This window comes from Chitinispirillales bacterium ANBcel5, assembly GCA_029688955.1.
GTDB classification, from domain to species: Bacteria; Fibrobacterota; Chitinivibrionia; order Chitinivibrionales; family Chitinispirillaceae; genus Cellulosispirillum; species Cellulosispirillum alkaliphilum.
This window is the reverse complement of the sequence record JARUKZ010000019.1, coordinates 1-57,671: the sequence shown is the minus strand read 5'-3', so window position 1 is coordinate 57,671 and position 57,671 is coordinate 1. Positions and strand designations below refer to the sequence as shown.

The 57,671-nt window shown below is 41.9% G+C and carries 50 protein-coding genes and 1 other RNA gene (1 of these 51 running past the window's edge); 28 read left to right on the top strand and 23 right to left on the bottom strand.

Going from position 1 to position 57,671, the window contains the following annotated elements; genetic code table 11:
* Together tilS and ftsH are read left to right on the top strand one after the other, a co-directional pair.
* On the top strand, positions 1-1,135 hold the 3' portion of the coding sequence (tilS, locus tag QA601_11505) for a tRNA lysidine(34) synthetase TilS (protein MDG5815709.1). It extends 284 nt beyond the left edge of the window; the window shows 1,135 of its 1,419 coding nt (coding positions 285-1,419); the start codon falls outside the window, past its left edge; it ends in the stop codon at positions 1,133-1,135.
* Between the two features lie 85 nt (positions 1,136-1,220).
* On the top strand, positions 1,221-3,347 hold the full coding sequence (gene ftsH / locus QA601_11500; GenBank protein ID MDG5815708.1) for an ATP-dependent zinc metalloprotease FtsH: 2,127 nt from the start codon (positions 1,221-1,223) through the stop codon (positions 3,345-3,347).
* A gap of 65 nt (positions 3,348-3,412) precedes the next feature.
* Here the strand turns inward: ftsH and QA601_11495 are convergent, their stop codons facing one another.
* Both QA601_11495 and QA601_11490 read right to left on the bottom strand, forming a co-directional pair.
* Positions 3,413-4,450: a hypothetical protein gene (locus tag QA601_11495; GenBank protein MDG5815707.1), complete on the bottom strand. Its 1,038-nt coding sequence runs from the start codon at positions 4,448-4,450 to the stop codon at positions 3,413-3,415.
* Positions 4,451-4,566: 116 nt separating this feature from the next.
* On the bottom strand, positions 4,567-5,016 hold the full coding sequence (locus tag QA601_11490; GenBank protein ID MDG5815706.1) for a transcriptional repressor: 450 nt from the start codon (positions 5,014-5,016) through the stop codon (positions 4,567-4,569).
* Between the two features lie 162 nt (positions 5,017-5,178).
* Between QA601_11490 and QA601_11485 the strand changes: the two genes are divergently transcribed.
* Positions 5,179-6,165 carry a hypothetical protein gene (locus QA601_11485; protein ID MDG5815705.1) on the top strand — a complete coding sequence of 329 codons (987 nt, stop codon included), beginning with the start codon at positions 5,179-5,181 and terminating at the stop codon, positions 6,163-6,165.
* A 41-nt stretch (positions 6,166-6,206) separates the two neighbouring features.
* Here QA601_11485 and kdsA read toward each other — a convergent pair whose 3' ends face one another.
* Positions 6,207-7,013, bottom strand: coding sequence for a 3-deoxy-8-phosphooctulonate synthase (gene kdsA / locus QA601_11480; GenBank protein ID MDG5815704.1), 807 nt, complete (start codon positions 7,011-7,013; stop codon positions 6,207-6,209).
* A gap of 194 nt (positions 7,014-7,207) precedes the next feature.
* Here kdsA and gap point away from each other — a divergent pair, with 194 nt between their 5' ends.
* Both gap and QA601_11470 read left to right on the top strand, forming a co-directional pair.
* Positions 7,208-8,212, top strand: a complete 1,005-nt coding sequence (gene gap, locus QA601_11475; protein ID MDG5815703.1) for a type I glyceraldehyde-3-phosphate dehydrogenase — start codon at positions 7,208-7,210, stop codon at positions 8,210-8,212.
* 103 nt (positions 8,213-8,315) lie between these two features.
* On the top strand, positions 8,316-9,584 hold the full coding sequence (locus QA601_11470; GenBank protein MDG5815702.1) for a phosphoglycerate kinase: 1,269 nt from the start codon (positions 8,316-8,318) through the stop codon (positions 9,582-9,584).
* A 51-nt stretch (positions 9,585-9,635) separates the two neighbouring features.
* On the opposite strand, the gene QA601_11465 is transcribed toward QA601_11470, so the two are convergent.
* A complete protein-coding gene (locus tag QA601_11465; GenBank protein ID MDG5815701.1) occupies positions 9,636-10,649 on the bottom strand; it encodes a dihydroorotate dehydrogenase-like protein in 1,014 nt (337 codons plus the stop codon).
* Positions 10,650-11,040: 391 nt separating this feature from the next.
* On the opposite strand from QA601_11465, the gene QA601_11460 reads away from it, so the two are divergent.
* A complete protein-coding gene (locus QA601_11460) occupies positions 11,041-14,793 on the top strand; it encodes a fibro-slime domain-containing protein (protein MDG5815700.1) in 3,753 nt (1,250 codons plus the stop codon).
* Between the two features lie 660 nt (positions 14,794-15,453).
* Here the strand turns inward: QA601_11460 and zupT are convergent.
* Entirely contained in the window at positions 15,454-16,257 is an 804-nt protein-coding gene (gene zupT / locus QA601_11455) for a zinc transporter ZupT (protein MDG5815699.1), read from the bottom strand.
* Between the two features lie 176 nt (positions 16,258-16,433).
* Here zupT and QA601_11450 point away from each other — a divergent pair, with 176 nt between their 5' ends.
* The 5 genes from QA601_11450 to QA601_11430 all read left to right on the top strand — a co-directional run bounded on the left by QA601_11450 (position 16,434) and on the right by QA601_11430 (position 20,656).
* Complete coding sequence (locus tag QA601_11450) at positions 16,434-17,858, top strand: MATE family efflux transporter (GenBank protein ID MDG5815698.1); 1,425 nt, start codon at positions 16,434-16,436, stop codon at positions 17,856-17,858.
* A gap of 97 nt (positions 17,859-17,955) precedes the next feature.
* Positions 17,956-18,123: a hypothetical protein gene (locus QA601_11445; protein ID MDG5815697.1), complete on the top strand. Its 168-nt coding sequence runs from the start codon at positions 17,956-17,958 to the stop codon at positions 18,121-18,123.
* 408 nt (positions 18,124-18,531) lie between these two features.
* On the top strand, positions 18,532-18,981 hold the full coding sequence (locus QA601_11440) for a hypothetical protein (GenBank protein ID MDG5815696.1): 450 nt from the start codon (positions 18,532-18,534) through the stop codon (positions 18,979-18,981).
* A 492-nt stretch (positions 18,982-19,473) separates the two neighbouring features.
* Positions 19,474-19,659, top strand: a complete 186-nt coding sequence (locus QA601_11435; protein ID MDG5815695.1) for a hypothetical protein — start codon at positions 19,474-19,476, stop codon at positions 19,657-19,659.
* Positions 19,660-19,858: 199 nt separating this feature from the next.
* Complete coding sequence (locus QA601_11430; GenBank protein ID MDG5815694.1) at positions 19,859-20,656, top strand: UDP-2,3-diacylglucosamine diphosphatase; 798 nt, start codon at positions 19,859-19,861, stop codon at positions 20,654-20,656.
* Here QA601_11430 and QA601_11425 read toward each other — a convergent pair.
* From QA601_11425 to htpG, 4 genes are all read right to left on the bottom strand, one after another.
* Positions 20,602-21,108: an HIT domain-containing protein gene (locus QA601_11425; protein MDG5815693.1), complete on the bottom strand. Its 507-nt coding sequence runs from the start codon at positions 21,106-21,108 to the stop codon at positions 20,602-20,604. The genes QA601_11430 and QA601_11425 overlap by 55 nt on opposite strands.
* Before the next feature lie 9 nt (positions 21,109-21,117).
* A complete protein-coding gene (locus QA601_11420) occupies positions 21,118-21,933 on the bottom strand; it encodes an undecaprenyl-diphosphate phosphatase (GenBank protein ID MDG5815692.1) in 816 nt (271 codons plus the stop codon).
* Between the two features lie 33 nt (positions 21,934-21,966).
* A complete protein-coding gene (locus tag QA601_11415; GenBank protein ID MDG5815691.1) occupies positions 21,967-22,899 on the bottom strand; it encodes a hypothetical protein in 933 nt (310 codons plus the stop codon).
* Between the two features lie 146 nt (positions 22,900-23,045).
* Positions 23,046-24,929: a molecular chaperone HtpG gene (htpG, locus tag QA601_11410; GenBank protein ID MDG5815690.1), complete on the bottom strand. Its 1,884-nt coding sequence runs from the start codon at positions 24,927-24,929 to the stop codon at positions 23,046-23,048.
* A gap of 197 nt (positions 24,930-25,126) precedes the next feature.
* Here htpG and QA601_11405 point away from each other — a divergent pair, with 197 nt between their 5' ends.
* The 3 genes from QA601_11405 (at position 25,127) to ssrA (ending at position 27,660) form a co-directional block, all read left to right on the top strand.
* Complete coding sequence (locus QA601_11405) at positions 25,127-26,047, top strand: DUF5683 domain-containing protein (GenBank protein ID MDG5815689.1); 921 nt, start codon at positions 25,127-25,129, stop codon at positions 26,045-26,047.
* Positions 26,048-26,088: 41 nt separating this feature from the next.
* Positions 26,089-27,084 (top strand): LacI family DNA-binding transcriptional regulator, encoded by a 996-nt coding sequence (locus QA601_11400; GenBank protein MDG5815688.1) that lies wholly within the window; start codon positions 26,089-26,091, stop codon positions 27,082-27,084.
* 223 nt (positions 27,085-27,307) lie between these two features.
* Positions 27,308-27,660: a transfer-messenger RNA gene (gene ssrA / locus QA601_11395) on the top strand.
* A 726-nt stretch (positions 27,661-28,386) separates the two neighbouring features.
* Here the strand turns inward: ssrA and QA601_11390 are convergent.
* Entirely contained in the window at positions 28,387-28,518 is a 132-nt protein-coding gene (locus QA601_11390) for a hypothetical protein (GenBank protein ID MDG5815687.1), read from the bottom strand.
* Positions 28,519-28,572: 54 nt separating this feature from the next.
* Between QA601_11390 and QA601_11385 the strand changes: the two genes are divergently transcribed.
* Positions 28,573-28,812 carry a hypothetical protein gene (locus QA601_11385; GenBank protein MDG5815686.1) on the top strand — a complete coding sequence of 80 codons (240 nt, stop codon included), beginning with the start codon at positions 28,573-28,575 and terminating at the stop codon, positions 28,810-28,812.
* Positions 28,758-29,525: a hypothetical protein gene (locus tag QA601_11380; GenBank protein MDG5815685.1), complete on the top strand. Its 768-nt coding sequence runs from the start codon at positions 28,758-28,760 to the stop codon at positions 29,523-29,525. The genes QA601_11385 and QA601_11380 overlap by 55 nt, the downstream gene beginning before the upstream one ends.
* Positions 29,526-30,433: 908 nt before the next feature.
* Here QA601_11380 and QA601_11375 read toward each other — a convergent pair.
* Both QA601_11375 and QA601_11370 read right to left on the bottom strand, forming a co-directional pair.
* Positions 30,434-30,826, bottom strand: a complete 393-nt coding sequence (locus tag QA601_11375) for a transposase (GenBank protein ID MDG5815684.1) — start codon at positions 30,824-30,826, stop codon at positions 30,434-30,436.
* Between the two features lie 114 nt (positions 30,827-30,940).
* Positions 30,941-33,046: a TonB-dependent receptor gene (locus QA601_11370; GenBank protein ID MDG5815683.1), complete on the bottom strand. Its 2,106-nt coding sequence runs from the start codon at positions 33,044-33,046 to the stop codon at positions 30,941-30,943.
* Between the two features lie 458 nt (positions 33,047-33,504).
* Here QA601_11370 and QA601_11365 point away from each other — a divergent pair, with 458 nt between their 5' ends.
* From QA601_11365 to QA601_11350, 4 genes are all read left to right on the top strand, one after another.
* Complete coding sequence (locus QA601_11365; protein ID MDG5815682.1) at positions 33,505-35,160, top strand: diphosphate--fructose-6-phosphate 1-phosphotransferase; 1,656 nt, start codon at positions 33,505-33,507, stop codon at positions 35,158-35,160.
* A gap of 208 nt (positions 35,161-35,368) precedes the next feature.
* On the top strand, positions 35,369-35,737 hold the full coding sequence (locus QA601_11360) for a cupin domain-containing protein (GenBank protein ID MDG5815681.1): 369 nt from the start codon (positions 35,369-35,371) through the stop codon (positions 35,735-35,737).
* Between the two features lie 209 nt (positions 35,738-35,946).
* Positions 35,947-36,585: an HAD hydrolase-like protein gene (locus tag QA601_11355; protein MDG5815680.1), complete on the top strand. Its 639-nt coding sequence runs from the start codon at positions 35,947-35,949 to the stop codon at positions 36,583-36,585.
* Positions 36,586-36,806: 221 nt separating this feature from the next.
* Entirely contained in the window at positions 36,807-37,634 is an 828-nt protein-coding gene (locus QA601_11350) for a hypothetical protein (protein ID MDG5815679.1), read from the top strand.
* A gap of 27 nt (positions 37,635-37,661) precedes the next feature.
* On the opposite strand, the gene QA601_11345 is transcribed toward QA601_11350, so the two are convergent.
* The 4 genes from QA601_11345 to QA601_11330 form a co-directional block, all read right to left on the bottom strand.
* A complete protein-coding gene (locus QA601_11345) occupies positions 37,662-38,513 on the bottom strand; it encodes a TIGR02147 family protein (GenBank protein ID MDG5815678.1) in 852 nt (283 codons plus the stop codon).
* 235 nt (positions 38,514-38,748) lie between these two features.
* The gene (locus QA601_11340; GenBank protein MDG5815677.1) at positions 38,749-40,536 is read right to left on the bottom strand and encodes a hypothetical protein; all 1,788 of its coding nucleotides are present in this window, start codon (positions 40,534-40,536) and stop codon (positions 38,749-38,751) included.
* 15 nt (positions 40,537-40,551) lie between these two features.
* On the bottom strand, positions 40,552-40,875 hold the full coding sequence (locus tag QA601_11335; GenBank protein MDG5815676.1) for a hypothetical protein: 324 nt from the start codon (positions 40,873-40,875) through the stop codon (positions 40,552-40,554).
* Between the two features lie 168 nt (positions 40,876-41,043).
* Entirely contained in the window at positions 41,044-42,264 is a 1,221-nt protein-coding gene (locus tag QA601_11330) for a carboxypeptidase-like regulatory domain-containing protein (protein MDG5815675.1), read from the bottom strand.
* A 446-nt stretch (positions 42,265-42,710) separates the two neighbouring features.
* Here QA601_11330 and QA601_11325 point away from each other — a divergent pair, with 446 nt between their 5' ends.
* The 4 genes from QA601_11325 (at position 42,711) to QA601_11310 (ending at position 48,149) form a co-directional block, all read left to right on the top strand.
* Positions 42,711-42,995, top strand: coding sequence for a hypothetical protein (locus QA601_11325; protein MDG5815674.1), 285 nt, complete (start codon positions 42,711-42,713; stop codon positions 42,993-42,995).
* A 109-nt stretch (positions 42,996-43,104) separates the two neighbouring features.
* Positions 43,105-44,424: an ATP-binding protein gene (locus tag QA601_11320; protein MDG5815673.1), complete on the top strand. Its 1,320-nt coding sequence runs from the start codon at positions 43,105-43,107 to the stop codon at positions 44,422-44,424.
* Between the two features lie 39 nt (positions 44,425-44,463).
* Positions 44,464-45,777 carry a sigma-54 dependent transcriptional regulator gene (locus QA601_11315; GenBank protein MDG5815672.1) on the top strand — a complete coding sequence of 438 codons (1,314 nt, stop codon included), beginning with the start codon at positions 44,464-44,466 and terminating at the stop codon, positions 45,775-45,777.
* Positions 45,778-45,983: 206 nt separating this feature from the next.
* Entirely contained in the window at positions 45,984-48,149 is a 2,166-nt protein-coding gene (locus tag QA601_11310) for a glycoside hydrolase family 3 N-terminal domain-containing protein (GenBank protein ID MDG5815671.1), read from the top strand.
* A 29-nt stretch (positions 48,150-48,178) separates the two neighbouring features.
* Here QA601_11310 and QA601_11305 read toward each other — a convergent pair whose 3' ends face one another.
* The 4 genes from QA601_11305 to QA601_11290 are packed head-to-tail and all read right to left on the bottom strand — an operon-like array spanning position 48,179 to position 51,254.
* Positions 48,179-49,156, bottom strand: coding sequence for an ATP-grasp domain-containing protein (locus QA601_11305; GenBank protein ID MDG5815670.1), 978 nt, complete (start codon positions 49,154-49,156; stop codon positions 48,179-48,181).
* The gene (locus QA601_11300) at positions 49,149-50,090 is read right to left on the bottom strand and encodes a pyridoxal-phosphate dependent enzyme (protein MDG5815669.1); all 942 of its coding nucleotides are present in this window, start codon (positions 50,088-50,090) and stop codon (positions 49,149-49,151) included. The genes QA601_11305 and QA601_11300 overlap by 8 nt, the downstream gene beginning before the upstream one ends.
* Positions 50,080-50,610: a GNAT family protein gene (locus tag QA601_11295; protein MDG5815668.1), complete on the bottom strand. Its 531-nt coding sequence runs from the start codon at positions 50,608-50,610 to the stop codon at positions 50,080-50,082. The genes QA601_11300 and QA601_11295 overlap by 11 nt, the downstream gene beginning before the upstream one ends.
* Before the next feature lie 38 nt (positions 50,611-50,648).
* Positions 50,649-51,254 carry a sugar transferase gene (locus QA601_11290; protein ID MDG5815667.1) on the bottom strand — a complete coding sequence of 202 codons (606 nt, stop codon included), beginning with the start codon at positions 51,252-51,254 and terminating at the stop codon, positions 50,649-50,651.
* A gap of 382 nt (positions 51,255-51,636) precedes the next feature.
* Between QA601_11290 and QA601_11285 the strand changes: the two genes are divergently transcribed.
* A complete protein-coding gene (locus QA601_11285; protein MDG5815666.1) occupies positions 51,637-52,035 on the top strand; it encodes a hypothetical protein in 399 nt (132 codons plus the stop codon).
* A 117-nt stretch (positions 52,036-52,152) separates the two neighbouring features.
* On the opposite strand, the gene QA601_11280 is transcribed toward QA601_11285, so the two are convergent.
* Positions 52,153-52,917 carry a hypothetical protein gene (locus QA601_11280; GenBank protein MDG5815665.1) on the bottom strand — a complete coding sequence of 255 codons (765 nt, stop codon included), beginning with the start codon at positions 52,915-52,917 and terminating at the stop codon, positions 52,153-52,155.
* 198 nt (positions 52,918-53,115) lie between these two features.
* On the opposite strand from QA601_11280, the gene QA601_11275 reads away from it, so the two are divergent.
* The gene (locus QA601_11275) at positions 53,116-54,117 is read left to right on the top strand and encodes a nucleoid-associated protein (protein MDG5815664.1); all 1,002 of its coding nucleotides are present in this window, start codon (positions 53,116-53,118) and stop codon (positions 54,115-54,117) included.
* On the opposite strand, the gene QA601_11270 is transcribed toward QA601_11275, so the two are convergent.
* Positions 54,101-54,787: a DUF998 domain-containing protein gene (locus tag QA601_11270; protein MDG5815663.1), complete on the bottom strand. Its 687-nt coding sequence runs from the start codon at positions 54,785-54,787 to the stop codon at positions 54,101-54,103. The genes QA601_11275 and QA601_11270 overlap by 17 nt on opposite strands.
* Before the next feature lie 170 nt (positions 54,788-54,957).
* Here QA601_11270 and QA601_11265 point away from each other — a divergent pair, with 170 nt between their 5' ends.
* Both QA601_11265 and QA601_11260 read left to right on the top strand, forming a co-directional pair.
* Positions 54,958-55,395 (top strand): four helix bundle suffix domain-containing protein, encoded by a 438-nt coding sequence (locus QA601_11265; GenBank protein ID MDG5815662.1) that lies wholly within the window; start codon positions 54,958-54,960, stop codon positions 55,393-55,395.
* 261 nt (positions 55,396-55,656) lie between these two features.
* Positions 55,657-56,055, top strand: a complete 399-nt coding sequence (locus tag QA601_11260; protein ID MDG5815661.1) for a hypothetical protein — start codon at positions 55,657-55,659, stop codon at positions 56,053-56,055.
* Positions 56,056-56,111: 56 nt separating this feature from the next.
* Here the strand turns inward: QA601_11260 and QA601_11255 are convergent, their stop codons facing one another.
* Positions 56,112-56,264 (bottom strand): hypothetical protein, encoded by a 153-nt coding sequence (locus QA601_11255; GenBank protein ID MDG5815660.1) that lies wholly within the window; start codon positions 56,262-56,264, stop codon positions 56,112-56,114.
* Positions 56,265-57,671 lie beyond the last annotated feature (1,407 nt).

Below are 57,671 nucleotides of genomic sequence, written 5' to 3'. Positions count from 1 at the left end.
GCTTTATATAAAAAGACTAAAACATAAACGCCCGGGAGAGAGCGGCATAGAGGAATGGGCCCGAAAAGAACGGTATAAGTTTTTTACCCAATTGAAGCAAAAACACAGATTCGACTACATCGCTACCGCTCACACTGCTGATGATCAGGCTGAAACGGTATTAATGCGTATTATGCGGGGTTCTGGAATCAGAGGACTCAGGTCTATACTGCCTGTTCGTAATGATGGGGTCATAAGGCCGCTTTTAAATGTGAAAAGAGCGATGCTGATTGAGTGGCTTAGCAGCACTTCATTAGCTTTTAGAACCGATTCATCAAACTACGACATCTCTTTTAAACGTAACTGGCTCAGACAAGAAGTGTTGCCGGTGATTAAAAAAAGGGAGTCACAAGTCATCGAACACCTCTGTGGCTTTGCCCAGACAATGAGAGAAATTAACTCTTTGGTCGAGGAAAATATCAATATATGGATACAATCTCACGTAATAGCTTTCGGTACAGATTGTATTCATGTAAGCAAAAAAGGGTTTGAAAAACCGGTGGTAGCTTCTAACGCCATGGTGGTACTTTTTGAAAAGTTTGGTATCCCTGTACAAAGAGATCATATTCAAAGAGTACTCGATACTGCTCAGAAAAAAAGCGGGGAAGAGTTTCTGCTGCCTGGTCATTGGCTGTGCTATGCAGACAGACACAATGTGGTGCTGTGTCCCAAAAACGATACGTTTCAACCCTTTAGTTGTGTACTTAAATCAGCCGGGCACACAGAATGTAAAGAGGGTGGGGCAGTATTTGAGGTGCGCAGTTTACCCTTACCCGGGGAAAATCCACCTTCAGACAATAAAACTGTATGGCTCAACGTACAAGACCAGTACATGCCACTGATTTATAGAACCATTGTCTCGGATGATAGGTTTTGGCCACTGGGGGCCACCAAAGAGACAAAACTAGCCGATTTTTTAGCCAAACAGGGTATTTTAAAGAGAGAAAGGAAAAGAATCGGAGTGGTAACAACCTGCAAAGGTGAGGTGGTTTGGGTGCCGGGGGTAAGAATTTCGGAGAAATTTCGTGTAAAACCTGGTTGCAGAAAAATAATCTTTGTCAGCTTTAAATCGATTCTCAGTGAAAAACTGCAATAAGGGGCCGATTTAGGGCTGACAAGAATCTGTAATTATTTATTTTAGTGTAAGATTTTTAATACTTAAATTCTGTGGAGGAATTGATTTGGGTTCTGAAGAAAAAAAAGATAAAGGCATTGAGCCTGTTGGAGATAACAAAAGTCGCAAGCAAAATAATGGCGGCCCCAAAGGCCCAAGAAAGGATCCATCAAAAAAGATTCTTATGTGGCTTTTGATTATAGTGGCATTTGTTCTGGCATTACGCTCTGTTGAAACTTTCAATTCCGAGAAAGAGATGATGCTGACCTACAGTCAATTTAAAGCACTGCTTTCTCACACAGGGGAACCTGGTCAGGAGGCAGAGCAGGTTGAAAGCGAGGAGCAGAAAAGTGGTGCTGTTGAGATCGTAGACGTTGTGGTGGAGCAGAAGGGGATAAACAATGCTGTGTTAAGAGGAGAAGTAGCAGATCCTTCTCATCTCTCGGTTATACCCTCTCTTGAGGAACCGGCGGAGACGAAACATTTTGTCGTTAATCTTCCCTTTGTAGATTCAGATATGCTTAGAGAGTGGGATGAATATGGAATCCCTTATACTTTTGAGCAGGACAGAGCCTGGGGCAGCATTGTTCTAAGCATCCTTCCTTACGGACTGCTTATACTGATATACATATTTTTCATACGAAATATGCACGGTGGTGGTGGCCAGAAAGGTATGTTTTCTTTTGGCAAAAGTAAGGCTAAAGTTCATTCACTTGACCGTCCTCAGATTACGTTCGCTGATGCAGCTGGTGTAGAGGAGGCTAAAGGTGAGCTTGCTGAAATCATAGAGTTTCTTAAAGATCCAAAGAAGTTTAAGAAACTTGGCGGTAAAATTCCAAAAGGCGTATTGCTTCTGGGGCCTCCGGGAACCGGTAAGACATTACTTGCCAGGTGCGTGGCCGGTGAAGCTGGAGTACCGTTTCTTTCTATGAGTGGCTCTGATTTTGTGGAAATGTTTGTGGGTGTAGGTGCATCCAGAGTCCGAGATCTCTTTGAGACCGCAAAAAGAAGTTCACCGTGTATCGTTTTTATTGATGAAATAGACGCAGTGGGGAGACAGCGTGGGGCTGGTCTTGGTGGTGGTCATGATGAAAGAGAGCAAACTCTTAATCAGATGCTCGTTGAGATGGATGGTTTTGAAGTTAACTCCGGTATCATACTTATAGCTGCCACAAACCGCCCGGATGTTTTGGATCCGGCATTGCTCAGACCCGGCAGGTTTGACCGACAGGTTGTGGTTGATATGCCAGACGTGAAGGGTCGTGAAGGGATACTCAAAGTACATACTAAAAACACTCCGTTGGCCCCGGATGTAGATCTTCATACTATAGCGAGGGGAACCCCGGGCTTTGTTGGTGCAGATCTTTCTAACCTTGTTAACGAGGCAGCTCTTATGGCCGCACGATTTGGTCAGGAGTGTGTTACTATGCTTGATTTCGAAGAGGCAAAAGACAAAGTCGTAATGGGTACTGAACGAAAAAGTATGGTGTTGTCGGAAAAAGAGAAGCAGACTACTGCTTATCACGAAGCGGGCCATGCAATATGTAATATTCACTGTAAGGATGCCGATCCGCTTCATAAGGTTACAATCATACCGCGTGGACGGGCCTTAGGGGTAACCTATTCACTTCCAGGTGAAGACAAACACAGCTACACAAAGCAGTATATCCTGGATAGGGTTTGTATAATGCTTGGGGGAAGAATGGCTGAGCAGATGGTATTTAATCATCAGACAACAGGGGCATCCAATGATATAAAGCAGGCTACCAGTCTTATCAGAAAAATGATTTGCGATTATGGTATGACCAATGAGCTGGGCCCGCTTTCGTACGGTGAAAAGGATGACTCGATTTTTCTGGGTAGAGATATGAATCGCCATCGTGACTTTTCCGATAAGACCGCCGAAGAAATCGATCGGGTGATGCGTTCGGTGATCGAAGAACAGCTTGAACGGGCAAAAGCGATTCTTACCGAACACAGGGATCAGTTAGAGTGGCTTGCAAAAGCGCTGCTTGAGCATGAAATGCTCGACAGAGAGGAGATAATGAAGGTTATTAAAGGTGATACTCTTGAATCTGCAAAGAAATCACGGGTTTTGCCAAGAACACTTAAAAAGGATAAGCCAGGTGTTACGATCACACCGGAAATTACTCCTGTGGCTGAGGAACAATCGCTGAATTCAGATTCAGAATAATAAACTGTAACTAGATTTAATCAAACCAAAAGGCTCTTGGGCAATAGTTCAAGAGCCTTTTTCTATTAGAAACTGAATTTTAGAGTGCGCCAGAAACCGACTCCATCTACAGCTGCAACCCACCTGCCTTCAAACTGATGCGCGTCGATATGGTGCATTCGAACACTATTCCAACCCTTACCCGTTCCATACAGAATAGGGTTACGGTAATACTCTTCTTCGCTATAACTTTCAGGGCTCAGCTCGGTTACGATATATGCCCTTACATCCCATCCGTAGGTAGGCTCATTGTTCATTGCAAAACGTAAGAGCCTGCCCTCATCATCCCTGACGACCCTGCCGCATGGTCGTGAGTTTATGAGATCATTTACTCTCAGTGGACTCTTTGGGTGGGCTTTCCAGTCACCAAAAAGATCATCAGCATGATATAGATGTAAAATGTCATAACGCTCTCCTGCAAACATATACCAGTGCCCATCATGCTCAAACACCGTTGGATCGACATAATTTCCTTTAACCAGATCCTCTACCTTAACCCAGTCATAGGGGAAATTGAGGGCCTGGTAAATAGATACGGTATAATTCTCCCCGCTCTCCGGAATCATATACATCTTTTCCTGATATTCAAAAACCATAGGGTAGGAGAGGTGAAATGGCTCTTCAAGCACAACCTGGTCGTATTTCCAGTTTTTTAAATCCTCACTGACTGCAAGACCTATTATACCTTTATTCTGGGTGCGTTCGAGGATTTCAAAAAAAAGGTACCAAATACTGTCCCGGTGAAAAATGAAGGGATCAGCCACAAAATCAGCTTTAACATCTGTTACCATACTTGCTGTCATGACTGGATTTTTATTGCCCATGGGATTAAGTTCCAATGGTGAATTCCCCTCATAAATTCCTATTTTATATTCGTGAACCGTGTTAATAAAAGGAGTCATACGCTCACGACCCATGTAATAACCTATGGAGAAGATTGCAAGGACTACACTGAAATCAAACAATAACTTCCCAATTCGAATTGAACTACGATGCTTGTTTTTTGGCTTATCATTACCATTATTTTCGAAGTTTTTGTTTTTACCAAAAAGTAAGCGGGGCATAGATCCTCCTTCAAGTGAGTAATTAAAGCTTTGGGCTTAATTAAACTTTGTAGGAAGCAAAACGAATGCCCCATACAGAGGAATTGTGCAATCAAGAGGGGGTAGAAAGAAAAAACTCAGTCTTTTTGGCACTTCTTACATAATCCAAAGATTTGAAGCCGGTGATAAGTAGGAGAGAAATCGTGGCGCTCTGCAAGTTTTTGTTGTAGTAGTTCAATTTGAGAATCTTTTGCTTCAATAAATTTGCCACAATCTGTGCATATCAGGTGATCGTGATGTTCATGGCCATACTTGTGTTCATACCGTACCACTCCATCACCAATAACAATCTCTTCGGCAATACCTGCTTCACAAAATAGTTTCATGGTGCGGTAAACGGTGGCTGCACCGATCGCAGGATACTTCTTTTTTATGAGATCTGATAATTCCGAAACTGTAATATGGTGCTCAGCGGAGAGAAAAACATCCATAATTTTATAGCGCTGAGCACTTCTTCTTACTCCGGTACGAGCAAGATATTTATCAAGAATTTCACGCTCTGCTTTATTGGAACTTGCACTGCTCATATCTGTATGCGTATTTTTAAATAATGTGAATGTGGTTTTAACCTTTGTTATGAAGAAAATACTTCGTTTCGGCTTCAGTATCAATTTTCTTTTTTAAAAGTCGAAATTGTTTCAGGGTTTTAATCGAAATATGATTCTAGTACTTCAACAGGAGTTTTTATTCTGAAAGCAGTTGGCCTTCTTTCTGGCGGCTTAGACAGTACACTTGCCGCTAAAGTTTTAATCGAGCAGGGGATAGAAGTTCACGCGGTTAACTTCACCTCACCTTTTTGTACCTGTACTCCCAAAAGCGCATCCTGTGCTTCAGTGGTGCAGGCTGTTAAAGAACTTGGAGATATACCACTTAAAAGAATGACTCTTGGTGATGAATTTTTACTCCGGGTAAGAGAGCCCAGGCATGGTCATGGAAAGGGGATGAATCCCTGTATTGATTGCAGAATAATGAAGATTCAAAAAGCAGTTGAGCACATGAAGGAGATTGGCGCATCATTTCTATTTACCGGGGAAGTGCTGGGTCAGCGTCCGATGTCACAACATAAAAGAGCCCTCACTCTTATTGAGCGTGAATCGGGTATACAGGGCTACATATTAAGGCCCCTCTCTGCATCACTATTGGAACCCACTGAACCCGAAAAACGTGGTTGGGTAGACAGAGATCGTCTGCTGTCATTAAGTGGCCGTAACAGAAAGCCCCAAATCCAGATGGCCTACACTATGGGTATATCAGATTATCCCTGTCCTGCCGGAGGATGTCTTCTCACCGATAAAAGCTTCTCTACCAGACTGAAAGATTACTTTCAATATACCGCGTCGCCCAAGTGTTCTGATGTCGCGCTGTTAAAGGTCGGAAGGCATTTCAGACTGCAGAGTGGCGAAAAGGTAATTGTGGCAAGAGATGCTATGGAAGGCGACCGTCTTATCCATTTAGCGTCTTTAGAGCACAATATCCTTGAACCCGTCGGCTTTTCTGGTCCGGTGGTGCTCTTTGAGGGTGATTGCCTTGAACAGGCCATAGAAATGCTTGTGCAATTTACCAATAAAGAGATACCTTCTTCGGCCGTTATTGTTCACAAAAATGGTAATAAAAGAAAGCCAATCCCTATTGATGCAACTGGTAATGCTATGCTTTTTGAATCTAAGCGGATATAATAGTGCCCGGTGCTGGGGTAGCACCGGGAGTTGCAACTATTTTAGCTCTTAATTAGTGCATGAAGTTGTAACAGTTTTTCGATTTGCGCTGAAAACCGCTTAAGGCTTAAGCTGTTGGGTCCATCACAAAGTGCGTTATCCGGATCCGGATGTACTTCAAAAAACAACCCCTCAGCACCTACGCTTACCGCTGCCCTTGCAAGGGGAATTGCCATTTCCCTGTTACCTGCTGAACACCCCGTTCCACCGCCGGGTTGTTGTATACTGTGAGTTGCGTCAAAAACAACCTTGGTTCCAAGCTCTTTCATCTGTGGAATCGATTGAAAATCGACCACAAGTCTGTTGTAGCCAAAAAAAGTACCTCTTTCTGTAAGCCAGCAGTGTCCTCCTACTTTTTCAACAGAATATCTCATGTCTTGAGGCGCCATAAACTGGCCTTTTTTAATGTTGATCCACTTGCCCGTTTTAGCTGCATGTACCAACAGATCGGTTTGACGGCATAGAAATGCCGGTATCTGAATAATATCTGCAACTTCACCAACAGCACTTGCTTCATTTGATTCGTGAATATCTGTTAGCACAGGAAGCTTAAACTCTGTTTTTATCTGCGAGAGAATCTCTAACCCTCTCTCTTTACCCGGTCCTCTGAATGAATCAACAGAAGTTCTGTTTGCCTTATCATAAGAGGCTTTAAAGATAACATCAATTGTATGAAGCTGAGCAACTTCAGCCAACTGTTCTGCGATACGGCGGCAAAGGTCCGCAGATTCAATAACACAGGGTCCAGCAATGATAAAGAGCTTCTCTTTATTCTTTAAAAAGGGAGGTTGGTTAGATTTATCGCTCATATATAAGCCTTTTTTCGGTATATTGGGATAGAAATTTTTGGTTATAATTTAAACAGTTACAGTTTTTATTGACTCCAAATTAAAAAGCAACTATATTATTCAGCCTGTGCTTACCCAGGCAGGTTGTTCTACGAAAATAACATTTTCCCGTACACTAAACATCCTCAATCTTATATTCTCAAACGGAGGAACACATGGCTATAAAAGTAGGAATTAACGGATTTGGTAGAATCGGAAGACTTGTATTTCGTGCATCAATGGATAATGACAATATCGAAGTTGTTGGTATCAACGATCTTATCGATGTTGAATACATGGCATATATGCTCAAGTACGATTCAACTCATGGCAGGTTCAATGGTACAGTTGAAGTAAAAGATGGAAAACTTATTGTAAACGGAAATGAGATCCGCGTAACAGCAGAAAAAGATCCTGCAAATCTCAAGTGGAATGAAATCGGTGTAGAATACGTCGTAGAATCAACAGGTCTTTTCCTTACAAAAGAAAAAGCAAGCGCTCATATTAAGGCTGGTGCAAAGCGTGTAGTGCTTTCAGCTCCTTCAAAAGATGACACACCAATGTTTGTAATGGGTGTTAACCAGGACAAATACACAAAAGACATGGAAATCGTTTCAAACGCTTCATGTACAACAAACTGTCTTGCGCCTGTGGCAAAAGTACTTAACGATAACTGGGGAATTGTTGAAGGTCTGATGACTACTGTTCATGCTGCTACCGCAACTCAGAAAACAGTTGATGCACCTTCGTTAAAAGACTGGCGCGGTGGTCGTGGTGCTGGTCAGAACATAATTCCTTCATCAACCGGTGCTGCAAAAGCGGTTGGTAAGGTTATTCCTGAACTTAACGGTAAACTTACCGGTATGGCTTTCCGTGTTCCTACACCTGATGTATCTGTAGTTGATCTTACATGCAGACTGTCAAAACCTGCAAAATACGATGAGATTAAAGCTGCTATGAAAGCTGCTTCTGAAGGTGCTCTTAAGGGCATACTCGGTTACACTGAAGATGCAGTTGTTTCAAACGACTTTATCGGTGATGCTCGTACTTCTATTTTCGATGCAGGTGCTGGTATTGCTCTTACCGATTCTTTCGTTAAAATAGTTTCATGGTATGATAATGAAATGGGTTACTCACATAAAGTTTGTGATCTTATCTGCCACATGGATACTGTGAAATAAATCTTACTCTAGGATGACGATCCAAATTGAAGGTTCTTTATTATTCTTATTTTGAATATAAAGAACCTTTTTTTTCACCTTTTCACCAGGAGGATATAGAAAAATGGCAATAAAGAAAAAGACGGTTAAAGATGTGGACTTTAAGGGCAAAAAAGTGATCATGCGGGTTGATTTCAATGTGCCAATGGATAAGGGTGAGATTCAGGATGACACCCGTATTCAATCTGCACTTCCTACGATTAACTATGTGCTTGAGCAGGGTGCCAAAAGTCTTGTTCTTATGTCACATCTTGGTGATCCTAAAAAAGATACAAAAAAGGCAAAAGAGAAAGCTGAAAAAGAGGGTAATACCTTTGATGAAAAAGCGTATCTTGAAGCAAAACACAAGATGGCTCCCGTTGCCGCTCATCTTTCAAAATTAATTTCCAAAGATGTTGCGGTTGCACCAGATTGTATAAGCGATGAAACAAAGCAGATGGTTGCTGCACTTGATAACGGGGCAGTGTTGATGCTTGAAAATACCCGTTTTCATAAAGAGGAAAAGTCAAAGGACGACGCTGAAAGAGAAAAAATGGCTTCAGTGCTTGCTACTTACGGGGATATATACGTAAATGATGCCTTTGGTACTGCCCACCGTGCACACGCGTCAACCGAAACAATCGCCCGCCATTTGCCTGCCGTTGCCGGATTTTTAATGGAAAAAGAATTGGTGTTTCTACAGGAAAAGGTCGTCGATTCTCCCGAAAAACCATTTCTGGCGATTATTGGTGGAGCAAAAGTTTCTTCAAAAATATCGGTACTCGAGAGTCTGCTCTCTAAAGTTAATAATATGATCATCGGTGGCGGTATGGCCTACACCTTTCTTAAAGCAAAGGGGCTTGCTATTGGTGATTCGCTCGTTGAAGATGACATGATTGATACCGCACGCAAAATTCTTCAAAAAGCCTATGAAACAAACGTATATATCTATCTTCCCATTGATCACATTGTGACTCAGGAGTTTGGTCCGGATGCTGAGTATAAGCAGGTTGCACGTGGTGCCATCGAAGAAGGCTGGATGGGTATGGATATAGGACCTCTCACAAGAGAAAAGTTTAAAAACGCAATAAAGGGTGCTAAAACAATTTTCTGGAATGGCCCTATGGGGGTTTTTGAATTTCCAAGGTTTGCCGAAGGTACTCAGGCAATTGCCACCACTTTGGCAGAAATGGACGATGCAATCACTGTAATTGGTGGTGGTGACTCTGTATCTGCGGTTAAAAAAGCAGGTGTTGCTGATAAGATGTCTCATATTTCAACCGGCGGTGGTGCATCACTTGAACTGGTTGAAGGAAAAGAGTTGCCCGGGGTAAAAGCGCTGAATGATAAGTAAAACTTTGGGATAAATAAAAAAAAGAGAGCGAAATGAACCGCTCTCTTTTTTTTAGCCTGCCAGGTTACCCAGCATCTGATTCGCGCGCCAGAGAATATTTATGTACTGAGCACGTTTATAGGCGAACGGATCTTTAGTATTATTTCGACTTAGTTTTCCACGAAAATCATCCAGACTTTTATACCCTCTAACTTCCATCCACTCATTAAGTTGTTTTAGAATTGCATGTATTTGTTCGTTTCCGTTTTTATACAGAGTACTAACTATCTGAAAACAATTTGCTCCTGCAAGCAGAGCTGCAATGGCTCCTTTACCGTCAAAAATTCCGGTACTTGTGCAAATATCGGCATTGATCTGATCGCAAAGTAACCCGGTAAAACGCAATGATAGTCTAAGTTCTTCCGGATTGCTTAGAAATGGTGTTAAACCCATCTCTTCGTTTTCTATATCAATTGCAGGTTGAAATATTCTGTTAAAGAGAACGACACCTTTTACCCCCGTTGTATCAAAACCTGCTACTATGCTGAGAGGGTTTGAATAAAAAGGGGTTATTTTGACTGAAACTGGTATAGACACACTTTTCATAACTTCTTTAACGGTATTTTGTTGCTCATCTTCAATGACCTGTCCGTACCGTGAACCAGTTTCGGGAACAGTGTAGATATTTAACTCTAATGCATCTACGCCGGTTTGTTCCAGTTGCCTTGCGTAGGAGACAAAGGTGTTGGTGCTTACAGCGTTAATACTAGCGATAACTGGAATGTTCAGCGCACTTTTAGCTTCTTTTGCAAAGAGTAAGTGCCCTTCAATACCTTTATACTGGAGATTATGGGGGTAAAAACCATCAATTTCGGGACTTACTCCTTCTGTGTACTTCTCCCGTTTCTCATCAAATTCGAACTGCTCAAGTTGTAATTGCTCTTCAAAGAGGGATTTTAATACAACTGCTGCGGCCCCTGATTCCTGAATCTCTTTTAGTTTCTCTATGTTGCCGGTAAAAGATGACGCTCCAGCTACAAGGGGGTTTTTAAGAGGTATTCCCATATAAGTGGTAGATAAATCCATCTAATGAGACTCCTTTCCCGGGATAAAAAATTACAGCAGAACTTTTTTTTATATACTATTATCAGCAATAACTATTTTATAAATGCTGGTATTCTATTTGATTATCATTGTTCTCTGTTTAAGGTCCTTTAATGGTTTAAATAAAAGATATGTTGCAATAAAACTATTAAACAATGAGTGTGCCATATTCATTTGATAATTTGGTTAGTTTTTTTTTGCGATTAAATTAGGTTTTTAGTGCTGAAAAGCCAAAAACAGATGATTACAGTAAGTTACAAGTACTTAAAATAATGGATGCATTTTTTTTACCATTCAGCTATATTATAATTAAGGTAGTGTTCTTGTCTAAACAAAAAAACCCTTTTACGTCATCTGCAACAAGGGAAACGCTATGAAAAAAAAGGCCTGGTTAATAACGGTTTTTTGGGTTTTAGGTTTCTTTATCAACGGTTCTGAAACACTTGCTCAAAACTTTCCAGACACAATATGGGTACCTGTTACTTTTTACGATTTTCACCCAGACAGGTCAAACCCGGAATTTGAACAAATTCACTTCGGCACTGACACTGCACGCACTGGAATGGTTCAGGATACCTTGGATAAGGATGACAAACCCGTTCCCGGCCCTCGCCCTTATATGAATCATTATATGAAATATTGGTTCAGGGCATGGGAAGATTCTGCTAAGGGCGACTATACTATTCCGCACTATTCTCCCAGAGCTGAGCAAGCTATGGGACGTGATCCTGAGAGAGAAGCAGAATTACTGGAGCATTTTCCTGATTTTGTGATTCCCGAAGCTGGCTTGCCAGAGCGTTTTGGCGAAGGGTTCACCGAAAATTGTGACTTAAATGTACCTGATTTTGAGCCTTGGATGTGTGAATACCGTCGTGATGTAGAGTTTTTGGGTATCGATACTGTCGATCATGACACATCGTTCAAGAATGTGGTTGTTGAAGATTCTCTTCCTTTTATACACATTGGTGACGGAATGTACCGGTTTAGAGATTCCACCTTTTTTCCTTTGGATGATCGGGGACTTGCTGAATTAAGGGGGTGCAATGGATGGAATCATGAGTTAGAAAACTATTGGTGGAATACAGATTCAGCTGCAGCAGATGAAAATGAACTATGGCCTATTGATGCAAATCGTAACTTCTCTTTTACTATGGAGCTCCACTGGACCTTTGTAAAAGAGGAGGGTATGCAGTTTCGTTTTGAGGGAGATGATGACGTTTTTGTATTCGTAGACAGGCGATTGGTTATAGAACTGGGTGGAATACATGAAGCAGTTGCCGATTCTTTTTATGTAGATGATTTAGATCATCTTGAGTACGGACAGGAGTATGATCTTCACGTCTTCTATGCAGAACGTCATTCATCGGCTTCAACCATCTGGATTGAAACCAATCTCATACCGATCCCCCCAAGTGTCGTTGAAATTTCTGTTGCACCCGATACAACAATTTATGCCTTCGACACAATTTTTGGGCACGTAGCAGTGTATGCTGATAGTGGTGAAGGAAGTACTCAGGTTAATGATCCCCCCGGAGAGTTTGTGTGGGGATTTGTGGACGAAGATGCAAGCAACCCACCATCCAGTCTCGTTGATAATGATACTTCAATAACGTTCACTCCTACTCGCGGACCAACATTGGTTAAGCTGTGGTGCAATTATGTGGACGCAGAGTCGGATATCGAGATTACCGATACCGTTAGAATACATGTACTGTCGATACCAACAGTGACCTCTCTTTATCCCGAAGAAGGACCGCCAGATGAGGGAGAAAATACTCCTCTGGGGGCAGTGGATACTGTTATCGCCGGGGAAACGTTTGATATTTATGCCAGAGTGTTTGATTTCAGAGATTCACTTAAAGGAAAAAGGTATGAACATTTAGAGTCTTCTGTAAGGTGGGAGGTTGAAGGTGACGGTGAATTAACTGATTACCTCTCTGAAAACAGCGGTCCTCATACCGAGTTTTACACGACAGCGGCACATCAAACGGTAACCGTTCGGGCAATTGCGGAAGACCCGTCTGATCCAACTTTTGATCGCTCAGAGGCACAGATAACGATCCACGTAGTACCTGCTTCGCCGAGTGCTTTGTTTATAGAAGAGTCTATGGACTTGCAAGATTCCCCAATTGCCCCTAACCCCGTCGATACTGTTATTTTGACTTCTATGACACGGGATCAAACATTGTATGCAATAGTAAGAGATAGATTTGGTAACTACATCGGACCATCTGCAGATCCGCAGTGGAGTAAAAATAACGAAGACATTGTGCTTCAAATTGACTCTGAAGCACCGTACACTATCACTGTTAGCAGAGCATTATATAGCCAAACAGCTACCGAAATAACCGTTGAAGAGGGTGAACTCGAACAGGCAAAAGTGGATATAATATGCCCAGATCTATCGATTTACACCGATATACGTCTCTATGGTGATGAAGAATCTCCGGACAATGCACCATTGGGTGATAGTTTAACAGTAACTGCGGGTGAATCGCTTGATCTATTTGGACGCGTTTTTGATCCGGAAAACAGAATTGATCACTTGGAAGAGTTTATTGAATGGTCTGTTGTTGGAACATCTCAAACTGATGAATTCTTATCCGAAAGTTCTGGCCATCATACTGTTTTCAGGACCACAAGAGCTCATCAGCATGTAACGATTGAGGCGTCTGTACATCATCCGGAAAATGATGTTTATGTGGCTTCTTCTGTAAGATTGACCATACAGGTTGTACCTGCAAGGGCATATCAGTTGGTTATCGAAGAATCCCTTCATAATGCCGACCCATGGAATCCCAATCCAGTTACTTTAGTTCTGCTCAATAACATTAGTTCGACCAAAACACTGTATGCTGTTCAAAGGGACCGATATAATAATTTGGTTGGACCTGCACAGGAACCTCTGTGGAACTCTGATTTTGAAGGCGTACTTGTGGATGTCGATCCTCAATCTCCTTATAGAGCTATAGTTGGTAGAGATCATTATAATGAGTCTTTAAGTAAAGTAACAGTAACTGAGCAGGGGTTGATGGAAGCTATGACTACTGTTGAATGCCCCCGTCTTCACTCTCCAACTACAGTGGTACTCTATCCTTTAGAAGGTACTCCAGGGGAAGAGGGAAATGAGCCATTAGGGGCAGTCGACACTGCTGTTGCCGGTCAGCCATTTAACCTCTACGGTCGTGTTTTTGACAGAAACGAAGAGTGGGTATCAGAACTGGATGAGATGCTTAGGTGGAGAGTTGTTGGAGGTTCAAACGATACACTTATTTCGCCCAAAGATGGTGATCGTACCGTTTTTATGAGCACCAAGGCGCATCAGTCTGTGATTATTGAAGCGAGCCTTGAGGACTCCAGGCATCCTGAATATGGACCATCAACCGTACAGATCACTTTGCACGTTATACCAGCTGAGCCTTATAAATTGCATATCCAGGATACTCCTGATATAGATTTGCATGAACCAACAGAAACGGACACTCTTCGCCTTGATAATAAAGCTACCCGTGTTACACTTTTTGCTGTTATTCGGGATGAATTTGGTAACTATATCAGAGACGCAAGAAACCCTCAGTGGATAAGTGAAAATACTAATGCCGCGGTTATTGATAACTATTTCTCTAATCAGGCAACCATAAGCAGAAGTGAAGGGAATATTGATTTTCTTACTGCTATAACAGCAACCGAAGGTGATCTGTTGAGTGACAGTGCTATCATTATGGTTGAAGGAACTACTGCGTTAGTCCCTGCTCCTAATCCTTATACTCCTAGTACGAAGCTGTCTGATATCTTTGATCCCATAACACTGGAATATTACAGAGATATTATTCAGGGAAGAGAGAGAGGGATTATGGTTGTAATGAACACTAAATTACCTCTCAAGCAGCTGAATGATGGAACTTTCGGAAGAGGTATTGTATACGATGCTGTTGGGAATGTGGTTGCAGAAGTTGAAATCAAACAGGCTAAGGGCGAACTTACTTATGGAATCTTCTGGGATATGACAAATGCCAGAAACAGAGAAGTAGGGCCTGGTGCGTATCTTTTCAAGGTGGTTAATGCGCGCTATATCAATGGACAAATGTTTACTGGTAAACAGATGCTTGGAATTGCAGGTGAGTAGGTAAACGGATCTGCATAATATTACACTGGTTTACGGCCACTCTTAGCTTAGTAGAGTGGCCTTTTTGATTAAAACAAAAGAGCTTATCCCCTAAGCGGTATGTAAGTATTTGCAAAGAAGTATGACCGCTGTTGACGCCAGTTTTGGTCTTGTTCACCAAAATATAGCGCCGCTGTAATTTATACTCTCCAAAAAAAGAGAACTCCAGTTAGAGTAAACCTAACAAGGTTACATACATAACGAAAGAAAACCGAAAAAAGATTATAGAAATCATCACTCTTGTCCAAAATAGGATAAAATAAACGAGGGTTAAGGGTAAACGCTCCGCAATTACCCTGGATAATGTCTTAATCACAATTGAATGAATTCTGGATTTCCTAAACGCGGAAGCGTTTACCTCTGTTCACCCTTCGCAGTAGTCTGCTACGGAGAACGGCGCCCTTTACGTTCTACTTCGGCGAGCTCAGCACAGATCTGCGTTTTAAAATCTCCTTTTTCACATCCTGACCATCGGGCCTGAATCAATAATCCGTTTCCAAAAGAGTGGGAGGCTGTTGTAAATGTGGAGCAAGTGGGTTTAGCATTCGCCTAATTTGGACAGCAGTGATAGATCATTTCATCTTCACCCTATGGGTACTTGAAAGTGAGGGGGCGATTATATTACCCAAGCATAAGAAGGCTTGCCGCCATAACTGCCATTCCAAGTATAAGGCCGTAGATTGAGATATGATGTTCTCCATACTTTTCTGCAGCTGGTAGTAGCTCATCCAGAGAGATAAATACCATTATTCCTGCTACCGAGGCAAACAAAATACCCAGTATCAGGTCATTAAAGAAATGCAGAAAAAACGTAAAGCCGATTAAAGCTCCTATGGGTTCGGCAATCCCAGCTAAAAAGGAGTAGAGAAATGCTTTTTTTCTACTGCCGGTGGCGTAGTAAATTGGGACAGCAACTGCAATACCTTCCGGAATATTATGAATAGCGATAGCGATAGCGATCGATATACCCAAAGCAGGATCGGCAAGAGTGGCGGTAAAAGTTACTAACCCTTCCGGAAAATTGTGGATGGCTATAGCAAGTGCAGTGAAAACTCCAACTCTGTGCAGGCCGTTTTTTTTATCTACCTGGTTTATTTCTTCTACCTTATGCATTTCATGGGGATTTTCAAACGAAGGGATAAGTTTATCAATTACGGCAATAACCAATATTCCCGCAAAAAAGGCCACAATTGCGTATAAATTACCAGTACCTTCACCCACGTGTTCTGAAAGGAACTCAACACCTTCTGGCAAAAGCTCAACAAAGGATATATAGAGCATTACACCGGCAGAGAACCCCATGGCACCAGAGAGAAACTTGGTGTTAGTGGTTTTGGTGAAAAAAGCAAACACACTTCCCAGAACGGTTGAAAGGCCTGCCAGGAGCGTAAGACCAAAGGCCAGCAAAACTAATTGTGTATCCATATAGTTACCTCCGGAGCGTTTGGCAAAATGGTTGCAAAGAGATTAGAGGCAATGTTTAAGTATTTGGTTAGGGAGCAATATATATATATTTATATCTGCCTCTAATACTGGACCTACCATGTCGTAATAGTTACCTTTATTATCACTTCATTGTTATTTAAGTATATGGAATATAAATGACTGTAACTAAATTCGGAAATGATCTTACTCAGGGTAGTATTCCGCGCCATCTGCTAACTCTTGCCCTTCCTATGCTCATAGCCAATCTACTCAATACGGGGTATCAGATAGTTGATGCAATCTGGATTGGAAGAATTGTAGGGAAGGAGGCTATAGGAGCAGTAGCAGTAAGTTTTCCGGTGGTGTTTATTTTTATTGGCGTTGCAGTTGGCGCTACCGTCGCTACAACTATTCTGGTCTCCCAATACTATGGAGCCCGCAATTATAAAAAGGTTGAAGAAATAATTAGTACTTCATTTATTCTGTCTGTTGTTTTTGGTGTTATTATTTCTATTAGTGGTATAATGTTCAATGAACACATCCTTAAATTAATGGGAACTCCTGAGGCATTGCACCAGTTGGCCTCCTCGTATTTGCGGTTAACATTTGCTGGGCTTACGGTACTGTATTTAAGTTATCTAGTTACATCTATTTTAAGAGGATTGGGTGATACAAAGACGCCTTTGCTTTTTACCGCAATCGGTGTTACTGTAAATGCGATTTTAGATCCACTGTTTATTATAGGCATAGGCCCCTTCCCCAAAATGGGGCTTGATGGTGCTGCTTTAGCTTCAATTCTTTCCTCCTTCGTTGCTCTTTTGCTTGCGTTTGGTTATTTGAAAAAAAAGGGGTTGGGGAAATCTTTTAAAGTAGCGAATCTAAAATTCAGTAGAAAACTTGCAGCAGCAATATGCAAAATCGGATTTCCGTCAATGATTCAGCAATCAGCTATTTCTATTGGTATGTTTGCTGTAATATCTTATGTTAACAGGTTTGGTGAAATCGCAACTGCTGCTTTCGGAGCAGGGCACAGAATAGAAGCTGTTGCTTTTTTGCCTGCTATGTCCATTGGGCTGGCTGTTTCTTCTATTTCGGGGCAAAATCTTGGAGCTGGCAACTTTGATCGGGTTCATAAAACCTTTAGGTGGGGACTTTTATTCACGGTGAGTGTTTCTGCATTTTTGTCCATTAATTTCCTCATTTTTGCTAATCAACTCCTATCTATGTTTACAACTGACCAAAGTGTGATAGATATCGGTAGCGGCTATTTACGTATTGTAGGGCCTTCTACCATAATGTTTGCTGTTATGTATGTGTCTAACGGTGTGATAAACGGAGCTGGCCACACGATTACAACGCTTGTTTTTACCGTTATATCTATTTGGGGTATTCGGGTTCCCCTTAGTGCTACTCTTTCAAGAACATCACTTGGTATCACTGGGATATGGATAGCCTTTGCTGCCAGTTTTTTCGTAACCATGTGTATTAGTTTATGGTGGTACTATTCTGGAAAATGGAAAAAAATAACCATAAAGGCTTCAGTTGAAAAAGAGCTATGGGGAACTGAGAAGGTGATCGAAGATTATAAGCCTGGCGTTTAAAAAGATCGGCTCTTTTTGCCTCAAAGGGTTAAAGTATCTTCTCTTTTGGTCGATACACATAAAGCACAGGGCTAAACTCATCGAAAGGAGAAATGAAATGGATCCGGTCAGTAACACAGCTGCTTCCATAGAAGCCGTGAATCAGGTTATGCAAAGTGCCAAAAAGGAAGGTATTGAAGCTGCTCAGAAACACCTAAAAGTTGCTGTTGAAATGAAACTGAGTGTAGAGTCGGGAAAAGGGGAGAATGTTGATTTAGTTGCCTGAAAAGTCTTTTTGAAACCCAACACAGCATATGGCGTTTCCTGCCATCCTGAAAAGATTTTCTTACAAACTGCTTATGGCTACTTCTATTTTTTAGTTTAATGTTGATTTCGATCTGCACCAGAGCCTCCTCTTTTACTGGTTTTGTCACTACTACCATTGTAAAATGAGGCTCTTCTTTTTTCTACTAGTACAGGTCACCTTAAACGAACGCTACCAAGTTTTTACCCTCCTTATAAGTTTGTTGTACCAGGTGAGCACTTTATCTAATCGTTTAAAAGCATTTGTTGGCTCATTCCTCCCTAACTTTGATAACTCAGAACAATTAAAATTTTTAGGAACATAAATTGCACTTCACTTACTCAGAAAAGAGATGTGCAGTTTTTATGTTATTTTTAAAGGAGAATAGTTATGATACTTAAAAAACTCCGACTACCTCTGGTGATCTTTCTGTTCATAATGGTAGCTTCCACTAAGGCCGTTGAGATTGGAATACCGTTTACTGTGGGTGATGCATTTTCTTTGGGAGCCAGGATTCATATAACTGATTCTTACGCAGTTGAGCCATTGGTTGGTTTTCAGTTTCAGGATAATAATAACGCCTTATCCCTAGACATTCGTAATCTGTTTTATATAAGAGAGCAAAATGATCTTGAACACTATGTAGGTGGTAATATCTATGTAACTTTTCAGGAAAATATTGATACACAGTTTGGATTAGGTGGTTTTTATGGCTTGCAATATCCTATCACCGATGCCGTTGAGATCTTTGGAGAATTGGGAGCAATATTTAATATTGAACCAACCTCTATTTTTTCCACATTAAGAAGTGGAGTGGGTATAATATTTTACATTAGGTAGGGCTGGGCCCGGCGAATCACCGGCAGGTGTAAGTCACTTTGGAGGACCAAACACTGAGATAGCAGGTGAGTTTAAGCATTAAAATAGAATGTTTGACTCGCCTGTTATCTGAATCCGTTAGGGTGCTATCAAGTCCTGTCCCTTGGTATTATAGATTAAAAAAAGAGATCGGCAGGTTAAAATAAACCATTTTTTCGTTTCTAAGACACTATAGTAGATTTTTCACCCACCTTTTGTTCAAAGCAAGATAATCCCTGATTTTTAGTTATCATAATTCAAATGCTGGCTCGTATATATAGCAGAACCTAAAAAATACCTGATTATTACTTACAATTTTTCTTGCATTAAAAACGAACTTATGTTCAAATTAGATTTTTGATGTAATTTTTAGGAAAAAAATGAATAAAAGTATTGACATTGCATCTAAAATTCATTATTATACAGTTTGCAATTTAAATATAACTACGCAGCGCGGGGGGAGGTGACTACACCATGATTTTAGATGAACAATTTGATGCCGACGAGATCTTGCGCGATGTTGATGAAAGATACGTTGACGAAGATTTGGAACAGGATGATGATATGCGCGAACTGAATTTTGGTAATCTTCACGATGAAAATGCTAACTTCAGTGACATGGCAAGCGACCTGGATACAACAGATGACCTTTGGGAGTAAAGTATTTCTGGGAAGTTGCGTTTTCTAATTGGTTTGCCATATTGAAATATGTCTGCTCACAAGAGGCGAACAGATTATGATATTTGTTCGCTCTTTGTTTTAAGTAGTAAATAAATTAGAACGATCTTCAGTTTATCACTCATTCTTAAAGCAGTATAGATGTGACAATTATAATGACTCCAACTGATAAGAAGAATTCATGACCACCAAGCGTGACACTATTTACTTTATTTCCGATGCACATTTTGGAATATCCATAGAGGGCGATGAAAACAGAGACCAACAGTTCTGTACGTTGACAGATAGTATAAAAAATGACGCAAGTGATCTTTTCATCCTGGGTGATTTGTTTGACTTCTGGATCGATTATAAACATGCCATACGTCCGGACTATTTTTTGATTCTCCACGAACTGAGAAAACTGGTTGAAGCGGGTATAAAGGTTCATTATCTTGCTGGTAATCACGATTTTGCACTGGGACCTTTTCTTAAAGAAACGGTTGGAGTAGCAATAAACTATGATACATTGGATATTACCTTACAGGGGAAAAAAGTACATTTGTTTCATGGAGACGGAATTTTAAAAGGTGATGTGGGCTACAGGGTTCTTAAGCGTCTTCTGCGGAACAAATTTTATCAAAAAATGTATAAGCTGCTACATCCAGATATTGGAGTAGGATTTGGGGTGTTTTGCTCAGGTTCCAGCAGGAAATATACATCTAAACTTCTTACTCCCAGTTTGGTAGAGGAGTATCGATCCTGTGCCTTTAAAACGATTAGAGACGGTGGGTATGATATAGTACTGTATGGTCATACACATCACGGTGAAATCGTTTATGATGGCGACACGATCTATTGCAACACCGGTGCCTGGTTACTTCACCGCAACTATGCTACATTAAAAGCCGGTGAGCTTTCTCTTTGGCAATTTTCGCAGGACTCTCACCCTAAAAAGGTTTCACCTATTGATTTGAAAAGTGGTTTAAGTGTATCATAAGTTTGTTCGATACCCTCTGAAATAACCTTTGTATCCCCTAATACCGGCATAAAATTAGTGTCCCCGTTCCATCGGGGAACAATGTGCATATGAATATGCTGGTCGATTCCGGCACCCGATACTCTTCCCAAATTCATGCCTACATTAAACCCTTCGGGATTACATGCTTCGGTGAGTACTTTCTTGCACAGGCAGACAAAATCCCACAGCTCCATCGTAGTTTCTCTATCCAGTGAAAGTATGTCACTGGTATGCTGATAAGGGGTGACCATAAGGTGTCCATTGCTGTAGGGGTAGAGGTTCATTAAAACAAAACACTTTTTACCTCTAAAAAGAATAAGGTCATCCCGGTCATTATTTCTGAGTGGTTTTGTACAAAATATGCACCCCTCGTCTTCCTTATCAACATTCTTTATATATGCCATTCTCCATGGTGCCCATAATCGTTGCATCGTGTCTCCTTAACTTGGATTAAATATAGGGGAGGGGGTGAAAACTGTAAGATAAATTAGTGTTATAACACCTACCGCTGCACAATAATAACCAAAGTAATACAATTTTCCTCTGCGAACAAAATTCAATAACAACTTGAGAGAGAGTACTCCTACAACAAGGCTAAATATAAATCCTGCAAACAAAGATGTCGCCGATACGGTAATTTCAGTAATATCAGAAGCATACAGCAGACCTGCGCCAAAAACAGCTGGAAGAGAGAGTAGAAATGAAAAACGTCCCGACTCTTTTCTGGAAACACCAATCAGTAGCGCGATTGCTATAGTAGAGCCACTTCTGGAGATTCCAGGTGTTATGGCAAATGCTTGAAAAATTCCAATTGCAATGACTTTGTAGAGTGTAAGTTTTCCTTCAGTGTTATTTCTCATGGAAGAGAAAAATAAAAACAGGGCTGTTACTATTAGCATACTTGCTGAGATATAGGGATTGCTGAAATTAGCATCGATTGTGTCTTTAAACCCTATTCCTACGATTGCTGCAGGAATAGAGCCAATAATTATCCAGCTGTTATATTTCAACGCTTCATTTCTGATTTGGTGGTCAGGGGAAAAACTGTTTTTAACGAGGTGTAAAATATCTTTCCAGAAAACAATTATTATGGCTATTCCTGTGCCAAGATGAAGCACCACTTCCATAACTATGTTTTCATGGGGTTCGATGCCTAAGAATAGCTGTCCCAAAACCAGGTGACCGGATGAAGAAACAGGTATAAATTCTGTTATACCCTGAATTATTCCTAAAAGTATAGATTGTAGTAATTCCATCCAAAGAACTCCGTTTTTAATTGTTTATGTGGCTTAAAATGATAGAGAAATACCCGAATTCAATAGAAACCCAACACTGCGAAGGTCGACATCGGGATTAAGAGAGCCTATAGGCATCAAAAGTTTACCATCAAAATAGATACCGACAGGAATAGCGGGAATTTTCACACTGGTGCCGAGCAAAATGTGGGCACCAAAAGTAGGACGTGCAAGTCCGTCAATTATCCTTTCAACAACTTTTTCCCACACCTCCTCTGCTTCTGAGGGATCGCTTTGAAGCATTTCGAGGTCAAAATTGTTATCGGAAATAACATTCTCTATCAGTTTGTTGCTGAGTATAGGGGTAGAGAAATGCATGCTTATTCCTGCACCGGAATAGACATTTATCACGTTTAGAAAAGGAGGAAAGGAAACCAGGTTTTTTCTGGCAGACAAATCTATGTGAAGTCTTGCATACGGAGTGTTTTTCATACCAAGATAGGAAAGGTCGAACTCCTCCAGAGTCATGGCCTGATCGGTATACCACTGTGCATTACTCTCAGGCGCCTCCATAATTCCCTCTATATCTTCGACTGTAGCACTGTTTTTGAGTTCATGTACGTCGATATAGTGAAGAAAACCAAGATATTCCCATACACCAAAATTGGCAGAAATCTCCATGCCATCAAGAAATGGTAGCTTATCCAGATAAGCTTTCCCCCCCAGGTTAAAAAGGGTTCTTTGCCAATTGCTTCGGCTTACAAACATAAATGGCATCTCTTCAGAGAAGGTGAACTCATTTGCGCCCAGACTGATCGTTACAGGATCTTTTATAAACGATACTCTCTCCTCAAAAGGAGAGGCGCTTTTCATATCGAGGCTAAAGTCTAATCCATAGTGGATGCCTGCACCAACAAATCCATAGCTAGTAGTGCAAAATAGAGCGGTAATGAATGAAAAAAGTTTGAATCCTTTTTTTGTAGGCATACGAGTCCCTTTGAAGAGTATAGCTGGATCTTTATTTTACTGAAAAATAAATCTTTATACCTGCCGCACACAAAATAAATCAGTTTTTAAATAAATTAGGGCAGGAATTAACTCCTGCCCTCTTATAACCATGGTGCTGATTGCGTTTAACTGCTGCTTACTTTTATTAAAAGCTCATTTACCCGTTTTGAATAAGCCAGAGGGTCCGGAACCATCTGTCCCTCGGCAATAAGTGCGCCTTCAAAAAGCAAATGTGCCCACTGCTCCAGGTGCGCATCTTTGGGATCTTTCTCGTAACGGGAGTTCATGTTTTGCAAAATAGGATGTTCTGCATTGATTTCAAGAATACGTTTCTGCTCTGTGACTTCCTGACCCATTGCTTTCATGAGCCGCTCCATATGTGATCCCATAGCATTATCATCGGCAACAAGACAGGCGGGGCTGTCTTTAAGGCGTGTGGTTACTCTAACCTCTTTAACCGAGTCGCTAAGGATGTTTTTTATTCTCTCAGAGAGCTTTTTGTATTCAGATTTTGTCTTTTCCTGAGTTTCTTTCTCTTCCTTACCAAGATCTCCAAGATCCAAATCCCCCTGAGTAATGGATTTAAGCTCTTTGCCCTCGAAGTTATAGATGTCATTTACAATCCACTCATCAATGGGGTCAACCAGATAAAGCACTTCAATACTTTTATCCCTGAATACTTCAAGATGTGGACTCTTCTCAACAATTTCCCTTGAATCACCCGTTATATAGTAAATGTGCTTTTGATCCTGAGGCATGCGTCCGACGTACTGTTTGAGCGATACCAGATCATCTTTTGAGGCTCCCATTGAAGATTGAAACCGAACGAGTTCAAGAAGTTGTTCTTTGTTTTCGAAATCTGAATGAATCCCTTCCTTAAAAACAGGGCCAAATTCCTGCCAGAATGTGCGGTACGTTTCGGGCTCTGTTTCTGAAAGCTCTTTTAGCTTGGTTAGTATCTTGTTGACAAGTGCTTTTGATATGCGCTCAATAACAGGGTTTTTCTGTAGTATTTCGCGTGATACGTTCAGTGGCAGGTCCTCTGAATCCACCACACCGCGTACAAACCTTAGATACTCAGGCAGTAACTCTTTGCAGTTATCCATGATAAAAACCCGTTTAACATAGAGTTTTACACCATGTTTACGCTCCATGGAAAAGAGGTCGAAGGGGGATTTGGAGGGGATAAACAGAAGAGATGTGTACTCCAAAATACCCTCTACACGGTTATGAAGAATTGTCAGGGGTTTGCCAAATCCACCAAGCGAGCTGGTGAAGAAATCCTCATACTGCTCTGAAGTGATTTCTGAAGCTGGACGTAACCATAGTGGTTTACTCTGATTAACGACCTCCTCTTTACCTTTTTCGTTAGGGAGATAGATTGGAAAAGCAATGAAATCTGAATATTTCTTGATTATTGATCGCACTTGCCAGTCCTGGGCATACTCACTCTCCTCATCTTTGAGGTAGATTACTATCTCGGTACCGTGATCCTCTTTTTGCGTTTCACTGAGTGAGTACTGGCTTTCTCCGTTTGATTCCCACACTACCGCGGCTTCATCGCTTCCAGCACGTTTGGTAGTGAGTTTCACGCTTGAAGCTACCATGAAAACAGAGTAAAACCCCACACCAAACTGGCCTATGAGATTTGAATCGGCTTTCTGATCACCAGTCATTTTTTCTATAAATGCTTTCGAGCCGCTGCGGGCTATTGTGCCGATATTCTTGATTACTTCCTGGCGGCTCATTCCAATACCATTATCGGAGATCGTAATAGTCTTGGCATCTTTATCTGCTTTTACCTTTATAGCCAACTCTGTGCTGCTATCAAGAATTGAGGGATTGGTGAGGCTTTCGAATCTAAGCTTATCAAGTGCATCGGAAGCATTTGATATCAATTCCCGAAGAAATATTTCTTTATGGCTGTACAAAGAGTGGATCATTAAATGAAGAAGCTGCTTGGCTTCGGTCTGAAATTCTAATTTCTGACCTTCTGTAGAACCGGCCATTTCTCACCTCCTGTATTAATTGGTTTTGGTATTTAGTACTTTTACTATTCAATTGGTTACAAGCATTTCACAGAGTTCCGAGAGGAAAATTGGTTAGTGAATATAATTTTTTTACAATTAGAGGTGTTATAGTGAGGAGAATAAAGAAAGTGGAATATGGATATGCGCGCGTATTATTTTGTTTAAGGGGTTAAATTTTGAATAAAACTATCAGTTATTGCATAGCCCTTGTTTTATTTACCGTCATGATTGCTGGGGCCAGCCGGGAGGTTCATGGTGAGCAGGAAGCTTCGGTTAGTAGGGGAGTGATTTTTTCTGCACTGCTACCTGGACTGGGGCAAATCAGTGAGGGTGAGTATTTTAAGGGTGGAACGGTAATTGCATTTGAAGCAGTTACGGGAGTTGTGGCCGGACACTGGGCACGGGAAGCAAGAAAAAATAAAAGAGAGTTTAATCTGTTTAACGATTCCCTTAGGTTTTACAGGGAAAAAGTAAATGATTTTGAGGGGCCGGTGCCCGATTCACTTTACAACTCTCTGGCTCAGTACTCTATTCTTTCTTCCAGGGCCGATTATCAGACCCGGGAGGCAAGGTATAAATCGATCAATGCCATCGGGTGGATGGTAGGGGGCTACGTGTTTAGTCTTTTAGATGCACTTGAGAGTTCAGAGTTGGTGGCAAGTGCTCATCAAAAGGACCCGCAGACAGCCGGTTTACTCTCTGCGGTTCCGGGGCTTGCTCTGGGGCAGCTTTATAACGGTTCTCTGTCTAAAGCGGGACTGATAATTATGGCTCAGGCTTCTTTGGGCCTCACAGCCTTTAACTATCACCGACTCATGCAGGATGCCTCCGCTCAATACGCTTTTATGAGAGATACCTCAACTGTTGAGAATCGGTTGAGTAGTGAACATCTCAGTTACTGGAAGGGGCGGTATGATTCGGCATTTTCAAAACGAAATACATTTATGTGGTATGCTGCTTTTGTATACCTTTACTCTATATTTGATGCTGTTGTGGATGCGCATTTAAGTGATCTGCCTGAAAAAACAAAGGTCAGGCCAGATCTGGCTCTTTGTCCTGGAGCGGGTGTATCTTTTTCACTTTCTTTTAATCTGTAGGGCAAAAAGGTTAGTATATATTCCTAAAAGGCGGGGAAATTATGACGGTGACACTTAAGGATATTGCAGAACGTGCGGGAGTTACCTCCGCAACGGTTTCTATGGTTATTAACAATAAACCAAACATATCCGAAAATACAAGGAAAAAAGTTCTTAAAATAGCAAAAGAACTGAACTATTACCCCAATGTTATTGCACGTGGTCTGGCGACAAGAAAATCGAACTCAATCGGGGTTATTGTACCAAATCTGGCATCCTCATTTGTGGTAAGAATTCTTCAGGGGATAAAGAGCACTAATCGTGATATTGAGTATACCGTTCAGCTCTTTGATACTATAGGGCAAAAGGAAAATGAGTCTCAGCTTTTCCAGCGACTTGCAAGAGAGAGAAGAATCGATGGGGTGATTCTCATTAGTTCTACCGTTACCGACGAAGATCTCAATGTTTTCAGGGATGAAAGTGTGCCAAGTATTGTGGTTGCACGGAAGTGTGAATCTTTGGATTCTGTGTATGTAAATAATGAGCGGGGAGCGATGGATGCAATCGACTATCTGGTGGAAAAGGGGCATCGGCAGATCGCCTGTGTTACTTCATCCAAACAGGGATTGCCCACAGCTGAGCGGTTAAGTGGCTATAAACTCTCTTTGCAAAAACATGGAATTGAGTTTAATTCTGAGCTGGTTTTCGAGCTTGAGGATGATTCTATGGCGGCCGGCCTTCAGGTATTTCAAAGAATCCTTGAGGTACACCCCAAGGTTACTGCTGTGTTTGTTCCGGCAGGGGATATGGTTGCGGTAGGAATTGTTAAAGAAGCAAAGAGAAAGGGTGTGGTTGTTCCCACTGATCTGGCTGTGGTAGGGTATGATGATCTTCCTGCTGCTGAAGTTTTGGAGCCGGCCCTTACGACTGTAAGGCAGCCCAAACTGGAAATGGGTGATTATGCTATAAATATGATTGTAGATAAAATTGAGGGAAGAGAAGCCGGAGTTAAGCACAAAGAGCTCCAAACCAAATTTATTATCAGAGAATCGGCCTGAACAAACTGGTTGCAGGCCCATATCTTGGTAACTGTAATTTGTAGTTAAACACTCTTTTTTTTAAATATTAGTCCTCTTTAACCGTTACTTTTATTAAATTACATAAGACTTTTTTTTGCGGTTACATTTTTTACTGTAGCCCTGTTTTTCAATAAATTTTTATCACCTTGAATCGTAACTTAATTCAGGGTTAATTAGAAAGAAAAACGGCAAACTCAATTCAGGGGGTGTACTGGCTTTCGACGGGAGATAAAAGGCACTGGACAGCATGCCGAGGATATCGGTTGGCCTCGTTAATCATCCGATAAAAACTATAATTGCCGAAGATTATTCTTTCGCAATGGCTGCCTAACTAAAGGCGGCGACTCGACTGCGGAGTGTGCCCGTACGTAGTTGAGCAGATTAGGGTGCTGGCTCACGGGAAGAACCGGCCTGTGGGTGAGATAAAGGTTCTGGTCTCTTAGGTAGCCTGTTTACCGGCGACTTGAGGGATGAGATTTAAAAGGTAGACTAAGCATGTAGCGGTTCATGTTGATTGTCTTTCGGACAGGGGTTCGACTCCCCTCACCTCCACCATCCTTCGCTCGGAGCTGTACTCGGCAAGGAGCGAAAGATGGTGCCCTCCGTAGCGTATTCGCGCCGGAGGGTTTTTGTCTAACCAGAGCTCCGAGCTACGGATGGCGGGCTCGTATCCGCTGCAATTACATGGTTTTTAAGCGATAAACTCAGATTGTCACTACTAAAACAGAGGGGGTAAATATATGTATTATACGTACATACTCGAAAGTCTCAATTACCCTCCACATCAATACGTGGGCAAACATCAGATCTACGCAGAAGACTTGCTCAGCATAATGAAGGCAAATGCCATTCTACTCTAAAATATAGTCCCTGGAAAATAAATGCTTACTTTGCATTTGAAGCCTTAAGCAAAGCACAATCCTTTGAAAAATACGTGAAGATTGGTTCTGGGCATGCTTTCAGGTATTTTGACAAAGAATAGGCATTTCCTTTTCACCGTTCACGCCATATCCGTATCTAAACTGAGGGCCGCTACCCGCGCAAACGAACATTGAACATCACGTAACGGCTTTACCTGGCCGTGACCTCGGGTGGGTTGCAACTCAAATATAGCTGATTTTGGCCCGTCGGGCAACAGACTTATCCAGCTGAAGGAGTTTAGTTCACAGTCCCAAAAACTGAGGTTAGTAATCGAGAAGAAAGGACTCGCTTCACTGATTATCAGATCGGTCACCCCATATCTTTGGAAGCCCACATAAGCCGCCCGGGGGACGGCAGGAATCACAGACAGTTTTGATCGAAGTACCTGTAATCCAGTCCCGACTTTTTGTCAGGATTCATGGTGCCGCTGCACACCTCGGCTGTGCTCAGTGCATCGCTTAAGACATTTGAGTGGATCAACTTCATAGACACATTTTTGACATCCTTGCTTTTATCATTTAGATTGTTTTAAACTCCGGAGGTAGTATGAAAAAAACGACCGTCATTTTTATCACTGCACTACTCATTGTGCCGGCTGCTATCGGGCTGGGGGTATATAAAAACATGTTTACCCCTCACGCCAGGCTTAAAAACCTTATCCTTTATGAAATCACCGATCCTTCTGCCCGCAGCGGGCTTCAGGAGATGATCGATAATCTCAGTGAGCAAGAGTGTTCGGGCTGCTCCATACCTATTCTGTTCTTAATGACAAGAGAAAGCGGCTGACGGACCCTGAGAAAGCCCAGGCGCTGGTGGTCGAAGCCATCAATGAGATTATTTACAAAAATCTTTCCATGCACTCTGATGAAGAAATTCTTACAGACAACAGTTACTATGAGAAAACAGCCAATGTCGGTTATCATCTGCCCCGGAATTTGGAATGGATTCTTCCTCACGAAGAGACACAACGGTTTGATTGCGGCAACAATATCTATAGTACGTTTTCAATAAATTTCAAGTACAATCCTGCCATAATGCCGGCAAGCCGGTATCACCACATGTTCGGTACAATGGTTGAATCGGATAAGCGTTACAAGACAGAGGTGAAAATGATGGTTATTACCATGGGCCGACTTGAAAACGACAACAGTGAAGAGGCCGCAAAAAGGCTTATGAAGTGCATGAAGGAAGGTTTCGCAACGGAAGACCATTCGGTAGATGAGGGAGTTGAAACAGACTTTTCTTTTATTAATAAAAATATAATGCTTTATGATGTCATGCTCACTAAATGTAAAAACAATGAGATATTTTCTTTACATTGTTATGGTGTGCTGCGCTCTGAGGAGCCCTGGAGGCATCCCCGCACCGGCGACATGCATCATCTTCACTCCGGTATAATACTCCAACTCCATTACCCCTCATCCCTGCCGCCCCGGTTTGGAGTGGTTGAAATGGCTGGCAGGATCTGGGAATCATTTGTTCTGTATAATTTTTATTAACTGATAGGAAATTTGATATATTCCCGGCAATTTCGTCATTTATTTTGTTTTTGTCGAGTAAAAATGTAAATACCCGTTTCGCAAAAATATTCTCGGCTTTATGCTTCCAGATATCGGGAATGTGGACAAAGTGCCCGGAATGAATGGATAGGAATTCTCCTTTTCTCCGCTCACGCCATAACCGGGACTAAACTGAGGGCCGCTACCCGCGCAAACAAACATTGAACATCTCGTAACGGCTTTACCTGGCCGTGACCTCGGGTGGGTTGCAACTCAAATATAGCTGATTTTGGCCCGTCGGGCAACGATTTTTCGTTTCCGGGTATAGCTCACGCAAACTGACTTTTCGGCGGGGCAGTCTCAGGCGCATGTTTGGTCGAAGTATCCCGGGTCGTAGGTCAGTGCCCCGGACTGGGAATCAGCAACAGCACCGGCCGGCGGCCCTCGCTGCATGGGCTCCTTCCATAGCTTGCAGTGCTTCAGGATGCCCTCTACGACATCGGGTTGTTTATCATGGTCAATCAGGGCCACGATTTTCATCGTGGCACCGCAGCCGGGGCATTTGGCTTCGCCGCTACTTCGTGGTCAGAGGATCGATCTCGTACACAAGCTGGATCAACGCTGCCCAGGTAAGCCTGAACCGAAGCTGTTGCTGGGTGAGGGGCTGCGTGGGCTTTGGAACAAGCGTTTCGCGCAGCACCTTCTGGCGCATGCCCCGACTCTTGTTACTATACCAGCCGTAATAGCGTAACTGGTGTTCGCCTTTGCCGGGACTCTACAATAGGCATAATAGAATAGGTGCGTAGCACCTGTACACCTTAATGAGGGGAACGAAGTGACAATATGCTGCGTGAGCTCCGCGAGAAAATCCAAGGGTTCAAATATCTCATGGTTGCGAGGTATCCCCTTCATAACGGTCTGTTCACCGGACTTAGGGAATGCCCAGCACCTGGCATGCGAGGCCCGGTACACAATCTTGCCCTCAGCGGGCGGGTAATCATGCGTGCCAGGGAGATCGGACAATGCGAGATATAGCCAACCAGACGCGACATGGCGGCCTGGTCGTGGGCCTCGATGCGCACCGAGAAATCGACACTGAACCCGGAGTGGGGCCACGTGCGCATCGAACCGGCGGTCGCCTCATCGATCTTGTGCTCATCAAGCAGCAGTGCGAAAACACGTTCACGCCAGAGTTCCTCGGCCCGGTGCATAGGTGCGTCAGGCAGCCCGACGAACTCACCCGTTTGGAGAAAAACACCTTCGGGAACCACAGAATGCACGTGCGGATTGAAGTTCATCATCTGGGCATGCTTTCAGTAAGAGGCATTTTTGAAATATTACCTTCGCTCGCTGCTGTATCAGCAAACGAGCGAAAGATGATACCTCCGTAGCGTACTGGCGCAGGAGGGGCCAACCTAAAACGCTACCTTCGTTCCCATGCGAATTGTTCTGCTTAAGCCGGGAAATATACCCCTGGGTGCTCTGGAAGATATGTATTTTTCATCCAAAATATTCTTTACGTTTCCATACACATCTACAGAGTTGTTGATATTCCAGGTAATATCCGCATTCAAAAGAGAGTAGGCCGGCAAAGCACCGCTTCTTCCATTTGGTGAGCCCTCTTCTGTGTTGGCAAAATCTGAGTACTGTTTACCTACATAGCTGTATGTTACACCCAGATGTACAGGGCCAAGATAATATCCAAGCCGTAGATTTGCCAGATGATTTGGTGAGTACGGTAAACGATTACCCTCATGGTAAACTGTATCACCTGAATTATTTAACAGGGTAGTGGTAAACTCTGCAACCGAAATCCAGGTATAGTTAACATCTATTGACAGAGGGTCTAAAGGATTAACCTTTATCCCTGCCTCAATACCCTGGTTGAGTGTTTTACCGGCATTGGTGTAATTACCAGCCGCTGCACCGCCCGCTTCACTGGCCTGAACAATTTGATTATCAAAATCATATCTAAATCCTGCAAGCTCATACTGCAAGCCACCTACTGTACCTCTGACACCAAGTTCGTAGTTAATGCTGCGTTCTGCATCCAGCTCAACATCAACACCACTATTATCTATTGCATCAGCTACTCTTGGTGGCGCAAATCCCCGATGAACCCCTCCAAAAATGTGGGCCTGTGGCATAGCGCGATACACAAACCCTCCTCCGGGAATCAACACTGTGTTACTGTGGACTTTCTCGGTGTCGACCCGGGTATCACCCCACCGTAGTATGTTTCTGTTATAGTTATAATACTCTACTCTTAAACCCGGTGTTAGAGTGAAAGAATTACCCAGATCTACTCTGTTAAGTCCATAGAAAGCAAGTGCCTTAACTCTTCGTTTGTCGTGTTGTGCCAAATCCCCGTCTCTGGCAGTTGCACTTTCCTGGTTGTTAACTCTGCGGTTTTCCATCCACTCAAAGTGAGGGCGAAATCCAAAACTTGCGGAATTTTCCATTCCCAAAAGTTGGTACTCCAGTTCAACACGACTGTCTATACCCATAACATTAAACTCACGCAGACGGCCGCCAACTGAATTGCGCATAAAATTGTTACCCGCTTCAACAGATGCCCCGTAAGCATCTACAGTGTCTAAAGAAGAAAAGGCAAAGTCCTCGCGCCACCAGTCTCTTGTTGCGTTGTTCCAGTAAAAAAGAGTGTTCCAGATCAGATTATCAGCTATCACATACTCATGATTTAGATCCACAGAGTAACGGCGGACAAACATATCGTCGTTTTGAGCACGGTTAAGCAGGTGGTTTTCTTCAAACTCCCGCTCCGTTAAACCCAGATAGGTATGGTTAGAAACATGGTCATAAAAAGTTCCCTTAATACCTAAATAGTGGTCCTCGCCTAATCCAGTACCCCACTTCAAGAGTACATCTGTTAATCTAAAAGGCATTTCTCTGAAACCACCACCCCGTTTATGCAAAACTGATATAGAGCCAAGTGAGTTTCCCCACATATCCCCGTACTCACCCAGTAACGACAAGTAGTCATTGTTGCCGGCAGAAAGAGAGAAAAGGGCATTGCGTCCCGGTTTAGGCTTGCGTGTAACATAGTTGATTGCACCTCCTATGGTGGAAGGACCATAGCGAAGTGAGCTGCTGCCCTTAAGCACTTCTATGCGCTCCATTCGCTCAATTGGTGGGTTGTAATACGCTGCAGGATCGATAAATGGTCCAAGCTGAACCGGGGCCCCGTCTTCCAAAAGCAGCACTTTTTTGCTCATGTCCGGATTAAGTCCCCTGATTCCGATTCGTGGATAGAAACCATGTCCATCGGTTTCAACCACGTTTATTCCGGTAACCTGGCGAAGTGCATCCTGTGTACTGAGCGGTTTTGTCTTTTCAAGCGTCTCTTGTTCTACTGTTTCGTAGGAACCGGTTATCTTTTCCGACTCATCCTCCTTTTCACCAACTACGTCTATTTGGGGTAATTGAGTTTGGGCGAACAAGGGAAAACCAATGGCAACGCAGAAAAGAACAATCCTTCTTAATAACAGTTTTGAATTCATGTACTCCCTCTCTTTTAACAGGTAAATGAAACACATGTAGTGCTAAGGGTTTATCGCATTACTATCATTAATGATAGTGGTTATCAATATGATGTAAGATAGTATTTAATTATTCACCAACCAAGTGGAAAAACTCAACTCAGTGGCTGTAAAAGTGAAGGTTTGTGAAATGTTGTGTAAGTAAAATAGCTGTAAAACAAGAAACGGGAAGTGATTAGGGTAGTGATGCTGTTTAGAGTGGCTGCAAGCTTAGCCATAATGTTGACTGTAGTAGCTGTAGTTCATAAGGCATTCGGTGATAAATCTTACATCATACTTTTTTATTTTAAAACATCCGTATAAAAAATTATTGCCTTTGATTTTGTCCTGAAAAAGCGTATTTTCTTATGTTTTAATTTTCTGGTACTATAGGAATATTATTACTGTATATATAACCTTAAAGAAAAGGAAGAATAATAATGTCCAAATCAATTTCTCCGCTTCAGAGCGCACGTGCAGCGTATAAGCCAAAATTGCCCAAGGTGTTGGCAGAGCATGGAAGTGCAGTGAACGCGTCAGTTGGTGATCCAACCGAGTCTGTTGGTGATCAGGCTGAAGTTAAGGAGCTTTTTCCCAATACTTACGGGCTTCCGGTGGTGAATTTTGATGCTCCTGCTCAGGGGAAGATTGGTGCTTTGAAAGTTGGGGTGATTCTTTCTGGTGGGCAGGCTCCCGGTGGTCACAATGTTATAGCAGGCCTTTATGATGGGCTCAATAAAATAGACAGCGGCAGCGAGTTATTTGGTTTTCTTGGTGGTCCTAGCGGTCTAATTGATAATGAGTATGTAAAATTTGATGACGAATTGATTGGTCGTTTCAGAAATACCGGTGGTTTTGATATTATTGGTTCGGGAAGAACTAAGCTTGAAACTGAAGAGCAGTTTGATAAGGTAATTGAAAACTGTAAAACACTTGGTATTACTGCTTTGGTTGTGATTGGTGGTGATGATTCCAACACAAACGCCTGTATGCTTGCGGAGTACTGTTTGAAAAAAGAGAGCGGGATTCAGGTTATTGGGTGTCCTAAAACAATTGACGGTGATCTTAAGAATGAATGGATTGAAGCTTCATTTGGGTTTGATACTGCGACAAAAGTGTACTCTGAGCTTATCGGAAATATTCAGCGCGACGCAAACTCTGCCAAAAAGTATTGGCATTTCATTAAGTTGATGGGTAGGAGCGCTTCTCATATTGCTCTTGAGTGTGCGCTTAAAACACATCCTAACGTTACAATTATCAGTGAAGAAGTAGCGGAGAAGAAGAAAACACTGCGTGAAATCGTTACCGAAATTGCTACCATTGTTAAAAAGCGTGCTGACGCGGGTAAGAATTTTGGTATAGCGTTAATACCAGAAGGATTAATAGAGTTTGTACCAGAGATGAAAAAGCTTATTAGTGAACTCAATGATCTTCTTGCTGAGAATGCTACTTATTTTGACAGCTTGCTTGATGATGATAAGTTTCAGTTTGTGAACAGTAAGCTTGGTGCAGATACATCACATGTATTTTCAAGTCTTCCCCAATCTATCCAGTATCAGCTTCTTGCAGACCGTGATCCTCACGGCAACGTACAGGTGTCACGCATCGAGACAGAAAAGCTTCTTATCGATATGGTTAGTGATCTGCTTCGTGAGTGGAAAGTAAAGGGAAATTTCAGCGGCAAGTTCAACGCTCTTAACCACTTCTTTGGCTATGAAGGACGCTGCGCAGCACCTTCCAACTTTGATGCTGATTACTGCTACAGTCTTGGCTATACCGCGTCAGCTTTGATTGGTGCGGGAAAAACCGGTTATCTCTCTTCTGTTCGCAATCTTACAGAGCCTGCAGATCAGTGGATCGCCGGAGGTATTCCTCTTACAATGATGATGAATCTTGAGCGTCGCCATGGTAAGGACAAACCGGTTATCAAAAAGGCATTGGTTGAGTTACATGGAAAGCCATTCCATGAATATGCTTATAACCGTGAAGCATGGGCTCTTGAGGATGACTATATCTATCCGGGACCGATTCAGTATTTCGGTCCCTCGGAAGTGTGCGATATTACTACCGACACTATTCAGTTAGAAAAAAAATAGAGCGCCGTAGCGCTTCTGTTGTACAATTGGGCGCCGCAACAAACACTGTTTGCGGCGCTTTTTTTAGTGCCTCACCAAAGATGTAAAAGCGAGAGTTCGTCCGGAGCTGCTTTTTCACTTCAAACAGTTTTAACCCTCCTGACGTTGGATCTGATTTTGCTGCTTACCTTACCTAACATTTGTGCAGTCAAATTTAAAGGTGGTTACAATGGCAGAACTAATTAAAAAGAGTTTTGAAAGCCCCGAGAAAATTGAGGAATATCCCGGCCTTAAGTCTGAGCTGGTTAATATCGGTGGTATTGAGGTATACAGAATGACCTTCAAGCCCGGGTGGAGTTGGGTTGAGTCGATTGGTTCTCAGAGCTGTGACTCTGAGCACATTATCTGGGTGGTGCTTTCCGGGCGCTTTGCAGTAAGAATGAATGATGGAACAACACAGGAATTCAAATCAGGTGATATTGCTACCATACCTCCGGGGCATACTTCCTGGGTTATCGGGGAGGAATCCGTGGTGGCATTGGATATCGAAAAAGAGGGGATCGATAAAACCCTTTTAGCTTCTCTGCTTGAGGATTAACTACTTATCTCATCTAGAAGATACCCGTTGTTGCAAATTGGTGTTTTCAATTTTAAAATCATACCCGAAACCTTTTTTCATTGGTTGGAATGTTTTGTGTTTCTGCACTTTGTTTCTGAGATACATGTGGTTTCAGGGCCATTCAAACTGAAAAATTTTATATATTTAGAACAGATGGATACTAAAGAATTCAAAGGGAATTACCTTATATGAGACAATTTGATCACCTAATATGGGATTGGAATGGAACGATTGTAGATGATAGCCGGTTGTGTCTCACCATTCTTAATGAACAGCTAACCTTTAGGGGAAGAAAAGAATTAAGCCTTGATTATTACCGGGAAAATTTCTGTTTCCCTCTTAGTAAGTTTTACCAGGATCTTGGCCTTGCTGCCTGCACCGATGAATTCAGTGAATGTAACAAGATTTTTCATAAGGAATACAACAAGCGGCGCATAAACTGCAAAATCCATGATGGTGTGCTTACTGTTCTGGATAAATTTATTACCAATGGAGGTGCACACTCAGTTCTTAGCGCCTATGCTGAATCGTACCTTAAAGAGATGGTTGGTCAGCTGAAATTATCAGAGTATTTTGCTCATATTATTGGGCTCCAAAACATAGATGGGGCTTCGAAAGTAGATCCAGGTCACCAGTTGATGGAGCGGCTTGGGTTAAAACCTTCCAGGGTAGCTTTTATTGGAGACAGTGTCCACGATTATGAGGTAGCCAGTGCTATTGGGGTGCAATGTTTTCTGATAGCGAAGGGGCACCAAAGCAGAAAACAGCTTGAAAGCTGTAAGGCGGTGGTACTTGATTCTCACCAGGAGCTCCTTTCCTATATCTGATACCATTTAGTAATCCATAAAATGGCTCAAGCGGCTCATTTTTACCGTTTGGTGGTGATTTCGAACATTGTTATTTAGAGACCGAGTGATCCAGAAACCATATCATCGCTAAACGACATAAAGTACTTTATAGGTATTCGAAGGAAATACCCTCAAATGGGTACTATAGCCATTTTTAACTTACTAACTAAATGTACCTATAAATAAGCAAGCACATGGATATGTTCAATCGGAATTTTGCAATAATAGTTAATACACTAATCGTCTTATGCCTGCTTACATGTGCTGAGAATAGTGGAGTTGCCGGAGGTGCTGGAGCTGGTAATCCAGTAACAATCAGTATGGTCATGAAAGGTGCACATGATAAGCAGTTAGAAGAAATGGCAAAAAGGAGCAGTAGCGAAATTCTAATCGAAGATTTTGAGAGAATGAGTTTGCGTGTTTCATCTGTTTATATTTCAGCAAGCAGGATTGGATTTCCGGAACCACGAATGAATTCTGAGTCTCAGGTGGCTTATGAAACTCCCATCAGCCTTAGGGGAGAATTTGTGTTTGATCTTCTGAGTGGAGAAACTGTTACTGAGCCTATTACCTGCAAGCTTCCCTTTGGAAAATATGAATTTTTAGCTGCAGATCTCGCTCCTTTAGCTACTATGGGCAGTGATGCGAATATAGAATCAAATCATCTCTATAAAGAATACCAGATTATTATTCAGGGTGAAATTGATTATAAAGATACGTTACAGTCGATACAGTTTCTAATCAACAGTGATTCTACTGCTTATTTTTTCCCACCTACAGATCAAACTATTGATCTTGGTAGCAGAGACACTGTATCACTTACCGTTCAATTAGATGAAACAAAATGGCTGGATAGTATCAGTATTAGAAGTATTGTTGAAAAATCGCTTCTTAAAACTGATGGGAGCGGAAGATTGTACTTTACCGGAGACCCTTCAGAAACGGGCCCGGCCGCACAAAAAGCCAAAAGGATCATAACAAATATATTTAGTTCGGGTGTTTTGATTAAAGAACCGTATCGTCCTTAACTCTTTAAAACTGTGCAGGTTAGAAGATTAATTGTAATCTGAAGAGTTTTCTTTAGTTAAAGTGGAAATCGGAAAGAGTTGCGTGTTATATTGAAATACCCGCTCTGTGTTGTTGTCATTTGCAGCATATTCCAGAAGTTCATACCAGAACTCTTCTATACGTTTCTTTATCTCTTTATACCTCTTTTCAGAAAGACCAAGTGTAATTGAGCGAAAGTCCCTCTGGTCACGAGGAATTGTCTCAAGTGCTTCCTCTCCAAGTTTCATTACCTTTTTGTGATAGCGCTTTATTGCTACGGAAGCTATCTCTGATGGTGTGGTAACGGAATTAGTGGTTTTTTCCCAACGTTTAGAGTTCTTTTCTTTTCTAATAAGGTTAAGGTCGGAAAGGATCTGAAGTGCTTTTTTGACACTATTCTTTCTTACTGGTGGCTGAATTTTTGAGGCAATCCACTCCTCAGTTCCATCAAATTGGGGATGAGTGCAAAGCTCCCTCACCACAGGTATGAACCAGCTTGAAAAAAACTGATATTGGTGGTTTTCCAAGGTGTAATATTTCGCTCTTCGTCTATCACGGAGTATCTTTCGCAGCAGCAAATCCTTTTCATTCAGGTTCTTGGCGTGGTCAAAGGCTGCCAGAAGCACAAATCTTTCGGTGTCGGTATGACTCAAATTAGAAAATTGTGAAATTCGCCTAAGCGCTTCTGGTTTAGCTTTTATTCTTCTTGAAACTACTTGTTGAACCCAGTTTGGTGAACTTGCACCAGCTATTTCTGCTATTTTGCGCATAGAAAGTTCAGGACTTTTTTTCTTAAGCCATGTCACCAAATCATTAAGATAGCTGCGATAATCAAGGTAGTGGATTATATCTGGTTTCATTTGATTTATTTTTATCTATTTTGGGCAATTAGTGTTTATTCCTTAAAAATAATTGTGGCGCAAGATCTTTTGAAGTTGGTTGGGCGAAGAGGATAGGAAATGTTACAGTAATGAAGCGGAAGCAAGAAAAAGTAGGGCCATGGAGTATTGGTATTCCAATACTCCATGGCCCTGTTAGATACTACTCAGAAACATGTAACTAATGCTCGATCAAAGATTTTACACCATAGTTTATTCATTTAATTAGTACTGAAAATTTTCTATGGTTATTGTTTATTTTTTTTCTGGTATTAGTTTCATCACTGAAGCTTGCTACTGCAAGGTATGTCCCTGTAGCAACGGTCCTTCCTTTGCGATTTTTTAAATTCCAGAAAGCGCGATAGGCTTCTGAATTCTTTGTATGTTCCATAGTCCCAGAAAATACAACATTGCCCAAATGGTCGTATATGTCTAAGCGTATCTCGTTGTAATGATTATCTACTATAAACCCACGATAAATTGGAGAAAGTTCAAATAATATCGCTTTTTTGTATCCATAGTTATCATAATAAACCGGAGTGTGTTGATAATAAGGTATCGGAGCGACTTTTAGTTCCCACATCTCAGTGGCATCATCAATTTCAAGTTTTACTCTTTTATTGTTACTGTTCTGTTGGGAATTATCACTGTAGTCTTTCACCGCAGCCAGTGGGTTTATATAAATGGAATCTTCTTTCGAAGGAAGAACCGATGATGGTTCTCTTCCCTCTACTGTGAATAAATGTTGTTCACCAATTTGTCTTATAAATCTTAATACAAAGTTATACTCTTCAGGGGATTCGTTTCTTGTAGTGAACAGATTAAATGGCATGTCATGGGAAATATATTCGACTGGTTCGCTGAAAGTGACAATCAGTGTATCGGTAGATGAGCTGAGATGATCATTGTAAACTCCGTGTCTGTACTGCGCACTTGTTATTACAGGTGCAGCTCTGTCTATAACGGCAGAACTCACCCTTTGCTCATGATCAACATAACTGACAGTTACCATCATGGCTCCCGAGGTTTGATTTTTAACATCAAAACTAAAAGCACCCCTCAGATCCACATGCAGAGATCGCTCATCTATCAGGGTGAAATTATCTGAGGATATTGTTCCGGTTTCGTTACCTGATGTCCAGTGAAAAGTCATACTAAAATCATTCGGATTGACACTCTTATCAAAATAAACAATTGCTCTGTCCACTTCACCATCTGTATTGACATCAAAGTAGGCAGCAGAATCAATCTGTGGAGGCACCGAAATCAAACCAAGCCTGACTTCTCTGTTATCGGGGTGCACACCTGCATTGTCTTTTCCGTCAACTACTCCACCATTGGGATGAAATCTCAGGAAATCACCCCTCTGAGGAGAATTCTCTCCCGCATCCTCTACAATAACTTTTACTACATCATTATTGTCGCTTTGTAGAATGACATCCAAGACCAAAATGGGTACTTCTGTATCGTCAAAATCCTTTCTGAGCAGAAGTGTCTGGCCTACAAGGGATTCCTGTAAAACCGGTTCAGTAAAGGTGAGAATTAATGTATCTGTCCCTGCAGTGTTTTTTTCTTTTACACTGGCTGCTTTAATAAGTGGTCCCACACTGTCTATAATAGAAAAAAAAGTAACCTGTTTTGAATCAGAGGCATCGAAAGGATTTGAAGCATAATGTGCACCTAATAATCTGTTCTCAGCAAAGGTGGTAATCTCTTCGGGAAAAGGTGTTGTAAATATTGCAGTAAGTTTGTTTGGCTCCAGGGGATCAAAGATTATTTCTGTGCCACTCGCAACTCTTCTGTCTTCGCCTGGTCGTCCCGGCCAGTTTAATTCAAGAGAATCGGGGATGTTTTCAGCTGTTAATTCCTGTTCATAGTAAACTTCCATACGATCTACACTTCCGTAACCATTATCAGCAAAGACATTTCCATGGCTGATTGGAATAAGGACAGATTCAAAATAGATGTTACTTCTAAGGTCAGACTCCATAGAATTTATCGACAATCAAATCTCAAGGACTCAGCTTCTGGCTGTTTTAAGAAGCAGAAACTGAGTGCCGGGAACTAGCGCTGAAGAGCTACTAGTGGGGTCAGGGGGATGAGAGAGTACCTGAGTTTTTCCGGGCGGTAGTTCTGTATAAACTGGGGGAGATGCAGAGGGAAAAAAAAGTTCAACTTCATTTTGTTCACCGCGATCGGTGTTATCAATGACAAAACCGGGGTACTCAACATTTGTCTGTGACCATATAAACCCCTCGTTATTAAACCGCACACCACCAAGTCTCCATGGTAATGCTGTGTTGTTTGCTATTTCCACCTGTAGTCCATCAGAGGAAAAACTCATGTTCACCTCGGCAATAACCAAATCGCATAAACAAAGAATGGGAACAAAAAAATAAATTGTCCGGCTGAATAGGCTTTTTTTTATTCTGCTCGACATAAGGACTCCCATATTTAGTGTTTGTCATAATTGAATTTGAAATTATGAATCAATACTTTAAGTCAATTATTGTTATCTAACAGTATAAGGTAACATTTGGTTAATAACTTCTCCGTCCATAGATATCCTTAGCATAAGGATCCCGCTGGCAATTTCAGAGGGCAAGGGAATAGTTACATCACTATGGTTAATCCAAGTGGAGAATAATTTACGTCCATTTATAGAAAATAATTCAACTTTGGTGTTATGGCTTTCTATTCCTGATACTTTCAATCCATCAAGGGTTAGAACTGTATTTATTCTGCTATTGTGTTTTGTGAATTGTCTTGAAGTAGAAGTGGGTGAGGTCGGTCGCAGTCTCATGTCGAAATGTACTTGAGTGGTGTCACTCTCAAGCTCAATATCTATATCATCAGCTCTCCATATTTCACATTTTATCTCTACACGACCGATATCGTATTCACTTGGTATAAAAGGAATTGTAAACACTCCATAGGTAAGTTCCCTTGAAACCATAACAGTTCTATCAACACCTCTGCTACCAAACCTAAGTGCAACATAGGCATCTTCATGAAGCTCAATGACCTCTCCACCCTCATCGGTTACGCTTACTTTCAGGGCTTTCCAGGGACCATCACTTTCTTCAAGCTCGAAATGAAGTGTATCAGTTTCAGTTGTGGTAATGGTACAAATTACACTTTTAACTTTAATGTTTTCGCTATATACATTCACACTGTATACTTCTGAAACCATTTGATCACCATGCCACATACCCAAAGAATAAGTTACTCCAAAATAGGCATCGGCAGAACTCATCTGCTGCTCGGCAACTACCGTGATTCCTTCCATCGGTTTACCATCATGATTTTGTACTGAAACATATACTCCACCATGACTCACGGGAGTCATTTTCAAATTAATCGTTGTGTCTCTTAGAAGCAGAAAGTTTGGTGAACCTGTGCTGTTATAATAATCATGACTGAATAAGGCACCGTAGATATCATTTTCATCAGCAGAAATTTCCAGCCCATCAATCTCATAAGCACCACCGCTATCGGTATTCACCCATGTTACATTTTTCCATGATATGTTCATACCCCCGCCACTTTCTGTTGCTCTCTGCCCTCTTCGAATAATTACCCGTGCCCCCGCGATCGGTTCTCCGCTTTCTATGTCGGTGACAGTTCCGGAGACTGTATAGGTACCATCCTGAGTCAGGTTTGATTCTTCACTGTTTACAATGGTTGATAACAAAGTGAAAGTAATGAGGCTTAATGCAATGAGTATTTTCATGTAATCTCCTTTTAAAATAGTGCCGCCGTAAAACAGAAATACAGATTACAAATCATATTTTTCAATAGAGAAAAGCTTGAATTTGTGTTTAGTAGTTAATATATACAATTTTTAAAGCAAAGTGAACAAAAAATTATAAATTAAAATACAAAACGTTTTAAAAAAGACGCATATACAGCACAAAAAAGCGATAAACTCAGCAATTGTGAACAAATTAAAAAGGCACTAAAACAGCTATTGTCGGATAATTAAGTGGTGCAAAGTGTGCAAAAAATGCTCACTGTTTTAAATACCGCGCAAAAATTGCACACCCTTTTTGTTGATTTACTAGTTGTGTAGCTATGGCACATAAGTTGCGTTATCAGGAGTAGCGATCATCAAGGAATCGCAGTTTTTCTAAATAACCTATCCACACAGTTGGATAATAATTGTAAAGGAGGTCTTTTATGATCAGAAAAACAATCAAGGGTGTAACGATGCTTCTTTTGTCAGCAGGACTTATTATGACTGTGCCTATCTCTGCTCAGGCCAACACAACCTGTACCGCTCCTGGAGAAGGCCCCAGGGATGGTTCCGGAATGGGAAAGGGGTTACGTGATGGAGGTGGCCAAGGGCAGCGTGATGGTCAGGGGCATGGTCCGCGAAGAGGGCTGGGAAGTGGTGCCCGTGATGGCAGTGGGGAGAGGCAAGGCAATCAACATGGATCGCGCAACCAGCAGGGATCGCGATGATTTTTTTTAATTAGTTTATTTTACAATGTTATCATCCGCAGAAACGTATATTATTGTATGTTTCTGTCAGGATGATAACAACTTCTAAAATAACTTAAGGTTTTTGTAAGTGTTTTTTATACCTTTGAAAGAAAAAATCTACAGCACGTTTTTAATTCTTCTTGTCTTACTCATTGCAATTTTTCTTTATCTTCAACATCTCAATTCACTTACTATAGAACGCAAGATTACTTCAGGGGAAGCTTCTGCTGTAATTGGTGCGGTTAGTGCAGGTATAAATGTACACGCCAGACAAAGTACTCAGTATATTGAGGGAAGGCTTCAGGAATTTTTAGAACAATTAGTAAACACCTCAACTGCAGCATCGATAGCTCTTGCAGGAGGTAACGGAGAGATCTTTATGAGTGCTGGAGATCACTCTTTGCTTCAGAATGGTTACGAGTGGACAAACGTTGAGAGTGAGGATTCTTGGAGCCCGATTTCTGGTCACATTCGTTTCTATAAGCTTATAGAGCAGATACCAGAGCTGGTGGGGCAAGGACGAAACCGCCGTAGTCGTGAGCAGTGGGTTGATTTGCCTTCAGGTCCTTTCAAGGTAGTTGTAGCAATAGATGCTTCTGAATTTAATTCAAGAACCACCATTGCCAATCAGCGATTTGGGGTGACGTTGTTGAGTTTGGCTGTTATTACTTTTTTATCTGCATTAGCTCTACGTTTTAGAAACAGACGACGTAATCTTGAAGAGCAGCTTTGGAAAGCAAAGGAAACTACACGGCAAATGAAACAGCTTGCTCAATTAGGCGCTGGGCTTGCTCATGAAACCAAAAACCCTCTGGCTATTGTTCGTGGTTTGCTTCAGTCTTTGGCAGATTCAGCACAAATGGGTGGAGAAAATCGAGATGATGTTAACATGGCAATCGATGAAGTAGACAGAACCGTAGGGAGAATAAATACCTTTCTTCAATTTGCACGTCCTCTGAAACCTTCCATGGAAAAAATAGCAATTTTACCGGTATTATCTGAAGTAACAGGTTTGTTGCGTATGGAAGCAAATCATGGAGTTACTATTGAATCTAATTGTTGTGATCCTGAACTTTTTGTACGTGCAGACAAGGACATGTTACGGAGGGTGTTGTTTAATTTGGGACTTAACGCTCTTAAAGCTACTGCTTCGGGTGGAAAATTATCTTTTCAGGCAAACAAAACAGGTGCAGAAGTCGAATTAAACATTACTGATACAGGAAAGGGTATAGCGTCTGAAGATCTTCCTCATATTACCGAACCTTATTTTACCCGAAGCAAAAACGGAAGCGGTTTGGGATTGGCAATAGTTCAGAGAATTGCCTCATCCCATGGATGGCAGATGAAGATTATTTCTGAGCAGGGCAGTGGGACTATGGTTACATTGAGAAATATTGAGCTGGCATAACACAAATACATATAACGGCACTACTGTAGAATAATATTAATGGATAATTCAAAGAAAAGTATAATAGCGGTAATAGATGATGATAAAGCACAGCGGAAACTAATCACAAGTGCCCTTGCGGATGCTGGTTACTGTACCTTGTCCGGGCAAAGCGGAGAAGAGGCTCTTGAACTTGCTTCCAAATGTCACCTTATGCTTTTGGACGTAAGATTGCCTGGCATGTCTGGACTTGAAGCTATGCAGAAGATTTTACAGGTTCACAGTTCCCTTCCAATAATTATCCTTACAGCATACATTGATCTTCGTGATGCTGTTTGTGCTATTCGGGCTGGAGCACGTGATTATCTTGAAAAACCTGTTGATTTGGATGAACTGATTGCTGGTGTTGATGATATACTTGTAGTACCGGACGCGACAAAAAAACAGCGCGATGATCTGAAACTTTCTTCAGCAATTGTAGCTGAGAGTGAGGCTATGCGCAGGGTTTTTATTCAGGCAATGAGAGCAGCTAACTGTGATGCACCAGTATTACTTTTGGGCGAAAGTGGTGTAGGTAAGGATGTGGTAGCAGAGTATATTCATCGTACCAGCAGACGTTCCAATAAACCCTTTGTTCGGGTAAACTGTGGAGCTTTGCCATCAGCACTTATCGAAAGTGAATTGTTTGGGCACGAAAAAGGAGCTTTTACCGGAGCTGCTTCGGCTCGTCAGGGACGCTTTGAGGAAGCAGGTGAAGGAACAATTTTTCTCGATGAACTTGGTGAGTTGGACCTTTCACTACAACCCAAACTTTTACATGTACTTGAAAACGGTTTTTTTCGACGTGTAGGTGGTAGTGGTGATTTTAAAACAGATGCACGGGTGATTACAGCCACCAATCGTTCTCTCGAAGAAGCTGTACAGAGTGGATGTTTTCGCCAGGATCTCTATTACAGGGTTAATGTCCTTACCATCGTCATACCACCTCTGCGGGAGCGCCAGGATGATATCCTACCCCTGGCAGAAAAACTACTGTACTCTAAAAAACTACGCCTCTCACCGGCTGCTCAGCGTATCTTCATGAACTACAACTGGCCGGGAAATCTAAGAGAATTGCGCAATGCTTTGGAACGTGCTTCAATTATGGTGAACGGACCTGTTATTTTGCCGGAACACCTCCCGCCACAGCTTCAACGTGCACCTGCTCTACAGAGAAACGGAAGTGTTTTGGTCGGAGATATGCAAACAATTCAAAGAGAGGCTATTGCTGAAGCGCTGAGGCAAACTGGTGGAAATAAAACTAGAGCAGCGCAAATCCTCAATATTAGCAGACGTAATTTACTGTACAAAATAAGAGAGTATGGTTTTAAATAGGTACGCTATTTAACATTTAACCACGTTGATGTATCCTCATGTATTTAATCCAACCAAATCATGGATAATTAGATTCCCTCTACGTTGGGGTATCGTTTAAATCAATAAATAAATTAAGGCAATAAATATCACCCCAATTCTTCTTCGGGTAAAATTATTTTATTAGATGAAAGTTCCCTACTAATCTCCAAACAAACGGATCATATATGGAAAACTGTGCACTGTACCTGAATACAAATCTCAGCCCTGAACAACGCGCCGATAACCTTCTTTCTGTGATGACTTTGGAGGAGAAGGTAGGGCAGATGGTGCAGCTTGATGGAAGAGAGAATATTGATAAAGTTATAGAGGAGCAGAATCCCGGTTCTGTGCTTCATGTGCTAAACGAACAGGCCGCGCATGTGCAGAAACTTGCCCTGAAATCACGTCTTGGCATTCCACTTATTCTTGGTATTGATGCCATTCATGGGCACTCCTTTCATAAGGGTGCAACTATTTTTCCCACTCAACTTGGACTCTCCTGTAGCTGGAACCCTGAGCTGATCGAGAACGTGGGGCGAATAACCGCTGTCGAGCTAAGTTATACTGGAATGCACTGGACCTTTTCTCCCGTTCTTTGTTTAGCAAGAGATGGTCGGTGGGGTAGAACAGGGGAGACTTTCGGTGAAGATCCTTTGCTTGTTGGAGAGTTTGCTTCTGCTCTTATAAAGGGATATCAGGGTGATGGGATTTCAGATTTAAGAGCTGTCGCTGCATGCGCAAAGCATTATGCGGGGTACTCCGAAACAAGGGGTGGTTTTGATGCATCGGAAGCGGATTTATCACTGAGAAAATTAAACTCCTTTTTCCTTCCTCCATTTGAACGTGCGGCAAAAGAGGGGTGCGCTACATTTATGACTGCGTATCAGGCGATTGATGGCACTCCCTGTGCTGCAAACAAACACCTTATGACAGAAAAGCTGGTTGACCAGTGGGGGTTTGACGGCTTTGTAGTTACCGATTGGGATTGTGTTGGTCGGATGCATGAAGAACAGTTTGTGGCCCAAACAATGAAAGAGGCTGTTATACAGGCTGTACATGCCGGTAATGATATGATTATGGCTACACCTGCATTTTATCAAACTGCGATAGATGCAGTGCGGGAAGGAGCCCTTAGTGAGGCGCTGATCGACAGAGCCGTAAGAAGAATTCTTCTTACAAAATTTAAAATGGGTCTCTTTGAAGATCCAAGATTCCCGGATCCTTCAGGAGCTAAAACTGTTATTGGGTGCAATGATCACCGTGAAGTGGCGCTTAATAGTGCAAGAGAATCGGTTGTTTTGCTCAAAAATGATAATGATTACCTTCCGCTCAGCAGAAACAGTGTGGGAAAAATTGCTGTTATTGGGCCCAATGCCGACGATATCCTGGCACAGCTTGGAGATTGGTCTCTTGGCTCTGGACAGACGCAAAAAGGAACGCATCCAAGAGAGAGTGTTGTTACACTCCTCGATGGAATTGAAGAATACATGGGAGAGCAGTCGGTTAAGTATATAAAGGGATGCTCTTTAACTGAAGATGATGCGCCCCAAACAGAGCAGGTGCTTGATGCCGTCAATGATTCCGATCTTACAGTCCTTGTTCTGGGAGATCATCTTAAGTACATAGGAGAGCTTAAGAGTACGGCGACACTGGAACTTATGGGAAGGCAAGCAGAGCTGCTGGAAACTATCATGTCTACCGGTAAGCCCGTTATTATCGTTCTGATAAACAGTAAGCCCCTTGTTTTGCCAGAAGCTGCGTTAAGGGCCAACGCTATACTCACAGCCTTTAACCCCGGGATGCTAGGGGGTAGGGCGATAGCAGATATTCTGTTTGGAACGGTAAATCCTTGCGGTAAACTCACCATCTCCTGGCCATCTCATGCAGGCCAACTCCCGCTTTACTACAATAACGTGCCTGGTCAGCATGGAAAAGATTACGCGGACCTCTCTTCAGACCCACTTTTTCCATTTGGTTATGGTTTATCGTACAGCGAATTTTCGTATAAAGCCATGACGTGCAGCAAAGAAAAGTTTAACTCTGATGACACCGTTGAAGTTACTGTGGAAGTTGCAAACGAATCTAAGTGTTTGGGTTCCGAAATCGTACAGTTATATGTAACCGATCTGTTTACCTCGGTAACATGGCCACGAAAAACACTCAAACGGTATCGTAAAATAACTCTCAACCCTAACGAGACAAAAAAGGTAGTGTTCACTCTAAACTCCAACGATTTCGCGCTTTGTGATTCACAGTGCAGATGGGTTGTGGAGCCTGGAGAGTTTCTTATCAGAGTGGGGAGCAGTTCAAGAGATGAGGATCTTTTGGAGAAGAAAATTGTATTTGGCTAATGTGCTAAATGGGGGGTAATTGGTACCCCTCATTTATTAGTTATAATTTTTACCTCATTATACTTCATCATGCAAACACCTTCATCATAGTTACCAATGACATTCTCATTTGCAACACCATTTGCGTTATTGATTATCATGTGAGGTATATTTACTCCAGCCTCATATGCATGCGGATACCCTCCCCCAAACCGAGGGTTAACTTCAGAGAAATAATACTCGCCGTTTTTTTCAAAAAGATCGATATCTATAATTCCTTTAAACTTTGCTTTTTTTACAAAACTAATGATTAGATCAAACAATCGTTCCTCTTTAATTGAAACGGACTTATCCGTTTCTCCTGCTCTCATTTTAATTTTCTCTTTGGCAAAGAGAGCAACGGGTTCATCTGAAATCATATCAATGTAGACATCAATACCATATTCAACACCTCCCATGAATTCCTGAATCATCAGATTATCGTAGCGTTCGAACAGGTTTTCTACCTCTTTTTTAGAGCTAACTTTGTTAATGTTTATACTTGCGCTTCCCCTTACCGGTTTAACAAAAACCGGATATTCAATAGTTCCGGCCTCTACATCCTGGTAAAACAGCGATCGGTTAGTATAGCTTTTTATGCTCTTGAATCCATTTTTAACCAAAAATTCATAAAACCTGTACTTATCAAAGCACATTTCAACTACTTCATAATCCGAAATGACAGGGACTGTTCCTATTTCAAGAAACCTCTCCCTGTTTTTACCCAACAAGCTAAGTTCAGGATCAATGAGAGAAAAAACTGATTTAATAGTGTTCTCTTTGCAAATGGACAAAATTACATCCAGGTACTTTTCACTATTCATTTCCGGAACAATGAAATGTTTATCTGCATCATAGAGAGCGGGTGCAAGTTCACTGCAATCGGTTGCTATTATCTTACCTCTATTACCTAAAGCTTTTTTAAAGTATTGTACAATTTTATTCCTTGTACCACAGCTTAAAACCAATATGTTTAGTGAATCATTCATTTTCCGCTACTTCTCCCAAATCATTAAAAAACAGTGGTGTTCCACCAGTATGGATAAACAAAACTGTTTTCCCTGTAATTTGATTTTTTTCAACATAGTTTTGCATTCCCCAAAATCCTTTTCCGGTATAGGTAGTGTCTAAAGGAATACCTTCTTCTGTTAATACCGTTTTTATTGTCAAAAGGATTTCGTTGTTGTACCTGCCATATCCATCGAGCACATAATCATCTATAAAGTTAACTAAGTCTGATTTAGCACACTCTTTTTCAATGCTTTTCAGATAGCTATTAACACTGTCAAAAATTACCTGTTCACCATAAGGATTTTTACGGGCACAACTTATACCTATAATACTTTTTTTGTCTTTATTGATTATTTTTCCACATATAAGACCTGCCTGAGTTGTCCCTGTACCCGAGGTATGAAATATATAGTCAAAGCAGAGATCGTTATCCGATTCATACTCTTGAATCTCTTTATAGGCTTCAACATAAGCTTTGGTACCGATATTTCCATGCCCTCCACCTTCAATAAAATACGGCTTATACCCTTCACACTTTAATTTATCCAAAGTCTGATTAATAGTAACACTTACCTGGGAAATATGACAGTGCACTATCTGAGCACCAAACAATTTCAACATTGTACTGTTATATGTACTTTTGTCCGTTTGGATTGGCGATATAATGACACACCGTAACCCTTTGGATGCTGCCATGTTTGCAACAATTCTGCAATGGTTTGAACTGCTGCTTCCATACGTAACAACGCAATCGCATTGTTGTTTTTGCAATTCTTCAAAGAACAGCAGTGCTTTTCGTGCTTTATTCCCACCAAATGAAAATGGAATCAAATCATCTCTTTTAATGAAAACTGCATTTTTATTGATTTTATGTTTAAGCTTTTGGATAGGTGTTGCCGTATCAATTTGCATTGCTATTATTCCTGTTGCTGATATACTCTTCTATGTATAAGCCATAAGCAAATCTATCAATTTTTCTTCCATTTTTGATAAGGTCTTCTCTCAGTAAGCCTTCCCTGATAAAGCCAATTCGTTCAAAAAGTTTTTGCGCTGACGTGTTATCCACTTCGGTATAAAGATAGATCTTGTTTAAACCAAATGAGTTGTAACTTTCTTTGATCAAGAGATCTGATGCTTCCGTCGCAATCCCTTTGCCTTTGAACTTCTTTTCACCAAGTGTAACGTAATATTCAGCTTTTCTGTTTACTTTATCTATGTTGAGAAGACCAATTAAGCCAGCAGGCTCGCCATTGCAGGTAATTGTATAATCCGCTCTTCTTGTACTGTTTTTAATCGAGTTAAACCATACAAGCGTTTTATCTTCCCTCAGTGGTAAATCGTAATGAAGATACTTATTGTTCTCACAATCATTTATCCACTTCACTTTATAAGGAATATCCTGTTCGATGAACTTTCTTATCCTGATTTCCATATTGTACCTTGATTCAAGCAAGTTGATTGTGAATACTTTTACTGAGCAGTATAAATGTTTTCTCTGAGAAAAACCTTTTTCGCCGTTTTAAACAGGATTTTGATGTCCAGCCAATAATTATACTGAGTAATGTATTCTATATCGATAGCAATTCTTTTTTCCCATGGTACCGAATTCCTTACAGTGACCTGAGTAAGCCCCGTTATTCCCGGTTTAACCTCAAATCTTTTACGGTGGCTTTCAGGGTACTCCTCATACCTGTATGGATGGTGTGGTAATGGTGGTCGTGGTCCAACCAGACTCATATCACCAATAAATACATTCCAGAGCTGAGGAAGTTCATCCATGCTCGTTGCTCTGAGCAGCTTGCCTACTCTGGTTATTCTGGAATCATTTTCAGCAACAAATATCCCCTTACCGATAGTAACAGCATTATCGCACATGGTTCTAAACTTGTATATTGTGAATTCTTTGCCATTTTTGCCCAGTCGTTTTTGTTTGAAGATAACAGGGCCGTGTGAATCTAACTTGATTAGTATAGAGATAATTATAAAAACTGGCAGCAGACTTGCTAATAGTAACAAGGATGAAACTTTGTCGAAAAATAGTTTTATCTGATACTGCAATCTATTACGTAAGATCATAACTTTTAAGCCTTTTTGTATAAAACAAGAACAAAAATTTGGGGTGTCCTGATTTTATAATAATGACGGCATCATTTAAAGATAAATTAATGACTTACCCCCAATTTAGTCCACTGGCACTGTTTGGGGCTTATTTGGTAGCAGAAGCAGGCATTTTAATGTACTCTTTTAAATACCAGGTGAGCCCATGAGGGGTGAGCAAAATGCACTGACGGTTTGTTCAGGGGGATATTGATGCAAAAACCATAGTAGCTGTGTTTTCTTTATGGTAATGCGATTAAATAAAGGAGTGACAATATTTTCACTTCTCAGTGTTAATATGAACTAATCGGTAATACCCAAAACAAAATCGTCACTGAGTAACTGTTAGGAAAGGTTAAAAATGTCAGCACAGGAATCAATAGCCCAGGGAATCAGTATGGCTATACGTCACCCGGAGTCAGGAGTGGTGTTGTTGGCCAGAACTTTTGCAAATAGCTTTAAAGGAGCACCGTGGATCACACGTGAAATGAAATTAAAATTTTGCATCTTGTTTTTGGGTAATATCATCGATAAAAACATCGAAAAAAGTATTGATCGGGATCTTGCTGAAAAGGTCCTTGGAAAGTCGATCCACTTTGGTATAAGACTGCTGAAGCGCGAACCGGAAAGAGGCCTAAGGATGCTTGTCGCACTGATCATGCGCGAACTTCGTGAACGCCAGAAGTATTCGGAAGACGAATTGCAGAGGTTTTACGATGAAGTAATAGTTGTGTTCTTTCCCGATGCCCCCGCGCTGTAATAAATCTTAGCAAGTAACGGCAATCAAAAAAAGGTCATAGCTGCTTGTGATTTCTTCGCAACACCCCCGCAAAACTAAACCATTCATTACAAACGTTTCCAGCAGCAGGGAAGAATGTCAGCGGGGTAATGCTCTGTTTTTAAAGGCATGGTATATCACGTAGATCAAAAGGACACCTGCAGAAATCAGTGCTGTGAGCGTAATGGAATTAGTAACCCCTGCCTGCCTGACCGCTATAGCCACCAATCCCCACACTCCAACCAATGCAGCTTCACGCATATTTCTTTTGTAGGTTAGTGTTAAGTAGACCAGAGTGCTTACCCCTATGAGCAACACTGCCCATGCTATAGACAACGTCTCTCCATCTATATTCAGGCTTACCAGAAAAACCGTTAGGTTTAATCCTGTGGCCAAAATTACCCACCCACAATAGATAGTAACCGGCCACCATACAAAAAAGATTATGTGACGGGGTGCGTCCCACATCTCAAGATTTAAATTAATCACCAGTTTAAAGAGAGAAAAAAGCAGAACAACTATCAAAATCAGGGAAAGGAACAGCAATTCATTGATCCACACTATTACCCAGAGTGCATTTGCGATATTAGCCATGGCAAACCATGTGCTGGTCTGATCAATCACTTCTGAACTTTTGCTTTTAAGCCAGTCGTACCACTGATAGCCGGTAAAAAGAATAAGCATCACATAGATAAGTCCCCAAATAGAGAACGCATAACCAGCCGGAGTGATCAGGGTGTCGTATTGCGCACTTACATCACCTACTGTTTGGGGGCCGATAAGTTCTGTATTGGACAGGTAGTTAATCAGTAGTGCGACTACCAGAGTTACCGAACTCAAAATTAATAGATGTAGTTGTTTCACCCATTGCTTTCTTTGCTAAAGGTGTTAATTGTAGTTTTCAATAAAGTGTGGTGTAAAAATACCCCGCTCGTACTTTGAAAAAAAGCAAAAAGTATGCAATAACTCTAAACCGGGACGGTGCTGTTTTTTCACACCACCCCAAGTGTTATTTTTACTAGCTTTGAAAGGCTCACAATCAATTCAGGAGAAGCTGTATAAATGATTACATTGTCTGCAGATCAACTTGCATCATTGAGTATTACCCGCTTCATTTTCCATGTCGTTCATCACGGTGAAGATGAACCGACGTTTTTTGATGAACTGGAGATTGGTGACTTCGAGGATTTTTTTCTGGATAGAGCCAGGTGTATTCTTAAAGGCAGCTCATATGAGTTTAATCCCCAGTCTCAGGTAAGAGAACACCTGGAGGCAATAGGAAATGAGTCATATCTTTTTGTGGACCGTTCCAGGCAGCTTGCGGTGAATTTTCACTCCCATGGGATCGATGATAAGAGGATAAAAAAGGGGGTGATGATACTGATGGAACTAAAGGCGTTGGGAAAAGAGTTCTTCGCGATCATCAAATATGAACATGAACAGGTTTTGAGATATCGTAATGATGGCAAAAAGGTGATGCTTGAAAATGTGATGGATACCTTTACCAAATCACCCGATGCCATGCAAAAGGCCGCTCTTATCGATATGTCAGAGGAAACGCCGGTGGTGATGGTGCTTGATAGAAATGTAAAGGACGGTATTTCGGGCTTTTTTCAGGGCTTTTTAAATGTTCGTCGCAAAAAGAACCAAAAAGAACTTACAGAATCTTTGTGGAATGTGGTTAAAGACACATCTAAAAAGCATCTTGATGAGCTTCCGCCGGAATTTGTAGGTGATGTACAGCAGCGAACAGAGGAGTTTGTTCAGAGTAGGGATAATTTTGATGATAGTGAGTTTTTCGATGAAGTCTTTGCGGGGTATGCCAATGATGAACTACGTGACACCTACAGAAGTTGTCTCAAAAATGCCGAAATTGAAGATGAGCCATTCTATCTGGACAAGCAGGCTTCTAACGGATCAAAAAAGCGCAAACTCAAAACCGCTGAAGGGATAACGGTCTATTTTTCTGAAAAAGCACTCTCAACGATGCAGGTAAGCTACGGAAAAAACGGTGAAAAGGATGTGCTGATCATCGAATCAGAGAGAATCAGGGAGGAGATGTAAACCCACGGTGTTGAGTAGTGAGTAGCTTTATTGCTGTAACGGTCAGATAGGAGGTTCCGCTGATAATACTCACTCTCTGAAAAAGACCGGCATAATCGACCAGAAATGGTACTTGCTGATACCCAATATACGCAAGAATGAAAAAGAGTACGATACTGATTGCAGAGGCAGTGGAATAAACTGCCCACATCTTTAGTTCACCCTTTATGTATTCCTTAGCTGCTACCAGGCAGGCAAGGGTAAAAGAAGCCATCAGTAACAAAGAAAAAAGGTTATGCAAATGCCCGGAGATTGTGTATTGTGCAAGTTTCAGTGGCTCTGATGGCGGGTAGCCATAAATTGGATCACTGGGAAACAGTCCTGTGCCAATTAAGCCGACCCCTGCAGTGACGAGAAGAAAAGAGAGCAGGCGGTGTTTATCGAAAATTCGTGTTGCGGCAACTCTAAACCCTACTGAAAACAGCAGAATCAACACACCTGTGATAACGAAGGAAAGTATCTGTATCCAGCCATATTCACCGATGGCAAGTGAGCTGACCGGAAAGCGCAATCCATCATAGTCCTCTCTGAGAAGCCCCTGAACAATAAACATAATCACGAAAAAACATGAGCCTGCAGGCCCGCAAAGAAGCAACAAATTTAAGGGTTGGTTTTTCGGTTGCTTATCCATCTGCTTTCCCTCTGTCTGTGCAGTACCTTCTCTTTTTTAACCCGGCCTGCTTTCTGAGTGACTTAGTACGTAAACTACTTGTGCGATGAGGTGAATAATACTGTATACATCTCAGAAGGAAGGTATGTCAAAGTTTTTGTGAAAGGAAGACGATAGAGAGACTAACGTTTTTGTCCCGCGATCCCTCGGGGTGTGAGGTTTATTTTCCATCCATCTTTACGATGACACCTGCAGCTGTATCGTCATTTCCGTCTATACCTGGACCAAACTTTTACTCCGAAAGAATGGCTGATGCAGTATTGGTCTTAATTGGAGTAGCATGTTCCCTCCTGGACCGTCAGGTCGACCGCCTTGCCAAAGACTTTTTAAATGAGGGTGGTTTTACCGAAAGACTCTATAAAATCAGAAGAGCCAAACGCAACCAGAAAAAACCTACTGTTCTTTTCTTTGAATTCCAAATTCCTAATTTTTCTTACGGGTCGCCCAAGGCGAAGTTGGCCACCCCCCAGCGACGCCAGGTGGCAAGTGACTGGTTCCTCACGGGGGCGCCAAGAAACGTACTTGCCCCGTGCAAGCGTGAAGGGGTCGGTGTTCATAGGGTAGGTTAAATTATATACAAAGATACAGTTCTTCCCACCCGGGATAATGGTTTAAGCGTCCCCCGAAAGATGTAACTCTGCCTCGGTTAATGTAACTCTGCCTCGGTTAGTCCTCAGAACAAGCAGATCCTTCCTGGCGCGCATTGCAGGTTCGGGTGTATTTGAGCACCTGAACAAACGCAGAAATTGTGAATATTCATCCTTAGAATGCGATAGAGGGGGTAGCCATCGAGCTCTAAGGGGCTGAAAACAGGAAAAAAACAGGAAAAAATGGCCTATAGAGGCAGCAAAGAGCATTTGTGCTGGTCCGACCCCAGAAAAATTTTAATGACTGAGAATCGGATATATCGGCAGGGGGATGGGGGAGGACACTCACGAGGGGGGAGCGTGGGGAGGCTTTGGTGGTGGGTATCGGGATCGGGATCGGAATCGGGATCGGAATCGGCATCGGAATCGGAATCGGAATCGGAATCGGAATCGGAATCGGAATCGGCATCGGCAATCGGCATCGGCATCGGCATCGGCAATCGGCAATCGGCAATCGGCAATCGGCAATCGGCAATCGGCAATCGGCAATCATCCTCACACTGTTCATGGGGTAGGAAACCCCATGCTAGAGCCGTAACCCCTTCGGGGTATTATATTGAAGGGACCGGGTTGTTATTGTAGAGTGAGGGATTGTGGAAAAGGAAGATGCCTTTCTTTCTCCTTTTCCTGCTCAAAACTCACGGCTCACGGCTCACAGCGTCCAAATTGGCACCCACTGCACCCGGAACTGCTCTGCGACCGTCGATTTGATCCGCGATACAGGTGGATTTGCCCGTACTGTCTTCGCTAATGACTCCCGGAAGAGCGATTAGCGCCCCTCGAGGTGTCATTTCTGATGTTTGAGCTTAATTTATAATAGAAACAGGTTATAAGAAATGGTACAGGAGAGCATTTTAAGCACATCTGAGATGGGCGGACCTATTAAGGACAGTGTCCCCGAGAGTTCCGCCCATGGGCGGACTTGTTCAGGACAGTGTCCGCGAGGGTTCCGCCCATGGGCGGAGATGTTCAGGACAGTGTCCGCAAGGGTTCCGCCCATGGGCGGAGATGTGCGGGACAGTGTCCGCAAGGGTTCCGCCCATCTCAGATGGCCATTATTTGCCATCCGTGACCGTACCCGGGCTGGCAGCAATGATTACCGAACTATTAAAAACCCCTGAAATCGGTACCTGAAGGGTCTGCCGGAACCATCTGTGACCCAAAAATGAGACCCTGTTTGGTTGGGAAGTCATCTTAAATGCTAAAACGGGTGTCAGAATTACCAATCCAATCACTACTCTTTCAAAACAGAAGCTACTGAACGAGTCCCCCTTCTCCCAGTGGGAGAAAGGGATAGTTGCTGAGAGCGGTAGCCGATGCACAGGGGTTGAGGTCCTGATGATTAAAAAAAGAAGATACCGTTGGCACTAAACGATACCTGCCTATACCAACGCCGGGAAACGTCGAGCGTTGAGCAGGAAAAGAAAAAGGAAAAGATGATCGATTCCTATTTTCTTCCACTTTCTTTCCCAGGTTAACCAAAAACTATCCGGATTTATAACGTTTTTGGTCAAAAATCTGTTCAATTGGCCTTAAAAGCGACTTAGCAACAAAAAAAGGGTTCTAATTTTCATTACTAAGTGACTTATGAGTGAAAAAACGAGTTGTGATATTCATTTCTAAGTGACTTAGGAGTGAAAAAACGAGTTGTAAGATTCATTTCTAAGTGACTTGGGAGTGAAAAAACGAGTTGTGATATTCATTTCTAAGTGACTTAGGAGTGAAATAAAGGGTTCTAATTTTCATTACTAAGTGACTTATGAATGAAAAAAAGGGTTCTAATTTTCATTACTCCTGCATATCCAAATACCACAAGAAAATGAGTTTTTCATTAGGTTGAAACGCCTCTCGGCTACGCTCAGGGCATGCTCGGGGAGCTGCTCGAACGGTTCAGGACATCTGCCTATATCAAACGCCTGGGAACGTCGATATAATACCCCAAAGGGGTTTTCTATATTAGCCCCAGGTTTCCTACCTGGGGAAATGTGGGACGGCAAGACCGCGAGACAAGAATTCCAATTTCCCTTCCCCCGCGATCATAGCCCAAGGGTCCCCCCAAACGGATCCTTTCACGCTTTCACCATTGACGCCCGGGGGTGACCCAATCCATCGCCTTTAGCCCCATAAAAATCCTTTTCCCACAAATCTCGATGGCATCAACGAATATCCCGCGCTTTCAGCGCTTGGGATCTTTATTC

Bases quoted from the DNA above. Each gene is read 5' to 3' on its own strand.
- QA601_11330 (MDG5815675.1), bottom strand. From the start codon at position 42,264: ATGAAAATACTCATTGCATTAAGCCTCATTACTTTCACTTTGTTATCA.
- zupT (MDG5815699.1), bottom strand. From the start codon at position 16,257: ATGGATACACAATTAGTTTTGCTGGCCTTTGGTCTTACGCTCCTGGCA.
- QA601_11375 (MDG5815684.1), bottom strand. From the start codon at position 30,826: ATGATGAACTTCAATCCGCACGTGCATTCTGTGGTTCCCGAAGGTGTT.
- QA601_11460 (MDG5815700.1), top strand. From the start codon at position 11,041: ATGAAAAAAAAGGCCTGGTTAATAACGGTTTTTTGGGTTTTAGGTTTC.
- QA601_11470 (MDG5815702.1), top strand. From the start codon at position 8,316: ATGGCAATAAAGAAAAAGACGGTTAAAGATGTGGACTTTAAGGGCAAA.
- QA601_11365 (MDG5815682.1), top strand. From the start codon at position 33,505: ATGTCCAAATCAATTTCTCCGCTTCAGAGCGCACGTGCAGCGTATAAG.
- QA601_11415 (MDG5815691.1), bottom strand. From the start codon at position 22,899: ATGCCTACAAAAAAAGGATTCAAACTTTTTTCATTCATTACCGCTCTA.
- QA601_11450 (MDG5815698.1), top strand. From the start codon at position 16,434: ATGACTGTAACTAAATTCGGAAATGATCTTACTCAGGGTAGTATTCCG.
- QA601_11270 (MDG5815663.1), bottom strand. From the start codon at position 54,787: ATGGATAAGCAACCGAAAAACCAACCCTTAAATTTGTTGCTTCTTTGC.
- QA601_11370 (MDG5815683.1), bottom strand. From the start codon at position 33,046: ATGAATTCAAAACTGTTATTAAGAAGGATTGTTCTTTTCTGCGTTGCC.
- QA601_11465 (MDG5815701.1), bottom strand. From the start codon at position 10,649: ATGGATTTATCTACCACTTATATGGGAATACCTCTTAAAAACCCCCTT.
- QA601_11350 (MDG5815679.1), top strand. From the start codon at position 36,807: ATGTTCAATCGGAATTTTGCAATAATAGTTAATACACTAATCGTCTTA.
- gap (MDG5815703.1), top strand. From the start codon at position 7,208: ATGGCTATAAAAGTAGGAATTAACGGATTTGGTAGAATCGGAAGACTT.
- QA601_11430 (MDG5815694.1), top strand. From the start codon at position 19,859: ATGACCACCAAGCGTGACACTATTTACTTTATTTCCGATGCACATTTT.
- QA601_11425 (MDG5815693.1), bottom strand. From the start codon at position 21,108: ATGCAACGATTATGGGCACCATGGAGAATGGCATATATAAAGAATGTT.
- QA601_11360 (MDG5815681.1), top strand. From the start codon at position 35,369: ATGGCAGAACTAATTAAAAAGAGTTTTGAAAGCCCCGAGAAAATTGAG.
- QA601_11275 (MDG5815664.1), top strand. From the start codon at position 53,116: ATGATTACATTGTCTGCAGATCAACTTGCATCATTGAGTATTACCCGC.
- QA601_11440 (MDG5815696.1), top strand. From the start codon at position 18,532: ATGATACTTAAAAAACTCCGACTACCTCTGGTGATCTTTCTGTTCATA.
- QA601_11345 (MDG5815678.1), bottom strand. From the start codon at position 38,513: ATGAAACCAGATATAATCCACTACCTTGATTATCGCAGCTATCTTAAT.
- QA601_11315 (MDG5815672.1), top strand. From the start codon at position 44,464: ATGGATAATTCAAAGAAAAGTATAATAGCGGTAATAGATGATGATAAA.
- kdsA (MDG5815704.1), bottom strand. From the start codon at position 7,013: ATGAGCGATAAATCTAACCAACCTCCCTTTTTAAAGAATAAAGAGAAG.
- QA601_11445 (MDG5815697.1), top strand. From the start codon at position 17,956: ATGGATCCGGTCAGTAACACAGCTGCTTCCATAGAAGCCGTGAATCAG.
- QA601_11490 (MDG5815706.1), bottom strand. From the start codon at position 5,016: ATGAGCAGTGCAAGTTCCAATAAAGCAGAGCGTGAAATTCTTGATAAA.
- QA601_11300 (MDG5815669.1), bottom strand. From the start codon at position 50,090: ATGCAAATTGATACGGCAACACCTATCCAAAAGCTTAAACATAAAATC.
- QA601_11435 (MDG5815695.1), top strand. From the start codon at position 19,474: ATGATTTTAGATGAACAATTTGATGCCGACGAGATCTTGCGCGATGTT.
- QA601_11355 (MDG5815680.1), top strand. From the start codon at position 35,947: ATGAGACAATTTGATCACCTAATATGGGATTGGAATGGAACGATTGTA.
- QA601_11325 (MDG5815674.1), top strand. From the start codon at position 42,711: ATGATCAGAAAAACAATCAAGGGTGTAACGATGCTTCTTTTGTCAGCA.
- QA601_11310 (MDG5815671.1), top strand. From the start codon at position 45,984: ATGGAAAACTGTGCACTGTACCTGAATACAAATCTCAGCCCTGAACAA.
- QA601_11400 (MDG5815688.1), top strand. From the start codon at position 26,089: ATGACGGTGACACTTAAGGATATTGCAGAACGTGCGGGAGTTACCTCC.
- QA601_11290 (MDG5815667.1), bottom strand. From the start codon at position 51,254: ATGATCTTACGTAATAGATTGCAGTATCAGATAAAACTATTTTTCGAC.
- QA601_11305 (MDG5815670.1), bottom strand. From the start codon at position 49,156: ATGAATGATTCACTAAACATATTGGTTTTAAGCTGTGGTACAAGGAAT.
- QA601_11260 (MDG5815661.1), top strand. From the start codon at position 55,657: ATGGCCTATAGAGGCAGCAAAGAGCATTTGTGCTGGTCCGACCCCAGA.
- htpG (MDG5815690.1), bottom strand. From the start codon at position 24,929: ATGGCCGGTTCTACAGAAGGTCAGAAATTAGAATTTCAGACCGAAGCC.
- QA601_11255 (MDG5815660.1), bottom strand. From the start codon at position 56,264: ATGACACCTCGAGGGGCGCTAATCGCTCTTCCGGGAGTCATTAGCGAA.
- QA601_11420 (MDG5815692.1), bottom strand. From the start codon at position 21,933: ATGGAATTACTACAATCTATACTTTTAGGAATAATTCAGGGTATAACA.
- QA601_11385 (MDG5815686.1), top strand. From the start codon at position 28,573: ATGAAAAAAACGACCGTCATTTTTATCACTGCACTACTCATTGTGCCG.
- QA601_11335 (MDG5815676.1), bottom strand. From the start codon at position 40,875: ATGAGTTTTTCCTCTGATGGACTACAGGTGGAAATAGCAAACAACACA.
- QA601_11495 (MDG5815707.1), bottom strand. From the start codon at position 4,450: ATGCCCCGCTTACTTTTTGGTAAAAACAAAAACTTCGAAAATAATGGT.
- QA601_11285 (MDG5815666.1), top strand. From the start codon at position 51,637: ATGTCAGCACAGGAATCAATAGCCCAGGGAATCAGTATGGCTATACGT.
- QA601_11295 (MDG5815668.1), bottom strand. From the start codon at position 50,610: ATGGAAATCAGGATAAGAAAGTTCATCGAACAGGATATTCCTTATAAA.